This window comes from Streptomyces sp. NPDC057136 (genome assembly GCF_042670885.1).
Lineage (GTDB): Bacteria > Actinomycetota > Actinomycetes > Streptomycetales > Streptomycetaceae > Streptomyces.
Window position 1 is genome coordinate 179566 of record NZ_JBHUUV010000008.1, and the last position, 56563, is coordinate 236128.

General features: G+C 70.2%; 50 protein-coding genes and 1 pseudogene (2 of these 51 running past the window's edge). 27 read left to right on the plus strand and 24 right to left on the minus strand.

Annotation, left to right across the window (positions count from 1 at the left end; all coding sequences use genetic code 11):
• The 9 genes from ACFT7S_RS13195 to ACFT7S_RS13235 all read right to left on the minus strand — a co-directional run.
• Positions 1–1699, minus strand: the 5' portion of a protein-coding gene (locus tag ACFT7S_RS13195; RefSeq protein WP_382730615.1) for a beta-ketoacyl synthase N-terminal-like domain-containing protein. 53 nt of this gene lie to the left of the window's left edge; 1699 of the gene's 1752 nt are visible here — the first part of the coding sequence; it begins with the start codon at positions 1697–1699; the stop codon falls past the left edge of the window.
• Positions 1683–2429: a 4'-phosphopantetheinyl transferase family protein gene (locus tag ACFT7S_RS13200; protein WP_382730617.1), complete on the minus strand. Its 747-nt coding sequence runs from the start codon at positions 2427–2429 to the stop codon at positions 1683–1685. Before ACFT7S_RS13200 ends, ACFT7S_RS13195 begins: the two co-directional genes overlap by 17 nt.
• Positions 2426–3223, minus strand: a complete 798-nt coding sequence (locus ACFT7S_RS13205; RefSeq protein ID WP_382730619.1) for an enoyl-CoA hydratase/isomerase family protein — start codon at positions 3221–3223, stop codon at positions 2426–2428. Before ACFT7S_RS13205 ends, ACFT7S_RS13200 begins: the two co-directional genes overlap by 4 nt.
• Positions 3223–4590, minus strand: coding sequence for a protoporphyrinogen/coproporphyrinogen oxidase (locus ACFT7S_RS13210; protein WP_382730622.1), 1368 nt, complete (start codon positions 4588–4590; stop codon positions 3223–3225). The genes ACFT7S_RS13205 and ACFT7S_RS13210 overlap by 1 nt, the downstream gene beginning before the upstream one ends.
• A 1-nt stretch (position 4591) precedes the next feature.
• Positions 4592–5629 (minus strand): alpha/beta fold hydrolase, encoded by a 1038-nt coding sequence (locus ACFT7S_RS13215; protein WP_382730624.1) that lies wholly within the window; start codon positions 5627–5629, stop codon positions 4592–4594.
• A 98-nt stretch (positions 5630–5727) separates the two neighbouring features.
• Positions 5728–7230, minus strand: coding sequence for a coproporphyrinogen-III oxidase family protein (locus ACFT7S_RS13220; protein WP_382730627.1), 1503 nt, complete (start codon positions 7228–7230; stop codon positions 5728–5730).
• 57 nt (positions 7231–7287) lie between these two features.
• Complete coding sequence (locus tag ACFT7S_RS13225) at positions 7288–8271, minus strand: AfsA-related hotdog domain-containing protein (protein ID WP_382730630.1); 984 nt, start codon at positions 8269–8271, stop codon at positions 7288–7290.
• A 35-nt stretch (positions 8272–8306) separates the two neighbouring features.
• Positions 8307–9509, minus strand: a complete 1203-nt coding sequence (locus ACFT7S_RS13230) for a beta-ketoacyl-[acyl-carrier-protein] synthase family protein (RefSeq protein ID WP_382730633.1) — start codon at positions 9507–9509, stop codon at positions 8307–8309.
• Positions 9506–9760: an acyl carrier protein gene (locus tag ACFT7S_RS13235; protein ID WP_382730635.1), complete on the minus strand. Its 255-nt coding sequence runs from the start codon at positions 9758–9760 to the stop codon at positions 9506–9508. The genes ACFT7S_RS13230 and ACFT7S_RS13235 overlap by 4 nt, the downstream gene beginning before the upstream one ends.
• Before the next feature lie 394 nt (positions 9761–10154).
• Between ACFT7S_RS13235 and ACFT7S_RS13240 the strand changes: the two genes are divergently transcribed.
• The 4 genes from ACFT7S_RS13240 (at position 10155) to ACFT7S_RS13255 (ending at position 14824) form a co-directional block, all read left to right on the plus strand.
• Positions 10155–10352 carry a hypothetical protein gene (locus ACFT7S_RS13240; protein WP_382730638.1) on the plus strand — a complete coding sequence of 66 codons (198 nt, stop codon included), beginning with the start codon at positions 10155–10157 and terminating at the stop codon, positions 10350–10352.
• 231 nt (positions 10353–10583) lie between these two features.
• Positions 10584–11132: a DUF2690 domain-containing protein gene (locus tag ACFT7S_RS13245; RefSeq protein WP_382730640.1), complete on the plus strand. Its 549-nt coding sequence runs from the start codon at positions 10584–10586 to the stop codon at positions 11130–11132.
• 42 nt (positions 11133–11174) lie between these two features.
• Complete coding sequence (locus ACFT7S_RS13250) at positions 11175–14135, plus strand: hypothetical protein (RefSeq protein ID WP_382730643.1); 2961 nt, start codon at positions 11175–11177, stop codon at positions 14133–14135.
• A 227-nt stretch (positions 14136–14362) separates the two neighbouring features.
• Entirely contained in the window at positions 14363–14824 is a 462-nt protein-coding gene (locus ACFT7S_RS13255) for a hypothetical protein (protein WP_382730646.1), read from the plus strand.
• A 115-nt stretch (positions 14825–14939) separates the two neighbouring features.
• On the opposite strand, the gene ACFT7S_RS13260 is transcribed toward ACFT7S_RS13255, so the two are convergent.
• Positions 14940–15263, minus strand: a complete 324-nt coding sequence (locus tag ACFT7S_RS13260) for a hypothetical protein (RefSeq protein ID WP_382730648.1) — start codon at positions 15261–15263, stop codon at positions 14940–14942.
• A gap of 539 nt (positions 15264–15802) precedes the next feature.
• Between ACFT7S_RS13260 and ACFT7S_RS13265 the strand changes: the two genes are divergently transcribed.
• From ACFT7S_RS13265 to ACFT7S_RS13280, 4 genes are all read left to right on the plus strand, one after another.
• Positions 15803–15949 (plus strand): hypothetical protein, encoded by a 147-nt coding sequence (locus tag ACFT7S_RS13265; protein ID WP_382730870.1) that lies wholly within the window; start codon positions 15803–15805, stop codon positions 15947–15949.
• A gap of 440 nt (positions 15950–16389) precedes the next feature.
• Positions 16390–17937 carry a DUF4331 family protein gene (locus ACFT7S_RS13270; protein ID WP_382730651.1) on the plus strand — a complete coding sequence of 516 codons (1548 nt, stop codon included), beginning with the start codon at positions 16390–16392 and terminating at the stop codon, positions 17935–17937.
• 210 nt (positions 17938–18147) lie between these two features.
• Complete coding sequence (locus ACFT7S_RS13275) at positions 18148–19458, plus strand: tetratricopeptide repeat protein (protein WP_382730653.1); 1311 nt, start codon at positions 18148–18150, stop codon at positions 19456–19458.
• Entirely contained in the window at positions 19455–21125 is a 1671-nt protein-coding gene (locus ACFT7S_RS13280) for a nickel transporter (RefSeq protein WP_382730655.1), read from the plus strand. Before ACFT7S_RS13275 ends, ACFT7S_RS13280 begins: the two co-directional genes overlap by 4 nt.
• Positions 21126–21320: 195 nt before the next feature.
• Here the strand turns inward: ACFT7S_RS13280 and ACFT7S_RS13285 are convergent, their stop codons facing one another.
• Positions 21321–22643, minus strand: a complete 1323-nt coding sequence (locus ACFT7S_RS13285) for a S1 family peptidase (protein ID WP_382730658.1) — start codon at positions 22641–22643, stop codon at positions 21321–21323.
• A 242-nt stretch (positions 22644–22885) separates the two neighbouring features.
• Entirely contained in the window at positions 22886–23014 is a 129-nt protein-coding gene (locus tag ACFT7S_RS13290) for a hypothetical protein (protein ID WP_382730660.1), read from the minus strand.
• Between the two features lie 800 nt (positions 23015–23814).
• On the opposite strand from ACFT7S_RS13290, the gene ACFT7S_RS13295 reads away from it, so the two are divergent.
• Positions 23815–25203 carry an MFS transporter gene (locus ACFT7S_RS13295; protein ID WP_382730661.1) on the plus strand — a complete coding sequence of 463 codons (1389 nt, stop codon included), beginning with the start codon at positions 23815–23817 and terminating at the stop codon, positions 25201–25203.
• 76 nt (positions 25204–25279) lie between these two features.
• Here ACFT7S_RS13295 and ACFT7S_RS13300 read toward each other — a convergent pair whose 3' ends face one another.
• Together ACFT7S_RS13300 and lnt are read right to left on the minus strand one after the other, a co-directional pair.
• Positions 25280–25768, minus strand: coding sequence for an NUDIX domain-containing protein (locus ACFT7S_RS13300; protein WP_382730663.1), 489 nt, complete (start codon positions 25766–25768; stop codon positions 25280–25282).
• A gap of 9 nt (positions 25769–25777) precedes the next feature.
• Positions 25778–27421 (minus strand): apolipoprotein N-acyltransferase, encoded by a 1644-nt coding sequence (lnt, locus tag ACFT7S_RS13305; RefSeq protein WP_382730665.1) that lies wholly within the window; start codon positions 27419–27421, stop codon positions 25778–25780.
• 235 nt (positions 27422–27656) lie between these two features.
• On the opposite strand from lnt, the gene ACFT7S_RS13310 reads away from it, so the two are divergent.
• On the plus strand, positions 27657–28688 hold the full coding sequence (locus ACFT7S_RS13310) for an O-antigen ligase family protein (protein WP_382730667.1): 1032 nt from the start codon (positions 27657–27659) through the stop codon (positions 28686–28688).
• A gap of 42 nt (positions 28689–28730) precedes the next feature.
• Here ACFT7S_RS13310 and ACFT7S_RS13315 read toward each other — a convergent pair whose 3' ends face one another.
• Positions 28731–29297 (minus strand): hypothetical protein, encoded by a 567-nt coding sequence (locus tag ACFT7S_RS13315; protein WP_382730669.1) that lies wholly within the window; start codon positions 29295–29297, stop codon positions 28731–28733.
• Positions 29298–29367: 70 nt separating this feature from the next.
• The gene (locus tag ACFT7S_RS13320) at positions 29368–30153 is read right to left on the minus strand and encodes a glutamate racemase (RefSeq protein WP_382730671.1); all 786 of its coding nucleotides are present in this window, start codon (positions 30151–30153) and stop codon (positions 29368–29370) included.
• Positions 30154–30211: 58 nt separating this feature from the next.
• Between ACFT7S_RS13320 and ACFT7S_RS13325 the strand changes: the two genes are divergently transcribed.
• Positions 30212–31393: a glycosyltransferase gene (locus ACFT7S_RS13325; RefSeq protein WP_382730674.1), complete on the plus strand. Its 1182-nt coding sequence runs from the start codon at positions 30212–30214 to the stop codon at positions 31391–31393.
• Positions 31394–31409: 16 nt separating this feature from the next.
• On the opposite strand, the gene ACFT7S_RS13330 is transcribed toward ACFT7S_RS13325, so the two are convergent.
• The gene (locus ACFT7S_RS13330) at positions 31410–32717 is read right to left on the minus strand and encodes a TerD family protein (RefSeq protein ID WP_382730677.1); all 1308 of its coding nucleotides are present in this window, start codon (positions 32715–32717) and stop codon (positions 31410–31412) included.
• Positions 32718–32976: 259 nt separating this feature from the next.
• On the opposite strand from ACFT7S_RS13330, the gene ACFT7S_RS13335 reads away from it, so the two are divergent.
• The 4 genes from ACFT7S_RS13335 to ACFT7S_RS13350 all read left to right on the plus strand — a co-directional run bounded on the left by ACFT7S_RS13335 (position 32977) and on the right by ACFT7S_RS13350 (position 37713).
• The gene (locus ACFT7S_RS13335; protein ID WP_382730679.1) at positions 32977–33441 is read left to right on the plus strand and encodes a DUF6643 family protein; all 465 of its coding nucleotides are present in this window, start codon (positions 32977–32979) and stop codon (positions 33439–33441) included.
• Positions 33442–33461: 20 nt separating this feature from the next.
• A complete protein-coding gene (locus ACFT7S_RS13340) occupies positions 33462–34310 on the plus strand; it encodes an MOSC domain-containing protein (RefSeq protein WP_382730682.1) in 849 nt (282 codons plus the stop codon).
• Between the two features lie 131 nt (positions 34311–34441).
• The gene (locus ACFT7S_RS13345) at positions 34442–35050 is read left to right on the plus strand and encodes a hypothetical protein (RefSeq protein ID WP_382730685.1); all 609 of its coding nucleotides are present in this window, start codon (positions 34442–34444) and stop codon (positions 35048–35050) included.
• 224 nt (positions 35051–35274) lie between these two features.
• Positions 35275–37713, plus strand: coding sequence for a right-handed parallel beta-helix repeat-containing protein (locus ACFT7S_RS13350; RefSeq protein ID WP_382730687.1), 2439 nt, complete (start codon positions 35275–35277; stop codon positions 37711–37713).
• Here the strand turns inward: ACFT7S_RS13350 and ACFT7S_RS13355 are convergent.
• The gene (locus ACFT7S_RS13355) at positions 37683–40064 is read right to left on the minus strand and encodes a hypothetical protein (protein WP_382730690.1); all 2382 of its coding nucleotides are present in this window, start codon (positions 40062–40064) and stop codon (positions 37683–37685) included. The genes ACFT7S_RS13350 and ACFT7S_RS13355 overlap by 31 nt on opposite strands.
• A 226-nt stretch (positions 40065–40290) precedes the next feature.
• On the opposite strand from ACFT7S_RS13355, the gene ACFT7S_RS13360 reads away from it, so the two are divergent.
• The 4 genes and pseudogenes from ACFT7S_RS13360 to ACFT7S_RS13375 all read left to right on the plus strand — a co-directional run bounded on the left by ACFT7S_RS13360 (position 40291) and on the right by ACFT7S_RS13375 (position 42951).
• Positions 40291–41127, plus strand: coding sequence for a DeoR/GlpR family DNA-binding transcription regulator (locus tag ACFT7S_RS13360; protein WP_382730692.1), 837 nt, complete (start codon positions 40291–40293; stop codon positions 41125–41127).
• Positions 41128–41191: 64 nt separating this feature from the next.
• A complete protein-coding gene (locus ACFT7S_RS13365) occupies positions 41192–41644 on the plus strand; it encodes an SRPBCC family protein (protein ID WP_382730695.1) in 453 nt (150 codons plus the stop codon).
• Positions 41645–41773: 129 nt separating this feature from the next.
• Positions 41774–42349, plus strand: a pseudogene (locus ACFT7S_RS13370) (hypothetical protein); the annotation flags it as partial.
• A gap of 113 nt (positions 42350–42462) precedes the next feature.
• Positions 42463–42951 (plus strand): SRPBCC family protein, encoded by a 489-nt coding sequence (locus tag ACFT7S_RS13375; protein ID WP_382730698.1) that lies wholly within the window; start codon positions 42463–42465, stop codon positions 42949–42951.
• 41 nt (positions 42952–42992) lie between these two features.
• On the opposite strand, the gene ACFT7S_RS13380 is transcribed toward ACFT7S_RS13375, so the two are convergent.
• Positions 42993–44126: a PLP-dependent cysteine synthase family protein gene (locus ACFT7S_RS13380; RefSeq protein WP_382730701.1), complete on the minus strand. Its 1134-nt coding sequence runs from the start codon at positions 44124–44126 to the stop codon at positions 42993–42995.
• Between the two features lie 182 nt (positions 44127–44308).
• Between ACFT7S_RS13380 and ACFT7S_RS13385 the strand changes: the two genes are divergently transcribed.
• Together ACFT7S_RS13385 and ACFT7S_RS13390 are read left to right on the plus strand one after the other, a co-directional pair.
• Complete coding sequence (locus ACFT7S_RS13385; protein WP_382730704.1) at positions 44309–44626, plus strand: hypothetical protein; 318 nt, start codon at positions 44309–44311, stop codon at positions 44624–44626.
• A gap of 196 nt (positions 44627–44822) precedes the next feature.
• Positions 44823–45335 (plus strand): ATP-binding protein, encoded by a 513-nt coding sequence (locus ACFT7S_RS13390; RefSeq protein WP_382730707.1) that lies wholly within the window; start codon positions 44823–44825, stop codon positions 45333–45335.
• Positions 45336–45365: 30 nt separating this feature from the next.
• Here the strand turns inward: ACFT7S_RS13390 and ACFT7S_RS13395 are convergent, their stop codons facing one another.
• The 3 genes from ACFT7S_RS13395 to ACFT7S_RS13405 are packed head-to-tail and all read right to left on the minus strand — an operon-like array spanning position 45366 to position 49008.
• Complete coding sequence (locus ACFT7S_RS13395; RefSeq protein WP_382730710.1) at positions 45366–47936, minus strand: ABC transporter permease; 2571 nt, start codon at positions 47934–47936, stop codon at positions 45366–45368.
• The gene (locus ACFT7S_RS13400) at positions 47933–48724 is read right to left on the minus strand and encodes an ABC transporter ATP-binding protein (RefSeq protein WP_382730713.1); all 792 of its coding nucleotides are present in this window, start codon (positions 48722–48724) and stop codon (positions 47933–47935) included. The genes ACFT7S_RS13395 and ACFT7S_RS13400 overlap by 4 nt, the downstream gene beginning before the upstream one ends.
• A complete protein-coding gene (locus ACFT7S_RS13405; protein WP_382730716.1) occupies positions 48721–49008 on the minus strand; it encodes an SHOCT domain-containing protein in 288 nt (95 codons plus the stop codon). Before ACFT7S_RS13405 ends, ACFT7S_RS13400 begins: the two co-directional genes overlap by 4 nt.
• Positions 49009–49195: 187 nt before the next feature.
• Here ACFT7S_RS13405 and ACFT7S_RS13410 point away from each other — a divergent pair, with 187 nt between their 5' ends.
• From ACFT7S_RS13410 to ACFT7S_RS13420, 3 genes are read left to right on the plus strand one after another with little or no spacing between them, the layout of a single operon-like run.
• Entirely contained in the window at positions 49196–49780 is a 585-nt protein-coding gene (locus ACFT7S_RS13410) for a TetR/AcrR family transcriptional regulator (protein ID WP_382730719.1), read from the plus strand.
• Between the two features lie 10 nt (positions 49781–49790).
• On the plus strand, positions 49791–50372 hold the full coding sequence (locus ACFT7S_RS13415; protein ID WP_382730721.1) for a DUF4865 family protein: 582 nt from the start codon (positions 49791–49793) through the stop codon (positions 50370–50372).
• Positions 50366–51268 (plus strand): phosphotriesterase, encoded by a 903-nt coding sequence (locus tag ACFT7S_RS13420; protein ID WP_382730724.1) that lies wholly within the window; start codon positions 50366–50368, stop codon positions 51266–51268. Before ACFT7S_RS13415 ends, ACFT7S_RS13420 begins: the two co-directional genes overlap by 7 nt.
• A 33-nt stretch (positions 51269–51301) precedes the next feature.
• Here the strand turns inward: ACFT7S_RS13420 and ACFT7S_RS13425 are convergent, their stop codons facing one another.
• Positions 51302–52516 carry an ROK family protein gene (locus ACFT7S_RS13425; protein WP_382730727.1) on the minus strand — a complete coding sequence of 405 codons (1215 nt, stop codon included), beginning with the start codon at positions 52514–52516 and terminating at the stop codon, positions 51302–51304.
• Positions 52517–52733: 217 nt separating this feature from the next.
• Between ACFT7S_RS13425 and ACFT7S_RS13430 the strand changes: the two genes are divergently transcribed.
• Together ACFT7S_RS13430 and ACFT7S_RS13435 are read left to right on the plus strand one after the other, a co-directional pair.
• Positions 52734–53858: an MFS transporter gene (locus ACFT7S_RS13430; protein WP_382730729.1), complete on the plus strand. Its 1125-nt coding sequence runs from the start codon at positions 52734–52736 to the stop codon at positions 53856–53858.
• A gap of 52 nt (positions 53859–53910) precedes the next feature.
• Positions 53911–54666: a maleylpyruvate isomerase family mycothiol-dependent enzyme gene (locus ACFT7S_RS13435; protein ID WP_382730732.1), complete on the plus strand. Its 756-nt coding sequence runs from the start codon at positions 53911–53913 to the stop codon at positions 54664–54666.
• Between the two features lie 48 nt (positions 54667–54714).
• On the opposite strand, the gene ACFT7S_RS13440 is transcribed toward ACFT7S_RS13435, so the two are convergent.
• Positions 54715–55116, minus strand: a complete 402-nt coding sequence (locus tag ACFT7S_RS13440; protein WP_382730735.1) for a MarR family winged helix-turn-helix transcriptional regulator — start codon at positions 55114–55116, stop codon at positions 54715–54717.
• Between the two features lie 86 nt (positions 55117–55202).
• On the opposite strand from ACFT7S_RS13440, the gene ACFT7S_RS13445 reads away from it, so the two are divergent.
• On the plus strand, positions 55203–56563 hold the 5' portion of the coding sequence (locus ACFT7S_RS13445) for an MFS transporter (RefSeq protein ID WP_382730738.1). The gene runs 154 nt beyond the window's last position; only the first 1361 of its 1515 coding nucleotides appear in the window; its start codon is at positions 55203–55205; its stop codon lies beyond the right edge, outside the window.

Below are 56563 nucleotides of genomic sequence, written 5' to 3' on the forward strand. Positions count from 1 at the left end.
CCGGCAGCGAGACCACCGCGCGCCCGGTGTCCGCAACCGTCTCCGGCAGCGGGTCGTCCGGGTCGAGCAGCTGGATCCGGCCGTCTTCCGCGCCCGCAGCCAGCGCGGTCAGCGCCTCGCGGGCCTCCTGTGCGCCGTCCGCCTTGATCCACGCGGCGTGCCGGAGACGGGTACGGCCGTGGGTCGCGGTGTGCGCGAACTCCGGGTAGCCGACGTCCTGGAGCCGGTCCGAGTAGTGGGCTGCCAGGGTGCGCAGGGCCGATTCCGTGTGCGCGGACACCAGGAAGCCGCCTGCCGGCGCCGGGCCCCCGGTGTACTCGTACGGGGTGTGCTCGTACGAGGAGAGCACCGCGTGGGCGTTGGTCCCGCTCATGCCGAACGAGCTGACGCCCGCGCACCGGCCCGCGGACGGCTCCCAGCGGACCGCCTCCCGCGGCACGGTCAGCCCGTCGCCCAGCTTGATCCTCGGGTTCAGCGTCTCGAACCGTGCCTGCGGCGGAATCTGCCGGTGCTGCAGGCAGAGCACCACCTTGAGGAGCCCCAGCACACCCGCGGCCGCCTCGGTGTGCCCGAGGTTGGCCTTCACCGAACCGACGTGCCAGGTACGGCCGGTCGTGCCCAGCGCCATCCGGGCGGCCTCCAGCTCGATCGGGTCACCCAGCGGGGTGCCGGTGCCGTGCGCCTCCAGATAGCCGATGTCGGAGGCGGTGAGTCCGGCGGTCTCCAGCACGGACTCGATGAGCCGGGCCTGCGCCAGCATGTTGGGCGCGGTGAAGCCGGTGGAATTGCCGTCATGGTTGACGCCGGTGCCCTCGATCACGGCGAGAATCCGGTCCCCGTCCCGCTCGGCGTCGGCGAGCCGCTTCAGCACCAGCACCCCGCACCCCTCACCGCGTACGAACCCGTTGGCTCGCGCGTCGAACGGGCGGCAGCGGCCGTCCGGGGAGAGCGCCGAGGTGCGCTGGATCTCCGCCGTCGAGCGGGGCGAGAGAACCAGGTTCACGCCCCCGGCGGCGGCCACGTCGCAGTCGCCCGCGGCCAGCGCACGGCACGCCTGATGCACAGCGACCAGCGAGGACGAGCAGGCCGTGTCGATCGCCAGCACCGGGCCCTGGAGGCCCAGCGTGTGGGCGATCCGGCCGGCCGAGAAGCAGTGTCCGTTGCCGATCAGCCAGGAGGGGCTCGGGTCGTCCGTCGCCCAGGTCCGGTAGTCCTGGCCGGTGATGCCGATGAAGACCCCCGCCCGAGCAGCGACCGCCGCCGGCGGTATGGCCGCGTCCTCGAACGCCTCCCACGCCACCTCCAGCAACAGCCGGTGCTGGGGGTCCAGGTTGCGCGCCTCCCGGGGGGAGATGCCGAAGAAGTCCGCGTCAAAACCGAGGACGTCGTCCAGGTAGCCCCCCCGGGAGAGCAGACCGTCCCAGTCCCCGGCGGGCCGACGCTGGTCCGGGAGCTCGCCGGTCAATTCGCGGCCCGCCAGCAGGGCCTGCCAGTACGTCTCGCGGTCGGCGATGCCGCCGGGTGCGCGCAGCCCCGCGCCGACGACGGCCACCCGCTGCGTGCTGCGCACGGCGTCCAGCTGGGCGCGGAGCGAGCGGATCGTCTCCATGGCCCGGCGCAGCGGAGCGGCGGCATTCGCGGCGTTGCCAGAAGCGTTCCCGGGGTCGCTCTCGGAAGCGTTCTCAACGGTGGGCGACATCGGGGAATGACCTTTCCATGTGGTCGTGCTCGGTCGTACTCAGCAGCGTGCCGGCCATGCGTACGCGGGCTCCTGCCGCGCGTACGGCCACGGCGGCGAGATGGCCCCGGGGGGCCGGCACCTCGTGCACCGTCCAGCCGGCGGCCGGGCCCAGCTCCGCGGGGAGTTGAACGATCCTTACCGCGGCGCTGCCGCCGGAACCCTGGGCGTCCTCGGGGCCCGGCGCACCGTCGGATCCGAGCGCCGTGCCGACCCGGTCGAGCAGCGCAGGCACCCCGCTCCCCCACGCCTTGAGCACGGCCTCCTTGCGCGTCCACAGCCGGCAGAAGCCCTCCGGCCCTGTCCGCTCCGGAAGCCGTCGCCACTGTGCGAACTCGGTTGCGGACAGACACCCGTGTGCGAGCGCCTCCAGGTGCGTACGCTCCCGCACCCGCTCCACGTCCAGGCCGACAGGGGCGGACTCCGACAAGGCCAGCCCGGCGACGCCGTCCGAGTGGCTGTAGCTGAGGTGCACGGTGCGGCCGCGGGCGACGACAAACGGCTTGCCCCCGTCGTCCCGTTCCCAGCGCAGCGCCCGGGGCGGCACGGCGAGCCACCGGGCGACGGTGGCATGCACCCAGCGCCGGGTGGCCGTGCGCACCCGGCGCTTGGTCTCCTGCGGCATCCGGCCCGGCGGGTCGGCGCACAGGCGGGTGAACCACACCCGCACCTCCGGCGTGCCGGCCGTCACCGGCCGACGAACTCGGGGGACTCGCCCGCGAGCAGGGCGCCGATGCCGGTCCGCAGGTCCGCGGAGACCGCTCCGGCGGCGAACATCCTGCTCTCTGCCGCCAGATGCTCCCCCAGCGAGGAATCCAGGCTGGAGTCGAGCAGCTGCTTGGCGCTGCGGACACTGTGCGGGGCGGCGTCCGCCAGCACCATGAGCCGGTGCAGCGCGGTGTCCAGCAGCTCGTCGGGCTCGGTGACGGCGGACACCAGTCCCATCTCAACGGCCGCCCGGGGCCGGATCATCGGCTGCTCGAGGAGGAGTTCGAGGGCGCGTGCGTAGCCCACGATCCGGGGCAGGAACCAGGCCATCCCGCCGTCCGTGGAGGCGCCGATCGCCCCGTATGCGAAGTGGAACACTGCCTTGCGGGAGACGATCCGCAAGTCGCAGGCGAGGGCCAGGGACATCCCGGCGCCCGCCGCCTGCCCGTTGACCGCGCCGAGCACGGGGCACGGGAGCTCCCGCAGGTTCCGTACGGCGGCGGAGAGCAGTCCGGTCAGCTCGTCGCTGTAGGCCGCCGAGTCGATCGCCGGATCGTCCAGCCGGTCCCGCATCTCCCGCAGGTCACCGCCGCGGCAGAAGTCCTTCCCGGCCCCGGTGAGCAGGACACCGCCCAACTCCGACGTACGCAGCAGCCGTTCGGTCACCGCGCGCAGCTCGGTGAGCAGCGCATGGTCCATCGCGTTGCCCGCGTCCGGCCGGTTGAGCGTGACCACCGCGACGGTGCCCCGGGTCTCCACCAGCACAAGGTCTGCCATCAGCGTCCTCCCGACCGGGTGCCCAGCCGGGCCAGCAGTGCGTCGGTACGCTCGTAGGCCGCCCGGAAGCATGCCTCGATGGAGGCGCCGCGCAGATAGTCGCCGGTCAGCGCGAGGCCATCGAAGGGCTTCAGCTCCTGGTCGATCCGCCGGATGGTGGCGCTGTGGTACCGGCTGTAGCCGACGTAGGCGTGCTCCCAGCGCTTGGTCACCGCGCGCACCCGGCTGACGCCGTCCAAGTCGACGTGCTTCGCCAGCTGTTCCTCGGCGAGGGCCACCAGCTCGGCGTCCTCCCGGTGCGCCGCGCGGTAGGTGCGCCCGCTGAAGGTGTACCTGACGATGTGCCGGTCGTTGATCCCGTATGCACCGGCGTTGCTCAGCGGGCTGTCCGCGGGCTGGACGACCGCCCGCACCTGCTCACCGAAGACCGGCCGGTCGTACTCCGCCAGCACCACCGCCGCCGGGAAGTAGTTGATGCCACTCAGCTCCGCGGCCAGCCCGGCCGACAGCGGCTCGAGCAGCGCCGAAGCGGCAGGTCCGGGCAGGGCCACCACGACGGCGTCGTGGCCGGTCCGTACCGCCTCCCCACCGCGCTCCTGCGCGACCACGCCGGTCACCCGCCCGCCGTCCACGGCCAGTTCGGTCACCCGGGTGCTGCTCCGTACCGTGATCTGCTTGGCGAGCCCGGCGAACAACTCATCGAATCCGCTGCTCAGTTGCTCGAAACTGTCCAGCACCATCCCCAGGTGCGTACCGAAGCACTCCAGGTGCACCTCGTCGGCCTCGGCGCCGTTCATCCGGACCGTCAACGAGCGGACCAGCTTCTCCTGGATGCCCCTGCCGAAGTACTCCGACAGCGGCGGATCGCCGGCCTTCCGGGCGATCCGCACCAGGTCCGGGCCGCCGCAGAAACTGTTCTCACGGCGGCTGCGGATGGCTCGTACGAGCTTCAGCATGCGGTAGATGTCCCGGGCGGGCAGCTTGCGCAGCAGGTGGAAGATGCTGGAGAAACGGCGGGTGCTGTCGATCGTGCGCAGCTTGCCGCCCTCGCTGCGCGCGGAGTTGATGCCGAAGAACTCGTAGTCGCTGCAGCCCAGGGCCTGGCCGAAGGCGCGGAAGTTCGCGTACTTGCGGCCGATGTTCTTGCCGCCCGCGGTGAGCGTGCGGGGGCCGACGGGTACGCCGGCCGAGCGGCCGCCCAGTTCCTCCTGCTCGTCGTAGAGGGTGACCGACGCGCCGAGGGAGTGCAGACGCCATGCCGCGGCGATGCCGGACCAGCCACCTCCGACCACGGCTATGTCGGGCCGGTCGCCCTTTCGCTCGTCGCCCAGCTCTGCTCCGGGCTCCGGTGTCGTGCCAGCGGTCACCTCAGTCTCCTCCTCTGTCGGGGCGGCCGTCACCGGCCGGGTCCTGCTGCGTGCTCTGCTGGACGGCGCCGTCCTGCCGCGTGGTGAGCGTGCCGGAGATCCAGTCCGTGATGTACGCGCTCATGCCGTCGCTGTGCCGGACCCAACGGAAATGGTCCACCCGGCGGCCGCCGGCGAGGGCCTCGGTGTAGTGCCACCGGCTCACCCGGGCAGCCGGGATTTTCTGCAGCAGATGATCCGTCGCGCCAGGCGGCGCCAGAATGTCGTTGTCCACGCCGACCGCGAGGACGGGAAGCTTCAGCCGCGCGAGCGCCGCCTCGTAGTCGGTGTCGCTGCCCCGCAGCGTGTAGCGGCCGGTGCGGCCCTGCCGCGCCCAGTCCCGCATCACCGCCGTGGTCTGGGTGCCGCCGAAGCCGAGCCGTTCCCCGGGCCAGTAGCCGAGCACCGTGGCGAGCGCCGCGAACAGCTGGCTGCCGACCAGGTTGCGGAGCCCGCGCACCGAGCCGAACCCCCGCCACCAGACCGACCCGGCCGCCGTCAGCACGACGGCGTGCACCCCGGCGAGCCCGGTCGCGCTGCTGAGCAGCGCGAGCTGGCCGCCGAGGCTGTGCCCGACGAGCACCACCGGCGAACGCGGGAACGCCGCGGAGACCGCACGGACGACCGCGGGAAGGTCGTCCTCGACCATCTCCCGGTACCCGTACGCGACTCCGCGTCGCGCCACCGGGGTGCTCTCGCCCTGGCCGCGGAGGTCCGTGACCGCCACGTGCAGTCCGGCCCGGTTCAGCCGTCGGGCGAAAGGCGCGTAGAACCGCGCCCGCGCCCCCATCGCCGGTACCACGAGCGCGACCGGGGCATCCGGCCGCTCCGCCCGCAGGAGCCGGACCACGAACTCGGCACCGCCCGACGAGCGCACCCGCACGGACTCCTCGGCCGGCCCGTCCTGCTCCCGGCCCGCCGTCGCCGGTCCCGCGTCGTCCGTCTGCGGCTTCTCCGAAGTCGCCCTGTCCGGCGCGGTGTGCCGTTCCTGATCCGTCATCTGCGTGCTCGTCCTCTCATCGATGCCGACTTCGGGCCCCGGAGAACCGGGGACCCTGGGCGGCCGGTGGGGACGGAGTGGGCGCCCGTGGTCTGCTGTCACTTCATCAGCTTGGGGTACAGCTCGTCGTTCTCCTTGATGAAAACGGTCTCCTCGTTGACCTGGAAGCGGTCCTCCCGGTCGAAGTTCTCCTTCGTTTCGGTCAGATGCTCGATGAGGACCTCGCCCTGGGTGTTGAGGGCGTGCCGCAGATAGTCCGTCTGCAGGTTTCCGTGCCAGATCACTCCCAGCTTGGTGACGCTGAACTTGTCGCCCTCGTCGTCGACCACGTTCCGTTCGAGGTGGCCGTCGATGACGTTCATGACCCGCTCGAAGACTTCCGGCTCGACCTTCTCGCCGAAGTCGGCCAGGTAGCTCTTGTCCAGCTGCTTGAACCTGGGGAACATCACCATGACCCGGTCCAGCACCCCGTCGTACCCGATGGACTGCATGGTCTCGGTCGAGGCACCGTGCTCGTCGACGTTCTTCTGCCAGTCGTCGACCTTCTCCGGGTTGACCGAGACCATGTCCCGCAGGTTGCCGCGCGCGGCACAGCCGATGCCGATGATGTCCTGGCGGGCGCAGTGCGCCGTCTGGTACTGCGACGGCTCCGGGTGCTTCGACCAGGTCTCGGCGATGGTGTTGTGGTAGCCCTTCTCCGTGAGGAAGTCGTACAGGTGCTCACGCATGGCGAGCAGCTGCCAGGGGCTTCCGGGCTGCGCGACGCGGCCGTCCAGGATCATCTTGTGGAGCGGCCGGTACGGCAGGTAGATCGTGGTGAAGAGGTCGATCTCGGTCGGGTCGTAGCAGCTGACCAGCTCCGCCAGTTCGTCCTGGAAGCCGACCAGGGACTGGCCGGGGAGGTCGTACATCATGTCCACGCAGGTGTCGGCGTCGAAGCCGATGCTGCGCATGCGGTCGAAGACCGCATCGACGTCCTCGCGGGTGTCGTGCCGGCCGATCTTCTTGTGGATCACCGGGTCGAGGGTCTCGACACCGAAGGTGATCCGGTCCCAGCCGTGGTCCTTGAGGACGTCCAGCAGCCCCGGCCGGCGCAGGGTGCGCGGCTCGCCGGTGAAGCTCTTCTCGATCGAGTCGTAGTTCGGCACCACCTTGCTCAGGTGCTCGCTCAGCCGCTCCACCGCGGAAGTGGGCAGTGTGGACGGGCTGCCGCCGCCGATGTAGATGCCGGTGAACGTGCGCTCCTGAACGTACGGCTGGCGCATGTACCAGTCGATTTCCTTGATGAGGTAATCCGTGTACGTCTCGAGGCGCTCCGAGTCCTGCTTCGGATAGTGGAACCGGTTGAAATTGCAGTAGTGGCAGAACGACTTGCAGTACGGGACATGGATATACATCATGATCTCGTCATTGATGTTCCCGCCCGGGTCCTGCAGGCTGTGGATGTTCTCGATCACTTTCTCGCGCGGGACCTGGTTCCAGTCCATCGTCGCGAATAGCGGCATGATGTAATGCGACGCCGTTATCACGCCGTCGAACGGTACGGGCTGCGAAGGGTTCTCACCCAGGTAGTACGGCTCGGTCTTCCTGGAATGCGACACTGCTACTCCCTCGGGTCGGTGCCTGTGTTGCGGTCGGTCGGCTGCTTCGGTGGCCGGTCAACTTCCGGTGACCAGCGTGATTCCCCCCTCTGCGATCACGCCGTCTCCCTGCACGAGCCGGACCGCGACGGTGTCGACACCGTCCGGTACGGCCGTGCACGTCACCGGGGCACCGAGTTCGGCGAACTGACGGAAGTTCACGGCACAGTCGACGGCGCTCAGCGAGCGCGCGGGGATGCCGTCCCGCCGCGCACGGGCGGCCAGTGCGCTCTGCCGCGCCCCCTCCAGCAGGAGCATGGCGGGCAGATGGTCCAGTTCGTGGTCGAAGAAGACGGGGTCGTCGAGGTCCACCACGAGGTCCGCGGTGATTCCGTCGTTCTCCTCGCGCAGACCGCCGACGACCACATTGCGCGGGTCGTTCCTGCCGACCTGCTCCGGTGCTGCGCGCTCCCCGACCGTCCGGTGCGCCGGGGCGCCGGCCACCGGCACGGCGCTGTCCTCGCGCAGCGCGCGGTAGGAGTCCTCCTTCAGCATCATCAGGGTTCCGCTGAACTCGGCCGCCGGGACGCCGTTGAGGTACAGGATCGTGGAGCTCAGCAGATGGCGGGGCGTGCCGTCGGGCCACCGCTTCGCCTTCTTCACCACGAATTCGGCGAGCACCGTGGCAGAGGCGCGGGTGACCGCGACCGCCGCCCGGTTCAGCACCTCCACCCGCATGGTGCCGATGACGAACGGCCGGTCGAGCGGGACGCCCAGCAGCCGGTGCACCATCGCTTCGGATGCCTGACGGGCCACCTCACCGAGCAGGAGGATGTCGTAGCCGAAGTCGTGCGAGTCGTTGTAGAGCCGGTGCGAGCGCGGCAGTTGTGCCAGCGCGAGGAGACGGCCGTCGATCTCCCGGACATCGGTGACCAGGACCTGCTCGACGGCGTGCTTGTGCACCCATCCGCAGGGCACCGTCCGCTCGGCCGAGAGCTGCGCTTCTGCGGCTTCGAGCCCGGTCACGGGTGCACCGGCCTGCGGCCAGTGTGTCTGTGTCATGGAACTCCATCGTCGATCGGGGAGTCACGCACCGGTCAGGCCTGCAGCACGAGGGCCGCGTTGTGGCCGCCGAAGCCGAAGGAGGTGGAGAGACCCACCACCGGGCCGTCGGTCCCGTCCCCGAGGGGACAGGCGCGGGTGAGATGACGGAGGCCGTCGAGGCGGGGGTCGGGGTCGCGAAGTCCGGCCGTGGGGGGCGCGATGCGGTGGCGCAGGGCCTGCAGCGTGGCGATCGCCTCGACCGCGCCTGCCGCGCCCAGCAGGTGGCCGACGGCCGACTTGGTGGACGAGATCGGCACCTCCGCCAGCCGCCCGCCCAGCACCTGTGCCAGCGCGGAGGCCTCGGCCAGGTCGTTGAGTTCGGTGCCGGTGCCGTGCGCGTTGATGTACGTGACCGCGTCCCCAGGGGTGCGCGCGTCCTCCAGGGCGCGCCGTACGGCCTGTGCGGCCGCGGTCCCGGCGGGTTCGGGCGCGGTGAGGTGGTGGGCGTCGGTGGTGGAGCCGTACCCGGTGATCTCGGCGAGCACCTCTGCTCCGCGCCCGGCGGCCGATTCGCCGTCCTCCAGGACGAGAACACCTGCGCCCTCGCCCATCAGGAAGCCGTCGCGGTCGCGGGAGAACGGCACGGAGGTGCCGGTCGGCGAGAGTGCTCCGGCGTTCAGGAAGGCCGCCCGGATGAAGTCGGAGAGCCCTGCCTCCGCACCTCCCACGACGACGGCGTCGGCCTCACCGTTCCTGATGAGACGCACTCCGGCGCCGATCGCCTGCGTGCCGCCGGCACATGCCGACATCACGCTGTAGGTCTCTCCCCTGATGCCGAATTTGATGGCGAGCTGCGCGGGCATCGAGTTGGCCATCATCATCGGGATGGTGAGAGCGGAGACGTCCTGCGCACCCTCGGTGCGCCATACCTCCAGCTGCTGCTCAAGGCTTTCCAGGCCGCCGATCCCGGTGCCGATGATGCAGCCGACGCGCTCTCCCGGATACGGCGGGGTGTCGCCCCATCCGGCCTGGCCCAAGGCCTCCGTGCCGGCCACCATGGCGAGTTGGCAGCACCGGTCCATACGGCGTCGCTCCCGGCGGGTCAGCGTCTCTTCGGGCGTGAAGTCACGGCAGCGTCCCTCGCCGTTCTCGATGCCCGACTCTCCCGCAACGGCCCGGTCGTGCAGCAGTGTTGCGCCGCTGCCCAGGGCGGTCACCGCACCGACACCGGTGACCACCACCCGCCGTCGGGTCACTTCAGACCCGCGGTGGCACAGATGACATCGAGGGCTTCACCCACGGTCTTGACGCCTTCGAGATCCTTGGGGTGCAGCCGTATCTGAAATTCCTTGTTCACCGACTGGCCGAGATCCACCATGTCGAGGGAATCTATTTCCAAATACTCGAAGGTGGCACTCGGGTTGATGTGGTCTCTCTCGGCCCCGCAGTCCACCAGGGTTTCGACGACGAATTCCTCGACCAGATCACGTGTGGCCTGCGTAGGCACATCATCCTCCTGCTCACACAAGGGCAACGGTCTGCACCATGGAAGCAGGTTCGGCTAAAGCACCGAATACGTCCCGCTAAAGCGCGGACCGAACCTCTTCATCCTGTGCGGCAGGGGTGAAATGGGCCGGCCAGGGGCGGGGCAGCCTGTCCGGTGGTACGCGTTGAGCGGTCCGCCGGGACTTGCGCAGATCCGGAGCGCTCCCCCGTAGCGCCCGCCCGCGACCCGGTTCTCCATCAGGCCGCACTGACGATGATCAGGAAGAGGCCGACGGCCCTCGAAGACGGACTCCGCGAGATGCGCCCGCTTCTCGCGCAGTCCCCGGTCGGCACCATCGACCAGGCGCTGCTGGCGGTGCTGCCCGGTGCGGAACAACGCGCTGCGGTTGTCTGCCTTGTCGGGAAAGACGTTCATCGTCGACGAGGCGCACTCCTACGCCCCCTGGAATCCGCCGGGGGGTGCTGCCCTGGTCGTGTGCAACACCGTAGGAGACGCCCAGGAGACCAAGCTGCTGCTGCGTGAGCGCTTCGACAAGCGTTCCCACGCGGAGGGCGGCCAAGTCCACTTGCTGCACGGGAAGAACACCGCCTGACACGCCCCACTCTGTGGCCGCGCACCACCTATGAGGTGTGCTGCCACAACACGTCCAGCTTCGGCATCAGCGCAGGTAAGGACAGGGCAACTCCCAATATCCGCACGGGTGTTCACGTAAACTGCGCGTGCCCCTCTGACGCCCGAAGTGGCACAGGGGCAACAAGGATGAACACGGCCATCCGTGCTGCGCTTGATGCGGCACGGAGAAGAAATATCTGAGGTGATGTGTGTGCACGGCATACGTAGATGGGGGCCGGCGGCGGCTGCTCTGACGCTGCTGGCAGGAGCCTTTCAGGGAATTCAGGCGTCCCCGGCAGCCGCAGCCGACTGCTGGCGAGACACTTGTTCAGGCAAGGACCCCATTCAGATGGGGTGTGACGACGACGCCGAGATTCTTCAGCAGGTGACCAATTCGGATGAGTCGGTCGCGGTGCGGCTGATGTGGTCACCGCAATGTCAGGGGGTATGGGCGAAGGTCTCACGCGATCTCGACACGTCGCCCGACTATGTGTACCTGACGCTGTGGACGACACGTGATCCCGACGGCGGCATCCAGGAATACGACACATCGGGCCTTCTCGCCGACGGTGTGGCAGGTGCCTACACCAAGATGCAGAACTGGAAGAGCACGACAGCGAAGGCGTGCTGGAACGACGTCAATGCCCAGTACGACCCCGAGCCGATGAAGTACATCATCAACGACCCGAACGCCAGCACGGACAAGCCGGTCGACGTGAGCCTCCCGGCCGTACACGGCCTTTGTACGGACTGGCTGTAAAGGAAGATCATGCGCAAAATGCGTCTCAGAAGTTTATTCTCCATGAACCCGCTCATAGCCATGAGCGTGGTGGCGGCATCCGCCGCCCTGGTCCCGCTGACATCCGCGGACACCACGGTGGCCCCTACCGCCGCGGAGGGCACGACACCCCGCCTGTTCTCCACACCCAGCAAGGACTTGGGATCGGGCTACGCCTCTTCACCGGACGCGATCGTGCAGGCCACCGGTGACGCCGAGGGGCTGCACATCCTCGCGGCGAGGGAGAGCGACGGGTTCTCCTTCTACGAGATCGCCCGCCTCAACCGCAAGGGACTGTCCGACGTCGGCCCGTGGACGGGCTACGTCTGCACCACGGGGTCAGGGAACTACGCGGCAGCGGTCTACGCCCCGTCGGCCTGGTCCAACCAGCCCGGCGCGTACGAGAACGGCGCGTTCGCCGCGGTGATCCGTCTCTCCGACGGCAAGGTCACCGAGGTTCCCGACCGGGTGCAACTGGCGTACTTCACGCCGGGCTGCGGAACGGGCGACGAGGTGGCGTTCACCTCCAGTTCGGCCACCGACAAGTCCGCCGGCTCGACGACGGTGACATCGGTCGACGCGGCCACGGGATCGGTGTCCTCCCGCCGCACGGTCGACGGCTATCTGACGCACGTCACGCCCACGCAGAAGCGCACCGTCGGCGTGCTCGGCGGCAACCTCGTCGACCTGAAGGCCAACGGCAAGAAGCTGTCCGCCCGCAAGCTCGCCGCGGTGCCCGGCCCGATGTTCGCGCTGACCGCCTCGAAGAACGGCACCGTGGACATCGGCACGGTCGACGGCAAGAGCAGCGTCATCTCCCGCTTCGACGGCGGCGATTTCACCGAACTGGGCCGCGCCCCGAAGGGTGAGGTCAAACTCCTCCCCGTGGCCGACGGCGCCGCGGTTGTCGGCGACGTGCAGGGAATCGACACCAGCAACGCCCCGGGGCTTTCCAAGCACGCGGTGGACGGCCGCGTGGCCGGGATCTCCCGTCACGGTCATCTGGTGACCAACTCGGTGTTCTCCGAGCAGATGAAGGGCATCACCAAGCGCATCGGCTCGCCCTCGGACAAGGGCGCCGGATCGCTGACCGTCAAGGCGACCGCGCTCAAGACCGGCGCGAAGGCCACCAAGCTCGTCGACGCCGACCTCGAGCGGCCGAAGCCGGACTCCTCGCCGCCCATCGACCCGGCCGCGTACACCGTGGCCGGAGACGATGACGACGATCCTCGCACCTGCGGTGAGGGCGGGCCGGAAACGCAGTGCCTGTCCGGGTCCGGTGCGGCCGTCTACGGCAAGGTCGGGGAGATGGAATCCCCCTGCATCGTCAAGCGCAACGACCCCAAGCGCCAGGCACTCCAGGCCAGCGCGAACATGGTCGAGTGGGCTGTCGACCAGGCCGTTCACGGCGAGCTGAAGGTCTCGCGCCCGAGCAACTGGCACGACACCGGCCTTGCCGCGTACACCCCGCAGGGCCTGTTCCCGAAGCCGCCGCTGACCGGCGGGGGCGACATTCCCGCACAGGTCATGCTGGGCATCATGGCCCAGGAGTCCAACTTCAAGCAGGCGTCCTGGCACTCCATGAACGGCGACTCGGGCAACGTCACCAGGTCCGACTGGTACGGCAACGAGAACGGCATCCACGGCTACCCCAACCGGGCCAAGGCCGACTGCGGCTACGGCGTCGCCCAGGTGACGACCGGCATGTCCGAGGAGCACGCCACGCAGCTCGACCCCCTGCGCGCCGGCGCCGTCACCACTGACTACGCCGCGAACATCGCCGCCGGGCTCAGCATCCTGGCCGAGAAGTGGAACCAGCTCAAGGCGCTGGGCATGAACACCAACAACGGCAGCCCGGCCTACATCGAGAACTGGTACATGGCGCTGTGGGGCTACAACTCCGGCGTCTACACCTCCGGCTCCGTCGGCCTGGGCTTCTTCAACAACCCGATCAACCCGCGCTACCCCGCCGACCGGCAGCCGTTCCTACGCTACAGCTATGACGACGCCTCCCACCCCGGCGACTGGAACTACTCGGAAAAGATCTTCGGCTGGGCGGAAGTCCCGCAGCTGACCTGGGACGCGGAAGAGTCGTACGCCGAACCGAACATGCCGCTCGGCGGCGTCAAGGCCGCCCCGCGCGACCTGTTCTGCGACCCATCCGTCAACGCGTGCAACTCGGCCGCCGCCGACCCGTGCCCGAGCTGGGACGCGAGCTGCTACTGGGACCGCGGCGTGGACTGGATGGGCTCGCAGAGCACCGGCAACTCCAGCACCGAGAAGCTCAGCTACTCGCTCGGCTCGGGAGAACCCGAACTCAAGAGCAAGTACGGTCACGGCCCGTGCATCGACCACCCGAGCGTCTACACCAACGCCATCATCGTCGATGACCTCGGACAGCACGAGGACACCTACGGCTGTGGGGACTTCGAGGCGGCCGACGACGGCAAGTTCACCCTCCAGGCCGGTGACAACATCACCACGCTGAGGGACGACGGCAGCTTCCGCGCGACCCCCTACCTCGCCCCCATCGACCTTCATCAGCTCGGCGCCGGGTACGACCACCACGTCTACTTCACGCACAGCTACGAGTACACCGAGCCCTTCCACAGGGTCACCGGCCGGTGGCAGGTCAACCAGAAGAAGCTCCCCTCCGGAGACCAGCCCGGCCAGCGCTACAAGGTCTATCTCCACCTGCCCAGCCACGGCGCGGAAGCGGTCGTCCGGTACGACTTCATCCCGGGCGACAACACGAGCGGTGCCAAACCCGACTACTGCAATGTCAACCAGGGAACCCGCAGCGCGGGCAAGGACACCTGGTTCGAGATGGGCACCTTCAGCTTCTGGAAGGGTGGCCGGATCGAGGCGGACAACATCCACAAGGGCGGCACCGGAGACGACAACGTGGTGTTCGACGCGATCGCCTTCGTTCCGTTCAACTCGGCCGACCCCGGCGCGTGCGCCCTCGTCGACGGTGGCCTGTGATTCGCGCCGCCATCCGTGTTCCCGCCGTGCTGATGACTGTCGTCATCGGCACGGCGGGAGCCGCCTCCTGCAGCCAGAGCAGCCCCAGAACGACAGCGTCCGAGCGTCCGAAGGCCGCAGCGCCTCATCCTGAGCCGTCCAAGACGCGGACTGCGCCGCGTGCCGCCGATCTGCCGAAGCATGCGGTATCCGGCGACAAGCGGCCCAGCTTCGGAGCGGCGGACACGATGGCCACCGGATACACCGGGAAAGAATTCCTCGCCGGACTCTCGAAAGACTGGAAGCTGAAGCTGGACAAGCCCGTTGAGCAGGAGATGCCCGACGGGGAAAAGAGGACTTACGTCCACGGGCGCAGCGGAAGCGGGGTGACGGTTTCGGCTGGATACGCCGATCACGAGGACATGTCATCTCTTCTGTGCAAAACCAGCACGAACCAATCTGATGGTCTTGCCTTCCTCGCCGCCTGCACTGGGCTGGACGTGGTGGGAGTCGACCACAGCAAGGCATCTTCGTGGCTCGAGCAGGCGAAGAAGGAGACCGATTCCCTGTATGAGAAGAAGGTTGCCGAGACCGGAAACAAGAAGGAGTACGTCGTCAGCGGGGTGTTCACCTCGGGGCCGGTGGTGATGGTTCTGCACCGGGCGTATGACAAGTACTCGCTGAGGATTCTCGGAGGCGCGGTGACGTAGAGCAAGTAGCCGGCTTGCAGAGCGAAGGTCCCTGCTGGCTACGGCAGGGACCTTCGCTCTGCAGGCGTATGGTCTGCCCCTGGAACGTCTTGACGGGCAATCCGCTGTACAGGGGTCAGCAGAGGAGTTTTGCGGTCTTGTCCTTGTACTCCTGCATTTCACCTGCCTCGTAGCCCACTTCCTTCAGGTTCTGCATCAGTGCCGCCGTGTCTCCGCACAGGCGGGGACGCTGCTGATCAAGGTAGGACTTGACGCCTTCAGCGGGCAGTTGTTCCCACGTTTGTTTGATTTCTCTATTCTTCTCGTGCGCGTAGGAAAACTCGACCCATTCCTTTTCCCGGTCGGTCAGCTGGGATGTGTTGACAGACGTGCTACTTCCCCCGCATGAGGCGGCCATGAGAGTGCATGCCATCACGAGAAATATGCGCGCTTTCTTCACAACGCTCTCTTCCAAGTAGATTTCAGAGGCGCATTGTACTGCATGTACGCGCCAAGCACTCGAACGAAAACGTCCCGATTTGCGCATGTGCTCGCGTAAGCTGCGAGTGCCCTTCTGGCGCTGACCTCAATTCGGCAGTGGGGTGCGGTCGCTGAGCGGTCCGGCTCGCCTGTATTGCCCTCCTCCGGTTCGAGGGCATTGTCGTGGCTCGAGCCGACCTTTGAAGCTTTTGTCGGTAGACATCGTGGCGTGCCGCAGCGTATGGGGAGGGACGACCGTCCGCTCCACACCGAATTGCCCGATTGCAACGCAGCGTAGTCAGCACCAAGTCAGCACGGGAGTCAGCACCGCCCTCGCGAAATGCGCCGACCAGTGCAACTCGGACAGCCCTCTCGTGCCCGTCCCCACACAGCGGAAAGCGGCAGCCCGCACACCGGGCGGCAGAACTATGGTGTCCCGCCACATACGCCCCTGACCTGCACCTTCCTACGGTATGGCGACACGGAAACGTCCCCGCCAACCGCCCGGAAGTGGTACCCATGGCCGCCCCAGCAACCGCCCCACCAGCACCTTCGAACCTCCGCCGGATCGTCGCCGCCAGCCTCGTCGGCACCACCATCGAGTGGTACGACAACTCATCCGGTCACGGCTACGACCTGCGAATTCCAAGCCGCTATCCCTCGTAAGCCAGCACCGAACCAGCATCGGTATCGTTCGGTGCCGTTCACCATGCGATCCGCCGGTTCGCCCACACCGCGGCGCTCGCCGGCCAGGCCGTGGACACCGACCGCGTCTCCTCACTGAATCGCGTTCGCATCGTCCGCCGTAGCATCCCTTCCCAGCTCGAGCGGCTATCACCGCGCTCACCCGCACTCGTACCCTCAGCCGGCACCTCCCCGTCACGGCCGCCCGCGCCGCCTCGGCGGCGGGACCAGCCGATATCGGGTGCTGTGTCGGTCCTCGCCGACCCACCTGACCCCCTCCCCGATGCTCGCCTCCCTCCTGCCGTCGGCATGCAGCCGAACTCGTTTCGGTCAGGACCGAACAAGACCGGTGCGGCGCACGTATTGGAGCTGGAGCTACGACCAAGCCGGAACGGACCGATGCCCGATGAAGGATGGACGAGATGACCGCAACGACAAGAAGCGGGCGGACTTGGCGGGGGCGCGGGAGCATTGCTCTGGTCGCCTGTGGTGCGCTGGCCGCCGGAGGGCTTGCAGCTGCCGGCGTGGGCGTGCTGGAGGCGGAGACGGCGACAGCCTCGAGCCACCGGGAGGCACCCCTGATCTCCGGGCAGCCGCAGTTCGACAACACGGACGTGTACGCGTTCGTCAGCCCCGATCATCCCGACTCGACGACGCTGGTGGCGAACTGGCTGCCGTTCCAGGAGCCGGCCGGTGGCCCCAACTTCTACACGTTCGCCAACGACGCCCGCTATGACATCCACGTCGACAGCGACGGTGACGCCCAGGATGACCTGCTGTACCGGTTCACCTTCAAGGACCACCGTAAGAACGAGAGCACCTTCCTCTACAACACGGGCGCGGTGGAAAGCCTGACCGATCCGGACCTCAACTTCACTCAGACATACGACATAGAGCTTCTGCGGTTGCAGCACGGGAAGCCTGCCTCGCGCCACCCGCTGGCGAAGGGCCTGCCGGTCGCGCCGTCGAACGTCGGCAAGGCGTCGATGCCCAACTACCAGGCGCTGCACGACCAGGCGGTGCAAAAGATCGCCGGCGGGCTCAAGGCCTTCGCCGGTCAGGCCGATGATCCGTTCTTCCTCGATCTGCGGGTCTTCGACCTCCTGTACGGCGGTGATCTGTCGGAGGTCGGCAACGACACGCTGAAGGGCTACAACGTCAACACGATCGCCCTTCAGGTGCCGAACTCGTACATCCGAGAGTCCGCCGAGCAGCCGGTGGTCGGCATCTATGCGACGACGGAACGGAAGAACGCCTACGGTGACTGGACGCGGGTGTCGCGGCTCGGCATGCCGCTGGTCAACGAGGTCGTCAATCCGGTCAAGGACAAGGACAGGTTCAACGCGTCGTCGCCCGAGAACGACGGCGACTTCCTGAAGAACGTCACAGAACCCGAGCTGCCGAAACTCATCGAGGGAATCTACAAAATCAAGGCTCCGGCGGAGCCGCGCGACGATCTTGTCTCGGTGTTCCTGACCGGGGTGAAGGACCTCAACCAGCCTCCGGGCGTCAAGGCATCGGAGATGCTGCGCCTCAACACCTCCATCAAACCGGTCGCGGAGCCGAAGCGGCTGGGTGTGCTGGACGGCGACAACGCGGGCTTCCCCAACGGGCGGCGTCTGACGGACGACGTGCTGGACATCGCGCTGCAGGTCGTCGAGGGCGAGCTCGTCGGTTCGAAGAACGACCTGGGCGACGCCGTCGACGCGAACGACAAGAAATTCGGCAATACCTTTCCGTACGTCGCCCTGCCCACCGCCGGTTCCGACGTCAAGGCGGCGGAGGTGGCCACGAAGGCGAACACCACAGGACTGACGGGCGGAATATCCTCGATCACCGCATCGTGGGACGACGACACGGTGATGCTCGCCTCCGCGGGATCGGGGGCCGCGATGGTGCTGCTGGTCGGCCTCGGCACGGCGTGGTTGCGTTCCCGCCGTCGCACCGAACACCGGTCCTGGCTCGGCTGACCTCCAGCCGTTGGGCTGTCAGGTACAACGGCGGCCCGACCTCTCTTGACGACGACCCGCCGGCGTCATGCGTTTCCCCCCGCGACGCTGCCGAACCACCCACCGAGAACGAGGAGGGCAAGACCGATGCCCGTACGCAAGCCGCGGTTCGCGCGATGGTGTCGGCGACGGCATGGGCCGGGGCGTTGGCGCGTCTCCGCAGTCGTGGCGGTGACTCTCGGGCTCACGGTCACCTCGGTGGCGTTCGGGGCCGGTGGTGATGCGGCGCGGTCCGAGCGGGCCGGGCGAGCGCTCACGGCGGATGTGCCCATCGAGCAACTGGCCGTCGGGGAGCTCGCGCAGGGCATCACCACCTTGCAGCGGCACCTCAGGACGCAGCCCCGGGACGCCACTGGGTGGGCGACGCTGGGCGCGGCGTATATCGAACAGGCGCGGACCAGCGGCGATCCGACACGGTATCCGCAGGCCGAGGCGGCGTTCGAGCGTTCGCTGAAGCTGCGTGCCGCCCACGAGAACGACGCGGCACTCGCCGGGCAGGCAGCGCTGGCCGCCGCGCGCCATGACTTCGAAACGGCGCTGAGTCTGGTGGACCGGGCGCTGAGGGTGAACCCGTACAGCGAGCGGGCACTGTCCAGCCGGGTCGATGCCCTGGTCGAACTCGGCCGCTACGACGAGGCGCTGGAAGCGGTGGAGCTCGCAGACCAGCGGCGCCCCGGCATACCCGTCTTCACACGGTACGCGTATGTCCTGGAGTTGCGCGGCGACGTGAAGGGGGCACGTCGGGTGCTGCTGCGGGCGCTGGCCTCGGCATTCAGTACCGCCGATGTGGCCTATGCCGCCACATCGCTCGGCCACCTCTCCTGGTCCCAGGGTGAGTTCCGTCAAGCGCTGGACCATTTCGCGACCGCTCTGCGCGCCGAACCGGAGCACCTACCGGCACTGGAAGGACGAGGTCGTGCACATGCCGCGCTGGGCGAGCGAAAACGTGCGGTGAGCGATCTCGAAAGGGTCGTACGGCGTTACCCGCTGCCTGGGCAGCTCGCCGGCCTCGCCGAACTGTACGAGACGGGCGGACAGCGCCGGCAGGCCGCGGAGCAGTACGCGCTCATCCGTACCTGGACCCGCCTGGCCCGCGCCAATGGCGTCGCCACCGATCTGGAGTCCTCTCTCATCGAGGCCGACCATGGCAACGCCGCCGAGGCGTTGAAATCGGCGCGTGCCGAATGGACCCGCCGCGAGAGCGTGCATACGGCGGACGCTCTCGCCTGGGCGCTGCATGCGAACGGCAAGGACCAGGAGGCGCTGACGTATGCGAAGAAGGCGACCGCCGGGTCGCCCGGCTATCGGAACGCCTCTTTCCTCTTTCACCGGGGCATGATCGAGCGCGCTCTCGACGACGACGGAGCCGCGCGCCGCGATCTGCGCGCCGCACTCGATCTGAATCCGGGCTTCTCACCCACGGGGGCCCGCGACGCCGCATCCGCTCTGTCGGCGCTGACCCGGCTCCGGGGTGACTCATGATCCGCCGTACCGCCGCCTGCGCTCTCGCCACGCTGGCGACGGGCACTGTCCTGGCTCTGCTCCCCGCCCAGGCGGCGCAAGCACACCCCTTGGGCAACTTCACCGTGAACCAGTACGACGGTCTTGTCGTCGTTCCGGGGAAGCTCAACGTGGACCATGTCGAGGACCTGGCTGAGATCCCGGCCTCGCAGGAACGGAACCGTATCGATGCCGACCGGGACAACCGGCTGGCCCCGGACGAACTGTCGGCATGGGCCCGGACGCGGTGTGAGGGGGCCGCCGAGGGCGCTCGGCTCACGGTCGGGGGCAAAGGCGCGGGCGGAACAGGGGTCTCTGTCTCGGTGGGGAGCACGAAGGCGCAGGTGCGTGCGGGGCAGGCGGGGTTGCAGACGCTGCGCGTGACCTGCGAGATGACGGCGCCGCTGCCGGGTAACGCGCGGTTGCGACTCTCGTACCGCCCGGCGGACGTAGCCACCGGTGTCGGGTGGCGGGAGATCACCGCACGGGGCGACCGGATGATGATCTCGGGGGCGGGCGTGCCCGACGCCTCCCGGTCCCGGCGGCTGACCGCGTATCCCGACGATCTGCTCTCCTCACCGCCCGACTCGCGGTCGGCCACCTTTACGGTCCGCCCCGGCGGGTCGGCGCCGCCGGCCGGGAGCGAGGACGAGGCGATCGGTTCCCCGGCGATGGGCGTGCTGCCGCGCGGGACGGATCGTTGGACGCAGGCGCTGACCGGACTGGTCGCCCGGCACGAACTGACCGTGGGCTTCGCCGCGCTGGCGCTCGGAGCTTCCGTGCTGCTGGGTGCCATGCACGCGCTGGCCCCCGGGCACGGCAAGACCATGATGGCCGCCGCCGCAGCAGCGGGCGGCCGTAGTTCCCTGCGCGACATGCTGACACTCGGGGCTTCGGTCACTCTCACCCATACGCTGGGCGTCTTTGCCCTGGGTGCCCTGATCACCGCCGGCTCGGCGGCGGCGCCGACCGTGGTGTCCTGGCTGGGCATCGCGAGCGGCACCTTGGTCGCAGTCGCGGGGGTGCTGCTGTTGCGCAGGGGGTGGCGTCTGCGCCATCGCCCTCACGGCCACGGTCATCACCAAAACTGTGCACACGCGCATGAGAGCGCCCACGCACACGAGCACAGTGAGGACACCGGAACCCGGCTCGGTGAAGAGCTTGTTCCCGCTCTCACGACTGTGCGCCGAAACGAGCACGGCCGCAAAACCCCGGCCCGCTCCCACACGCCGGCGAGTCCCGGCCACGTGCATGGCGACGATCACATCCATGCGCATGACCATAGCCATTCCCACAGCCACCTGCCGCCCGCCCCCGGCCTGCGCGGCGTGATCCTCCTCGGCCTGGCCGGCGGGTTGGTCCCGAGTCCCTCCGCCGTCGTCGTGCTCATCGGCGCGGCCGCTCTCGGCCAGGCACTGTTCGGTTTTCTGCTGGTCCTGTCGTATGGAGGCGGGCTGGCGCTCACGCTGGCGGGAGCCGGGTTCGTGGTGGTGCGGTTACGGGAGACCACAGCGCGGAGGCTGGTGCAGCGGCCGCGAGGCCGGGTACTTGCACGTGCCCACCGGATGGCACCGCTCGCCACAGCCGCCGTCGTCCTGGTGCTCGGGTGCGGATTGGTGTTCAGGGGGCTGGCAACCGCTCTGAGGTGAGAGTACGGACTGGCCGGGCATGAAATCGCACCAAGAGCTGCGATCGCGCCGCCGCACCCGGGAGGACGCCGCCCTCGTGAGGGCTCACGAGGGCGGCGGACCATCCGCTGCCGGTCCTCGCCCTGGCCACATAGGCAGTGACGGGGAGGCAGGTGCGCCATCCCGGCCTGCCCACCATGGGCTGCCTGCGAACGATCAGGTCCAGCTTTGGGAGTACCGGCGGCGGTAGCTGTTTCGCCGCTGAGCCGACCGGATCGAGCCGGTTGCCACCAGCCCGAGAAGACTCACAGCGATGACCAGCAGCCCCGGAGTGAGGGTCCGGAGGCTGATGAATCCGATAGACGTCGGAAGCTCGGATACTCCTGGCGCGACGGCTCCTGCGGCAGACGGCGGTGGGACCGAGCCAGTGCCGCTTCCGACAGCGGTGGTGTCAGCGGTCAGTCTCACTCCGAGGGCTGCCATCGCGGTGGTTGCCGGCTGGAAGTACGTAATGCCACCGACGATGCAGTCGCCGTTGCCCCCGGACGTCACGCCGAGAGCCAGCCCCCCTGCGAACAACGGCCCCCCGCTGTCCCCGGGTTCGGCGCAGACCGTCGTCTCGATCAGGCCGGTCACTGTGCCCTCGCGGTAATTCACCGTCGCGTTCAACGCAGTCACCCGGCCGGAACGCACCCCTGTGGTACTGCCACTACGAAAGACCTGTTGGCCAACGACCGCGTCGGCGGCCGCCGTAATCCTTATCTCCTGGTCACCACCGACACTTATGACACTCCTGGCACCGGAAACGTCACCGTTCTCGTACTCGACGAGCGAGTAGTCGCTGCCGGGAAAGTTGCCGACCGTTGTGGTGCCGAATTGCTGGGCGCCCGTTGCATCCTGGAACCAGGTGGTTCCACGTGAACCGCAATGACCGGCTGTCAGGACGAAATTCCGTCGGCCGTCGGTCACATTGAATCCTGCGGAGCAGCGTCCGTTGCGGGCAAAGATCGGGTCCGCGCCGTTGAGCCTGGTGGAAAAGAATCCCGTGGTCCGTTGCATGTGCACGAAGCTGCCGATCTCCTCGGCGAGGCCCGACATCCGTGACCAGTCCACGGCGGACACGGTGCTGTCGGCATGCACGACGATCCGGTTGGACGAGTAGTCCACCGCCCACGCTGTGCCGGGCACCCGGGGGGCTCCGCTCAGGGCATCGGTGGCCGACCGGAGGCGGCGCATGCTGTGGCGGACGACTTTGGCGCGTGCCCCTGCCCGTCCGACCTCCGCCGCGGCCTCTGTATCGGTCACCGCGACAACCGGGCGGCCGTCGGAGCCGATCCAACTACCCGCAGTACGCGATGTGCCGAGCCGCGAGACCAGACTCGCGCCGAGCTCGGGAGGCAGCACGGTGCCGCCTCCGCCGTCTGCCGGGGCAGAGGGTTCGCTCGCCACGGCGCTTGTCATCATCAGCCCGCCACAGAGCAGTCCGCCGACGGCCGCCAGCCGCGCGATCCGTTGCAGGCTGCGTCGTGCGTGACTCATCCGTCGCCCCCTCGAAACCGTTCGGAAACGGCGTCACCGACGCCTGGGGCCGCGGGATTCAGCGCCCTCTACTCCATACGTGCCACCTTGCCGTTTCGTTCACCCGGCTATGGCTGCCGCTCGGCGGGAGGGCGCCCCGCCTCGTCGAAAGGGCGGAGCCTCGTTCGGCCCAGGAGGCTTTCACATCCGTGCGGCGGCCGACGCGGTGGACGACGATGACCGCCGCAGGAACCAGGGGAGCCTCACAGGTTGACGGCCAGGAGCAGGGGCGGAAAGAACCCGACCAGGCATTTGGCACCGTAACCGGCGAGCACGGACGTGGCTCTGGAGATGAGGCACGTGAGAGCGGTGACACCGATGCTGTGCTCCATGTCCGCACTCGTCGCCCGCGCGATGACGTGGCCAGGCGTCGCCGGCTTTGAGTCGGGGCGCGGGCCCGTTCACCGACCGTGCGGCGCCGGCGCCTGTGCAGACGCGCCCAGGACGGCATGCTCGGCGTTGACCAAGCCCGCCCGGCCTACCGCGACACCACTCCGCAACAACCCTGACTCGGCAAGCAATCAAAGCTCCATCGGCTGCTTCGGCTCCCGCCGCTCAGGGCAGCACCGGCCTCCGATTGGGCGCGTTGTGCCGCCACCTCTTGCCAGCCCTTCTTCAGCCGCCGCCAACCGGCCTTCGCAGTCTCCATTCCGAGGACGCCACCCGCCCGCCCCCGGGATGAGTCCATACCTGCGGCAGCATCGGCCCCGCCGTCCTCACAGCCCCCTTCGAGACCGAGACACGCGCCTCACGGGTCTACAAAAAGGACGCGTCCAAACGGAACCTCCAGCCGTCCGCTCCGCACCGAATTGCCCGATCGCAACGCAGCGTAGTCAGCACCAAGTCAGCACGGGAGAGGTGAAGACGGGTGATGACGTGGGCTTTTAGTCAGCACCGAACCAGCACGGGAGCCAGCACCGCCCTCGCGAAATGCGCCGAACAGTGCAACTCGGACAGCCCTCTCGTGCCCGCCCCCACACAGCGGAAACAGCTCCGCAGCACCTCCCCGTAGCGGCAGCCCGCACACCGGGCGGCAGAACTATGGTGTCCCGCCACATACGCCCCTGACCTGCACCTTCCTACGGTATGGCGACACGGAAACGTCCCCGCCAACCGCCCGGAAGTGGTACCCATGGCCGCCCCAGCAACCGCCCCACCAGCACCTTCGAACCTCCGCCGGATCGTCGCCGCCAGCCTCGTCGGCACCACCATCGAGTGGTACGACTTCTTCTTGTACGGATCGGCCGCCGCGCTGGTCTTCCCCAAGTTGTTCTTCCCCGAGTCCGATCCGCTCGTCGGCACCCTGCTCTCCTTCCTCACATACGCGGTCGGCTTCGCCGCCCGGCCCATCGGTGCTCTGGTGTTCGGCCACTACGGCGACCGGCTCGGGCGCAAGAAGCTGCTGGTGCTGAGTCTGCTCCTGATGGGTTGCGCAACGTTCGCCATCGGGCTGCTGCCGACGCACGCCACCATCGGGACCGCCGCTCCGGTTCTGCTCACCGTCCTGCGTCTGGTGCAGGGCTTCGCCCTCGGGGGCGAGTGGGGTGGGGCCGTACTGCTGGTGTCGGAGCACGGGGACGCCAAGCGGCGCGGTTTCTGGGCCTCCTGGCCGCAGACCGGGGCCCCGGCGGGGCAGTTGCTGGCGACCGGAGTACTTGCGGCGCTGACGGCGCTGATGTCCGATGCGGCGTTCCTGGCCTGGGGATGGCGCATCCCCTTCCTGCTTTCCGGCGTGCTCGTGATGGTCGGCTTGTGGATTCGTCTCTCTGTCGATGAATCACCGGTGTTCAAGGCCGCTCTGGCCCGGGCATCGGAGCGCAAGGCGACCAGCGAAAAGGCCGAGAAGATGCCCCTGGTCGCCGTGATGCGCCATCACTGGCGGGACGTTCTGATCGCCATGGGTGCGCGGATGGCGGAGAACATCAGTTACTACGTCATCACGGCGTTCATCCTCGTGTACGCGACCGTGGCGGCGGAACTGAGCAGGCAGACGGCACTCAATGCCGTACTGATCGCCTCCGCCGTGCACTTCGTCGTGATCCCGCTGTGGGGCGCGCTGTCCGACCGGATCGGGCGCAGGCCGGTCTATCTCATCGGTGCGGTCGGCGTGGCGCTGTGGATGTTCCCGTTCTTCGCCCTGATCGACACCCGCAGCTTCGGGAATCTGCTGCTCGCCATCACGGTGGGGCTCATCTTCCACGGCGCGATGTACGCACCGCAGGCGGCCTTCTTCTCGGAGATGTTCGCGACGCGCATGCGGTACTCGGGTGCGTCCATCGGTGCGCAGTTCTCGTCGGTCGCGGCCGGTGCGCCGGCTCCGCTGATCGCCACCGCGCTGCTCGACCACTACGGCACCGCGACGCCCATCGCCCTGTACGTCATCGCCGCCGCGCTGCTCACGATGGTGGCGATCCTGTGCGCGAAGGAGACCCGCAACCGGGATCTGTCGGACGTCGGGGCGGAGCCCGATGACGAACCGGGCGCGAAGGCCCCGGTGTCCGCCGACGCCCGCAGCGTCTGAGGGGGTCGCTCCACCTCGCCCGGCTCCATGCGGGGGGCCGTCCGCCACCGGTGAGGTGACGGGCGGCCCCTCTGCGCTACGGCTGCTCGGGCTGGGGGCTGCGTTCGAACCAGGTCGGTCCGTCGGTGAGGGCCTGCTTGATCCGGAACAGGGCGAACTCGTCCAGTGACGGCAGCGTGTCGACGGAGAACCAGCCCACCTCCAGCGACTCGTCGTCGTTGACCCGCGCCTCGCCACCGGTGGCCCGGCAGCGGAAGGTGATGTCCAGGTACTGGCAGCGGTCGCCGTTGGCGTACTGCACGGGCTGAAGTGCCTGGGTCAGCACCACCCGCTCCGCCACGCAGTGCACGGCGGTCTCCTCGTACACCTCGCGTTCGGCCGTCGCCGCGGGCTCCTCCCCCGGCTCGCTGATGCCGCCGATGACGGACCACTTGCCGGTGTCGGAGCGCCGGCCGAGCAGCACTCTGCCCTCGTCGTCGAAGACGATCGCGGTGACACCGGGCAGCAGGAGCAGCTGATGACCCGCGGTCGCGCGGATGTCTCGGATGAAGTCGGGAGTAGCCATGCGCCGAGCCTACGTGTCCGTCCCACCGGGAACGGGGGCGGCGGGAACGGGGGCGGCGGGCTCGCCCAGCTTACGGGTGCGTACGCCGCGGACCGTCACCCAGCCGAGGCCGGCCACGGCGAGCAGCGCGAGAATCCCCTCGGGCAGCGGGCCCATGCGGGTCGCGGGCGTCAGCGAGGACCGCAGCGGCACCTCGTCGACCAGAGCGGCCGGGGTGAACATCTTCGTCTTCTGCACGATCGTGCCGTCCGGCCGGATCACGGCGCTGACGCCGCTGGTGACGGGGACGACGACGGACCGCCCGTGTTCGACCGCCCGCACCTGGCTCATCGCCAGCTGCTGGTACGTCATCTCGCTGCGCCCGAAGGTCGCGTTGTTGCTCGGTACGGCGATGAGCTGCCCCCCGTGCTTGACGGTGTCGCGTACCGCGTCGTCGAACGCCGCCTCGTAACAGGTGACGAGCCCCACCTTCGTACCGGCCAGGTCGAATACGCCGACCTTCTTGCCGGGTCCGAAGTCACGCTGCACCCGGTCGACGTCCTTGCTGAAGATACGGACGAAGGATCGCATCGGCATGTACTCGCCGAACGGCTGGATGTGGCGCTTGTCGTACGTGGCGACGGGGCCGTCCGCCGGGTCCCACTTGATGAGGGTGTTGCGCAGGGGGCCCGTTTCGGGGGAGACGACAGCGCCGATGACGGTCGGCACACCGATCGCCTTGACGGCGTCATCGATCACGATGCGGGCGTCGGGGTTGCGGTACGGGTCGAGGTCGGAGGAGTTCTCCGGCCACAGGACGAAGTCGGGCTGGGGCACGGTGCCCGCCTCCACCTCACGGGCGAGCTGTTCCGTGCGGCGGGCATGGTTGTCCAGGACCGCGCGGCGCTGGTCGTTGAAGTCGAGGCCGAGGCGCGGCACGTTGCCCTGGATCGCGGCGACGGTCGCGGTGCCGTCCTCCGCAGAGGCGTCGACGAGGGGCAGCGCGCCGAACGCCGCCGCCACGGGTACGACGACGGTCGCGGCGGCCACGGCGATCGCGGCCCGGGGGACGGTGCCGGTCGCGCGGTACATACGGAACTGGCGTACCGCTTCGAAGAGTCCGAAACCGCACAGCACCACCGCGAAGGAGAGCAGCGGGGTGCCGCCCAGTGCCGCGAGTGGAAGGAACACGCTCTCCGCCTGGCCGAAGGCGATCTTCCCCCAGGGGAAACCGCCGAACGGCACACGGGCCCGGAGCGCTTCGTCGAGCGTCCAGACGGCCGCGGCCCAGACCGGCCAGTACGGGAGGCGGGTGACGGCGCTGATGCCGACGCAGCCCACCGCGATGAAGAGCGCCTCCGCGACGGCCAGCGCCAGCCACGGCACGGGGCCGACCTCTTCCCCGGTCCAGTGCAGCAGCGGCAGCATGAAGCCGAGGCCCGCGAGGAGGCCGAGGCCGAACGCGGCGCGCAGCCGGCGTCCGAAAAGGACCCAGCCGAGCAGGGCGAAACCGGGCAGAACCAGCCACCACAGGGGGCGCGGCGGGAAGCTCGCGTACAAGAGTGCACCGGAAAGTGCGGCCGCGGCCGGGCGGACGAACCGCGGCCACAGCTTTCTGCCGCGGGAGGCGGGGGCGGACGGCGATTCGTCTATGGAGGTGATGGTGGCGCTCACCTGGCGGAGTCTACGGCGACCGCCTGTGGGCACCGCGGTCCGGGACGGTTCCTCCGTAGTCCCGTACGGGCCGGGCCTCGTCCGGTGACGGGTCGGGAGCGCGGTACGCCGCAACGTTTCTGCGCCATTCCCCCACATGCGGGCTCCACGGCCGTTAGCGTGTGCGCCAGTCTCTGCCGATCGGCCGGATTCCGGCCGTCGTGGGCGGAACGGTCGAGGCCGGGGGGTCGACACGATGACCGCATCAGTGGGCCGGTACGTCTCCAGTGAGCGCGGCAACGCCTCCGACGCGGCCGGAGCCGTGATTCTCGCTGCCTGCGCCATCTGGTCGCTGCTCAGCGCCGCGGGCCGCGACACCCGGCCCGAAGGCGTCCTGCTCGCGCTGCTGGCGGTCGCGGCCGGGTTCACCTGCGGCCGGATCTGCGGAACGCTCCTCCCGGTCGTCGCGGCCTCCGCCGCCGCGCTCGCCGCCCTGGTCATGGCCCTGGTCTCGCGCCACGGCATGCCGGGCGCCACGGCCGCCGCCGACATCACCCCGGGTCACACGGGGGCCGCCGCCGCCCTGCTGGTGCTGGCCGCGGGATCGGCCTGCTGCGCGGCGGCCGCGGCGGACCGGGCTTCGCTGCGCGTCACCCTGCGTCTGCTCGCTCTCGCCACCGCGTGCGCCGCGCTCACCCTCGGCTCGGTCTTCGGCTTCATGGCGGCCCTGGGGGTGCTGCTCTGCTCGCTGGCCGCCATCCGGATGCGCCACAGACTGCTGGGCCTCGCCGGGCTCGGGCTGGTCGCCGGCCTGATGGTGGGGCTGTCGTGGGCGGTGGCCGAGCACGCCTTGCCGGACGGTCTCGCAGTCTCCCTGGAGGGGCCACTCACCCGGAACCGGGTGCTGCTCTGGCGGGACGCCGTGGAACTGACGAAGGAGAACCCGCTGCTGGGCGTGGGCCCGGACCGCTTCGGTGAGCTGAGCCCCACCGCCCGCGAGTCCCTCCGCTCCGACGGAAAGCCGCACTCCGCGCCCCTTCAGCAGGCTGCCGAGCAGGGGGTGGTCGGCGTCGCGCTGCTGGGCATCGCCTTCGGCTGGCTGCTGTACGTGCTGTGGCGCTCGCCCCGGACGACGGCCGTGGTGCTGACGGCGGGTGCGGCGCTCACCGCCCTCGCCGCCCTGGCAGTCGTCGGCAACGCACTGAGCTTCACTCCGGTGACGGCGGGAGCGGGCCTGCTGGCGGGGCTGGCCTCGGCACGGCGCACGGTGGGCGAGGACGTCGACTGATGGGGCAGCAGTGGGGACACGCCCCGAGCCCGACGGCCCGCGTCAGGCCTCGGTCGCCCGAGGTCCCGTCGCCGACAGGTGCAGCCGGTCGCGGATGAACCGTACTGCCGCTTCCGCGTTGTCCACCGTGACCGTGAAGGTTCTGCCGTCGCCGAGTCTCAGCACCAGACCCTCGCCTCTGCGCACCACCACCGCCGTACCCTGCTCGGGGCGCCAGCGGTAGCCCCAGCCGCCCCATTCGCGTGGGGTGACCTTGGGTGCGAACTCCGCGCCCACCACATGCGTGAGCAGGATGCGGCGGCGTGGCAGGCCGATGTGGCCGCAGCGCACCTCCAGGGCGTCGCCGTCCACCTTCACCGCCACGTGGACGAAGGCGAGGGTGCCGAACATGATGAGCAGTCCGGCGGCGATGCAGCCGATGACGGACATCAGCAGGGGGGCGATTCCGGAGGTCCAGGCCGAGTCGACGGCGAGCTGGATACCGAGGGCCATGCACCCCGCGCCCGCAGCCGCCAGCAGCCACTGCGCACGGTTGGTCGCGCGGCCGTGCCAGACGGTTGACGGGGCCTCGCTCGAACCGTGGCTGCCCTTGCCGGTGTGGTCCCTCATGCCAGGCAGCGTACTCAGATTTCGCGTGCCGGGGAGGGGCTGTGAGCCCGATCAGGGGCTCTCGGGCCGGTCAGCGGACGGGGCTGAGCGCCTTCAGCAGACGCCCTTCCTCGTAGGCCAGGGCGGCTTCCGGCAGCTCGGCGGCGCGTCCGCTGAGGATGACGGCGAGGGTGCCGGCCGGTTCGGCCGACGGAGGGGTGCCGGCGCCGATGCGGCGCAGCGCCTGGGCGGCGACGGCGCCGGCCGAGCCGTGCAGGGTGACGGGGGCCCGTCCGGACTGCTGGACGGCGGCACGGATGCGTTCGCCGACCAGTTCGTAGTGGGTGCAGCCGAGGACGACGGCCCGTACGTCCGGCGGGGTGAGGGCCGCCGCCGCCGCAATAGCGCGGTCGATGGCGGGCTCGTCGGCGTGCTGCACGGCGTCGGCGAGGCCGGGGCAGGGGACCTCGGTGACGGCGACGGAGTCGGCGAAGTCACGGATCAGTGCGCGCTGGTACGGGCTGCCGGTGGTGGCCGGGGTGGCCCAGATGGCGACGGATCCGCCGCCCGTGGCCGCCGGCTTGATCGCGGGCACGGTGCCGATGACCGGCAGTGCGGGCTCCAGTTCGGCGCGGAGCGCGGGCAGGGCGTGGACGGACGCGGTGTTGCAGGCGATGATCAGGGCGTCCGGCCGGTGCACGGCCGCCGCGCGGGCCACGGCGAGCGCGCGCTCGATCACATCCTGCGGCGTACGCGGTCCCCAGGGCATCCCGTCCGGGTCGGATGAGAGCACCAGGTCGGCGTCCGGCCGCAGTCGGCGCACCGCCGCCGCCGTCGGGAGCAGGCCAATTCCGGAGTCCATCAGGGCGATCTTCACCCGGTCACCATAGTCGACACCCCTTGCGGCCCTGTGGAAGTGGGGCAGACTTCGGCGGATGAGCGCCGTTGCCTGGATCGCCGTGGGTTCGCTGATCGTGTGGGTGTGGCTACTGCTGGGGCAGGGGTTGTTCTGGCGCACTGACCAGCGGCTTCCCCGGCGCACGGACCCAGCGCGCTGGCCGTCGGTGGCCATTGTCGTCCCAGCCCGGGACGAGGCCGACATGCTGCCCGTGAGCCTGCCCTCGCTGCTGGCGCAGGACTATCCGGGCGAGGCCGAGATCTTCCTGGTCGACGACTGCAGCAAGGACGGCACCGGTGATCTCGCCCGCACGCTGTCCGTACGGTACGGGGGGCTGCCGCTCACGGTGTCCTCGCCCGGTGAGCCGGAGGCGGGCTGGACCGGCAAGCTCTGGGCCGTCCGGCACGGGATCGCGCTGGCCCGGGCCCGCAAGCCGGAGTTCCTGTTGCTGACGGACGCCGATATCGCGCATGAGCCGGACAGCCTGCGGGAGCTGGTCGCCGCCGCGACCACGGGGACCGCGGACGGTTTCGACCTGGTCTCGCAGATGGCCCGGCTGCGGGTGGTCAGCGGCTGGGAGCGGCTGATCGTGCCGGCGTTCGTCTACTTCTTCGGACAGCTCTATCCGTTCCGCCGGGTCAATCGGGCGGGCTCGGGGACGGCCGCCGCCGCGGGCGGCTGCGTGCTGCTGCGCATCGAGGCCGCCGAGCGGGCGCGGATTCCGGAGTCCATCCGGCAGGCGGTGATCGACGACGTGTCGCTGGCGCGTGCGGTGCAGCGCAGCGGTGGCCGGATCTGGCTGGGGCTGGCGGAGCGGGTGGACAGTGTCCGCCCGTATCCCCGGCTCGGGGATCTGTGGCGGATGGTGTCGCGAAGCGCGTACACCCAGTTGCGGCACAGCCCGCTGCTGCTCGCCGGGACGGTGCCGGGTCTCGCGCTCGTCTATCTCGCCCCGCCCGGCACACTCGTCACCGGGCTGCTGACGGGCGACGCGGTGGCCGCGTGGGCGGGAGGGGCTGCGTGGGCGGTGATGGCGGGGACGTATATGCCGATGCTGGCGTACTACCGGCAGTCGCTGTGGCTCGCGCCTCTGCTGCCGGTCACCGCGCTGCTGTATCTGTTGATGACCGTCGATTCGGCTGTGCAGCACCGCCGGGGGCGCGGCGCGGCCTGGAAGGGGCGTACGTACGCCCGTCCCGAGACCGCACCGGACCGGTGACGCGGGCGGCGCGGGCTCACTTGCGGCCCGGGGTCCAGTTCATTCCCCAGCCGTAGGCGGCGTCGATGGTGCGCTGCGGGCTCACTCCGCGCTGCGGGACGAGATAGCGGGCCTCGCGCTGCACGGTGAGGTCTCCCCCGTTACTGGTGATCAGCGCGAGCGCGCAGACGGTGGAGGGCACGGTGCACTCGTCGAGGGAGAAGTCGATGGCGGCGCCGTGCTGCGGCTGGAGAGTGACCGTGGCATGCAGATCGGCGAAACTCCGGGCGCCTTCATAGATGGTGACGAAGATCAGAAGGCGGCGCAGCCGGTCCTTGTGGTCGAGGTTGACTGTGAGGTTCTCACCGGTGGAGAGGGCGCCGGTTCGGTCGTCGCCGTCGAGATGGATATAGGGCGGCCTGCTGAGAGAGCCGAAGGAGTTTCCGAGTGCCTGGACAACTCCCTTGCTGCCGTCGGTGAGTTCGTAGAGTGCGCAGAGATCGAGATCGAGGTCGGCGTGCATCGCGACGGCCCGGCCGAGTTTGGCGCCCCAGCTCTTGAACTGTTTGCGCACTTCCCAGTTGAGATTCACACGAAGGGCACCCGAGGTGCCTCCTTGTTTGGACAGGGAGACGGAAGGCGCTTCCTTCGTGAGGGTGACCTTCGTCAGCCTCACGGGCTGTGTCACGGGCGGAGCGGGCGGAGCTGCCGGTGCGGGAGGTGCGGGCGGCGGTGCCATGGGGGCCGGCGGGGGCGAACTCAGGGTCGCTTGTGACGCCGGGGGCCGGGGAGGCTGCTGCGCCTGTTGTGGTTCGTCGACGGAAATACCGAAGTCCGTGGCGAGGCCCTCGAGTCCGGTGCCGTATCCCTGACCGACGGCCCGGAATTTCCATGCTCCCTGGCGCAGGTAGAGCTCGCCGAGGATGAACGCGGTCTCGACGGTGGCGTCGGTGCTCTCGAACCGGGCCGTCTCGGCGCCGCTCGCCGCGTCCACGACCCGTACGTACAGCCCGGTCACCCGGCCGAAGCTCCCGCCGTCCGCCGAGGCCGCGACAACGATGCGGTCGATGGCGGGCTCGATACGCGAGAAGTCGACCGCGAGGGTGTCCGTGACCCGGTCGCCTGCGGTCGCCTTGCCCTCGTGGCGTACCGCGCCCGATGCGTGGGCCGGCTGGTTGTAAAAGACGAAGTCCGCGTCGTTGCGAACCTTTCCCGAGGCGAGAAGGAGCGCCGAGGCATCCACGTCCGGTGCCCCCGGGGTGGTGCGCCACCCCAATTCGACCCGCACCGCTTGAGCCGGCACCGGAACATTGGTTCCTTTTAGCATGGTCATGCTCGCCCCCATCGCGAGTCCGGCTGCCCGAAAGCCTTTCCCGGCACAACCTAATCCCCGGCGCACCGGAGAGCCCACAGCCGTGACGGGTCCGGCTGGGCGATCCGCCGGTAACCCCCTGTGAACTCGCCCTTTACACGATCATCGAGCGCTTGGGTGCCCTATTTTCCCAAGTTCGCTCGCATTGGGGATCCCTGTTCACTCACAACACCCAAATCAACCCTCTTATCGGGCTCCCCAATCAGCACATCGTGGGCTTAACTTAGGTGCCATGACCTCCCCCCGCTCCACCTACGGCGGCGGCTACTACGCCGCACCGTCGTTCCCCGACACTCCGATCTACGACTCCCTGGTCGCGGAGCGGGGCACCCCTCAGATCGCACCGATCCGAGTGCCTGCCGCCTATGACACCGGCAACAGCTATCTGCCGGCCCTGCCGTCGGCGCTGCCGGCCCTTCCCGCGGCTCCCTCCCAGCCGTCCTACGGGTACCAGCAGCCCGCCCCGCAGCATTACCAACAGGCGCCGATGCAGCCCGCCCAGTTGCAGCACGCCCCTGCGCCGTACATCCCGCAGCAGCCGAACGCACCGCGCGGCTACCAGCAGCAGCCCCAGCCGCAGCGCCCCGCGCCCGGCACGGGTTACGAGTCGATGCGTCCGGCTTCGCCCCGGCCCGCCCCGGTGGCGTCTCCGTACGAGGACCCGTACAACCGCCCGTATCAGGGCAGGGGGTACTGACCGGCTGGCAGCATGGCCGCATGGATCTTCCCGTGCTGCAGGCCGTCCATATCCATCCGGTCAAGTCACTGGCCGCGTACGCGCGAAGCGAGGCCGCCGTCGAGCCATGGGGACTCGACGGCGACCGACGCTGGATGCTCGTCGACGCCGCGGACAGGGTCGTCACGCAGCGCCAACGCGCCCGCATGGCGCTGATATCCGCCAGGCCGCTGCCGGGCGGTGGGATCGAACTGTCGGCGCCGGAGAACGCGCCACTGACCGTGGAGGTCCCCGCGCCGGGCCGTACGGTCGCCGTGGATCTGTTCAAGCAGAAGATCGAGGTCGTGGAGGCGTCGGGGGACGCCCACGAGTGGCTCGGCGCATACCTCGGAGCGGAGGTCCGGCTCGTCCATCTCGACGCGCCCGCGCACCGCAGGCCCATTCCGCCCGAGCACAGCAAGCTCCTCGACCCGGCGCACGCGCGCCCGGGCGAAACCGTCAGCCTCGCCGACGAGTTTCCGCTCCTGCTCACCACCCTCGCCTCGCTGGATGCCCTCAACTCCCTCGTCGCCCAGGGCGAGTACCCGGACGAGGGGCCGCTCCCGATGAACCGGTTCCGGCCGAATGTCGTCGTGGCGGGCACCGACGCATGGGCGGAGGACGACTGGCGGCGGATCGCCATCGGCGATGTCTCCTTCCGGGTGGTGAAGTCGTGCGGGCGCTGCGCGATCACCACCACCGACCAGGCGAAGGCGGAGCGCGGCAGGGAGCCGCTGCGGACGCTCGCCCGCCATCGCCGGATCGGAAAGGACCTGATCTTCGGGCGGTATCTGATCCCCGACGGGACCGGAGTGATCCGGGTCGGGGACCAGGTCCGCGTCCTCGGCTGACCGGCCGGTTCCCGGGAACTGTCCCGGACGACCCGGACGTTGGGCAGGGTGAGGTTGCTCTCTCTTCGCTGCTCCGGAGTGCGAACCCTTCCGTATCGGGTTATCACGGATACGGAAGGGGGTGGACAGCTGTGCGAGCGGTCTCGGGAGTCTGGCGTTGGCGGCACAATCCGCTGCGCCGTGCCACCGATCGTGTCGAGGCGTGGGCGGCGCTGTTCGCCCTGCTCCTGATGCTGCTCGCGGCGCCGGTGATCGGGTGGATCTGCGGTTCGCTCACGGACGACGCCCTCCAGCAGTCGGTACGGGCCCAGCACGCCGAGCGTCATCTCACGAGGGCCGTCGTGGTGCGCCGGGCCGACCGGCCCGGCCAGTTCGCCGGCGATTCGGAAGTGGCGTCGGAGCGTGCCGCGCAGACCCCGGTGGTGGCCCGCTGGCGCACCCCCGACGGCACGATGCGGACGGGGAGGGTGTCGACGGCTTCCCGGGTCACCGGACCCGGTTCCGAGGTGCGGATCTGGACGGACGACCTGGGCAGGCCTGCGCTGCGCCCCATGGACGCACCCACCGCGCACACCCATGCGGCACTGGCCGGATTCGGCGTGTTCCTCCTCTCCGCCGGCCTGATCGAAGCGGCCCGCCGGCTGATCGTGTGGCGGCTGCGACAGCAGCGGTACGCACAGCTGGACCGGGCATGGGCGAGGGCCGGTCCGGACTGGGGCAGGACCGGGAAGGGCAGCTGACGAAACGGTTCCGGGAATCCGTCGGCGGACCCCCGTGGGGCTGATGAGCAGCCGACTCGTCAACTCCCGCCCGTCGCGCGCGCTACGGTGGACCGGCCCGCCCGACTCCTCGGCAGGCGGACCCGGAATCAGCGCTGCCGGAAGTCCGGCCCTCCGGCACGCGCACAGGACGCGGACAGGCACGAGGCAGCGCACACAGCACGAGGTGGGGGCAAAGCAGCGCCATGGCACAGGGCACGGTCCAGGTGACGCACACCGGCACATCGCGATGGCGGCGCCGCACGGGTGAATACGCTTCCCTCACCGCCGCCCTGGAGGCCGCGGCCGACGGCGATGTGCTCACCATCGCCCCCGGCACGTACCGGGAGAATCTTGTGGTCCACCGCGCGGTGACGCTGCGCGGCCCCGAAGGGTCCGTCGGTTCCGTGCGGATCGCGCCGATCGACGGCGTACCCCTCACCGTGCGGGCTTCGGCCGTCATCCAGGATCTCCATGTGGAGGGCCAGGACTCGGCGGCTCCCGGTCTGCTCGTCGAGGAGGGTACGCCGGAGCTCTCGGATCTGCGGATCGTGACCCGCTCGGCCTCCGGGCTAGAAGTACGGGGCGCCGCCAGGCCCTCCGTGCGCCGCTGCTCCGTCGACAATCCGGCCGGCGTCGGCATCGCCGTGCTCGACGGGGCGGGCGGTGTGTTCGAGGAGTGCGAGATCGTCTCCGCCGGGCAGTCCGGCGTTTCCGTCCGCGACGGCGCACACCCGCGGCTGGAACGCTGCCGCGTCCACCACACCTCGGGCGCCGGGCTGAGCGTGACCGGCGAGGGCAGTTCCCTGGAGGCCGTGGGCTGCGAGGTGTACGAGATCAAGGGCAGCGGAGTCCAGATCACGGCCCGCGGCACCGCACATCTCACCGACTGCACCGTGCACCGCACCGCCGCGGACGGCATCACGCTCGACACCGACGCGGTGCTCACACTCGCCGACTGCGATATCCATGACATCCCGGAGAACGCGGTCGATCTGCGGTCCCGTTCGGTCCTCACGCTGACCCGTTCCACCGTGCGCAGGTTCGGCCGCAACGGACTGTCGGTCTGGGACCCGGGCACGCGGGTGGACGCCAACCAGTGCGAGATCCATGACAGTACGGGCGACTACCCGGCGGTCTGGGTCAGCGACGGCGCGACCGTGATACTCGATTCGTGCCGCATCCACGACGTGCCGGACGCCCTCTTCGTCCTCGACCGGGGCTCACGCGCCGATGTCGTGGACAGCGACCTCTCGCAGATCCGTAACACCGCAGTGTCGGTGAGCGACGGGGCCACCGCCCAGCTGGACGACTGCCGCATCCGGGAGGCGTCCACAGGCGCCTGGTTCCGTGACCACGGCAGCGGCGGCACACTGAACAACTGCACCATCGACGCCGCGCAGACCGGTGTCATCGTCACCAAGGGCGCCGACCCCACCATCGAGCGGTGCACGGTCACCTCGCCCGCCGAGGCCGGTTTCTACGTCTCCGCCGAGGGGCGCGGCACCTTCAACAGCTGCCGGGTCACCGGGAGCGACGGCTACGGCTTCCATGTCATGGACGGCTGCCGCACCACGCTCAGCCGCTGCCGTACGGAGCGCTGCGCCCGCGGTGGTTACGAATTCGCGGAGGGCGGCACGTCACAGGCCGACGGACACGGGACCGGTCCCGTGGTGGACGACTGCACGAGCGACGAGAGCGGGGTGCTCGGCGCCGGGACCCCGCCGCCCGCGGTGCTGACGGCGACCCAGTCGACGCCGGGACTGCTCAGCGCGATGCCCGACCAGCGTGTGCACACCACCGAGCCCTCCCCCGCGGTTCCGGCCGATCCGGTACGCGACTCAGGGACCGTCCTCGGTGAACTGGACGCGCTGGTGGGCCTCGACAGTGTCAAGCGCGAGGTGCGGGCCCTGACCGACATGATCGAGGTCGGCAGGCGCCGCAGGGAGGCCGGGCTCAAGGCCGCCTCGGTGCGCCGCCACCTCGTCTTCACCGGCTCCCCCGGTACGGGCAAGACCACAGTGGCACGGCTGTACGGGGAGATCCTGGCCTCCCTCGGGGTGCTGGAGCGCGGCCACCTCGTCGAGGTGTCCCGGGTGGATCTCGTCGGCGAGCACATCGGCTCCACCGCCATCAGGACCCAGGAGGCGTTCGACCGGGCACGCGGCGGGGTCCTGTTCGTCGACGAGGCGTACGCCCTGTCGCCGGAGGACTCCGGCCGGGACTTCGGCCGCGAGGCGATCGACACGCTGGTGAAGCTCATGGAGGACCACCGGGACGCGGTGGTGGTGATCGTCGCCGGGTACACCCACGAGATGGAGCGGTTCCTCACCGTCAACCCCGGTGTGGCGTCCCGTTTCTCACGGACCATCACCTTCAGCGACTATCTTCCCGAGGAACTGCTGCGCATCGTCGAGCAGCAGGCCGACGAGCACGAGTACAGCCTGGCGGACGGCACCGGGGAAGCGCTGCTCAAGTACTTCACCGAGCTCCCCAAGGGCCCCGCCTTCGGCAACGGCCGCACCGCCCGCCAGACCTTCGAGTCGATGGTCGAGAGGCATGCCGGGAGGGTCGCCCAGCTCGCCGAGACAAGCACGGACGACCTCACCCTGCTCTACCCGGAGGACCTGCCCGAGCTGCCCTGAACCTCCCCGTCGGCCTGGCGGGGCAGGATCGCGTCGAGCCGTTCGAGGAGGGCGGCCCGTTCCTCGGCGAAGACCGGGTCGGCCTGGTAGTCGGAGTGGCCCAGGATCGGTTCGGGCAGCGGGTGTTCGGGAGTGCGGCCGTAGACCAGCGGGTCCTTCAGCGGCCCGCGGTCGACCTCGTGCCGCCCGCCCTCCTCGATGCGCACCGGGCCGCCGATCGGGTCGGTGGCGCGCCACAGGTTGCGCCAGCAGTGCACGGAGCGGTGCAGTCCCTCCAGGGCGACGGGGCCGAAGTAGGCCGGGAACCAGCGCCCGTACAGCCGCTCGATCGGCGAGCCGTGGGTGAGCAGCGCGACCCGGCGGCGGGTGGCGTCGGGAAGCTGCCAGACCGCGGATGCCGCCAGGACGCTGCCCTGGGAGTGACCCGAGATGACGAGCCGCCCGCGGGTGCGTCCGGTCCAGGCCGACATCCGGGACGACAGATCGGGGACGGCCCGCTCGGCGTAGCAGGGCGGGGCGAAGGGGTGGGCGGCGCGCGGCCAGAACGTACCGACGTCCCAGAGGATGCCGATGGTGCGCCTGGCGGAGACATCACGGTAGGCGCGCCGGCCCCAGGTGACGAAGAGTATGAAGCCGACGCCGACCATCCAGGAGCCGGTCGACTGCGCGGCTTCGGCGAGCGATTCGACGACGGGGGCGGCTCCGTCCGTGGCCAGTCCCGGCACCTGGCCGGTGGCCCAGGACGCGGCGACCGCTCCCGCGCCGAGCAGCAGGGTGGCGCCGGAGAGTGCGCCGAGGAGCCAGGGGGCTGAGTCGGTGAGCGCGGCGGTGGCCCGGGTCCGGGCGATCCGCCGGGTCCGTTCGGGGTCGGGCCGCTTCTCCCCGTACTCCTCCTCGACAGCGGGTCCCATGCGACGGGCGCTGCGTGCGGTGCGGACGATCAGCGTGAGAACCGGGACGAGCAGGAGCAGGAGGAGGACCGGGATGACGGATGCCTGCCAGCTCAGCAGAACGGGCGGGCCCTCTATGACGGAGCCGCGGCCCATGCCGGGGGTGCCGGAGCCGTCGAGCCAGTCGGCGACGCGCTGGGCGACCCCGCCGGTCATGACGCCGCCGAGTGCGCAGGCGAGCATCGCCACCGCGGGTCCGCCCAGGCCGTAGAGGATGGTGCGGGGTTCGGGGTTACGGGTGTACAGGCTCAGCGCGACGGCGGCGAGAGCGACGACCAGGACGCCCTGGCCTATGGCGAGCACCCGGAAGGTGACCTCCCCCGGCAGTGCACCGTCGGCCACCCAGCCGGGGCGCGACCAGGAGGCGTACACCGCGGTGAGGAAGAGCAGGGCCAGTGCGGCGCCGGGCAGGAAGGTGATGACGGCGCGGTCGAGGCTGTTGTCCAGGCGGCGTTCGCTGCGGCCCCGGCGGCAGACCACGAGGACGACGACGAGACCGCACGCCACGAGAGCCCCTTCCAGCAGGCCGCCCAGGATGCCGGGTACGGGGCTGTCGGTGGCCCGGTCGTGGCGGGCTGCGGCGCCCCCCACGGCGGCGGCGACGGTGAGGAATCCGGCGGCGGTGTGCGCGGCGCGCAGCCGGGCGACGAGCCGGCGTCCGAACCAGAAGCCGGGCCTGCCGAGCGCGGGGCGGACGACGGGCGGGACGACGGCGCCGGTGGAAGCGGCCTCCTCCGCCGCGTCCGCCTCTGCCTGCTCCGGTTCGGCACCCGAGAGCGGGCGCTGGGACTCGTACGCGCTCCAGGTCCGGTTGGACAGGTACCAGAGCAGCCCCACCAGCGCGGTGGGCACGAGGGCGGCCACCACGAGCCGGCGGCCGGGCTGCGACCACCAGCCGCCCTGGGCCGTGGAGAGGAACCCCAGCCAGGAGCGCTGTCCGGAGCACTCCGGTTGACCCGCGCACTGCCAGGCCGCCAGGTCGAGTGCGACCTCGCAGGCCGCTGCTGTGAGGAGCACGGTGAGGCTGAGGGCGACGAGGCGCACCAGCAGCCCGTACAGGCGGATGGCCCGGGTGCGGCCGGGCGCGCTGGGCCGCATCCAGTGGGCGAGGTTGACGACCATGAAGGGGAGCAGGAGCAGCCACAGGGCGCGGGAGCCGTTGCCCGACGTGAGGTTGGACCAGCAGTACGCCTCCGCGACCGGCTCGTCGCGGTGCCGTTCCGGGTCGTGCTCGGCGGCGATGTCCTCGGTACGCCGGTAGATGGCCGCGGTGGCGTCACCGGTGACGCGGGTCGTGCGGGGGTCGCGCAGCATCGCCTGGGGGGTTGCTCCGCCGACACCGTGGACCAGGAGTTCCAGCGCGGCGCCGGTGCTGTTCGGGGGCTGGGTGGCAGGGGGCAATTGGGTGACTCGCTCTCTGGACCGCGCGGCCCGTGGGGCCGACGGAGAAGGGACGGTGCCGCGCGGGGCGGTGCGCGGTCACCAGAATCGCGGACGGGGGCCGCTCACGGCACCGATCTCACCGAATCTCCCCAGTGACACGGCCGAAGGCGGTGCGTGGCAGGATGAGCACGTCCGGCAGGCTGCTGCGGGACCGTACGGCCAGAGGGAAGGACCGGACCCGACGTTGAGCGAGAATCAGAATCTGCTCGCGGAGCAGCGGCGTGCCCTGATCCTCGACGAGGTGCGCAAGCGTGGCGGGGTCCGGGTCAACGAGCTGACCCGCAAGCTGAATGTCTCCGACATGACGATCCGTCGAGATCTGGACGCACTGGCCCGCCAGGGTGTCATCGAGAAAGTGCACGGCGGCGCGGTTCCCCTGGTCGGGACGAGCACGCACGAGCCCGGTTTCGAGGCCAAGTCGGCGCTGGAGCTGACCGCCAAGGAAGACATCGCGCGGGCCGCCGCCGCCATGGCCGTGCCCGGCAGCGCGATCGCGCTGTCCGGCGGAACGACCACGTACGCGCTGGCCCAGCAGCTCCTGGACGTACCGGATCTGACCGTCGTGACGAACTCGGTGCGGGTCGCCGATGTGTTCCACGGCGCGCAGCGCACGGCCGCCAACGGCGGTGCGCGGGCGGGGGCGGCCACGGTCGTGCTGACCGGCGGGGTGCGTACGCCTTCGGATTCCCTCGTCGGTCCTGTCGCCGACCAGGCGATCGCCTCGCTCCACTTCGATGTGCTGTTCCTCGGGGTGCACGGCATCTCGGTCGAGGCCGGGCTGTCGACGCCGAATCTGGCGGAGGCCGAGACGAACCGTCGCTTCGTGCGGGCCGCGCGGCGGGTCGTCGTGGTGGCCGACCACACCAAGTGGGGGACGGTGGGCCTGAGTTCGTTCGCGACGCTCGACGAGGTGGACACCTTCGTCACCGACGCCGGACTGCCGGCCGGTTCGCGAGCGGAGATCGAGGAACATCTTCCGGACCTGGTGGTGGCGGGCGGTTCCGCCGACGCGGCCCTCTGAGGTCTCGCACCTGTCCCGGTTCCGCTCAGCTCGCGGCAGGCCCGGGACGTCCTAGGATCGTTGTGTGGCCGTCTTCCGGATCGAGCGCTTCACTTCCCTCCCCGCCGCCGAGGCATGGCGCCGGGTGACCGACTGGGAGCGGCACGGCGCGCTCGTCCCCTTCACCTCGGTCACCGTCCCCACCGGTCTGCCCACCCGGATCGGTACCGTCTTCGTGGCCCGGACGGGCCTGGGTCCGCTGGCGTTCGACGACCCGATGGAAGTGGTCAGGTGGACACCGCCCGCGGCCGGGCGGGCGGGCCTCTGCCAGTTGGAGAAGCGCGGCTCGGTGCTGCTGGGCCGGGCGGCGATCGATGTCTACCCCACGGATTCCGGTTCCCATGTGGTGTGGGTGGAGGAGCTGCGCGTCCGGTTGCTGCCGCGGTGGGCCGATCCGCTGGTCGCCTCCGCGGGCCGCCGGGCCTTCACACGGGTGCTCGACAGGCTGCTCGAAGGGCCGGTCGGCCGCCGCCGGTAAACGCCGAGCGGTGTGAGCGTCACATGATTGACTCGTTTGTCGGTCCGACGGTTTTCGCCTACGGCTCAGAAGGCACCGATTTCATGCCGATCCACCACCCGCAGCAACCGCAGCAGCTGTCCGACGACGACGGCCGCCGTGCCGCGTCCCGCGCCGGGCGGCTCCTGCGAGACCTGGCCGGCGATCCAGCTGAGCTCGTCGGAACGCGTCGTGGAGGAGCACGCGTTCCTCCTCACCGATCTGGGCGATCCGGCCCCGGCCCACCTCACGTACACACCGCTGCCCGCCGAGGGGGCCGCGCCAGTCAGCCGCGCGAAGCGACAAGCGCGCCCGCGCTGCTGAGTTGGGCGCGTACGGCATGTTCGCTGCGGGCGGTACGGGGCAGCGGCGTCCGCGCCGTCAACAACTGGGAGTTCGCCGAGCAGATCCTGCCCGAGAGCCGGGCTTCGGCAGGCTGGCTGTGCACCAGAGCGGACACCTGGCGGGGGCCCAGCCGGGTGCTGGTGCAGTTCACCCGGCGCACTGGAAGGCGCCGTCGGGCCGGTGGTACGTACTGGCGGCGGGGAGCCGGGCCGTGAGCCGCATCGAGGCGCGCGGTGCGGCGCGCGGCACCGCGTACGGTACGACGCAGGCGGTACGCGGGGCGCGTCGGCCGGCCTGACGGCCCGGCTGCACACGGGCGGGACGCTGAACGCGGTGCGATGAACGGGGCGATCAGCGGGGCGACGAGCGGTGCGCACCACAGCGGACATCTGGCGGTCCGGCCGCTATGGTGTCCGCGGTTCCGTCCGCCGCCCAACTGCACCGGAGGTGCGTTCATGGCACGCCGACTCCGCCCCGTGGGGCTCGACTTCGTCGATTCCGCCCCGCTGCGCCTGGTCTTCGCCTCCCAGGTGTCCGCGCCTCCGGACGTGGTGTACCGGGCGCTCGCCGACGAGGTGGAGTCCTTGCCCGGCTGGTTCACCTCGGTGACGGAGGCCCGGCCCGTCGACGGGGGCGCGGGCCGGGTGGTCCGGCTCAAGGGCGGCATCGTGTTCCGCGAGACGGTCGTCGCGCGGGAGCCCGGCGAGCGGTACGCCTACCGGGTCGACGAGACCAACGCCCCTGGAATGACCGCCCTGTTGGAGGAGTGGCGGCTCACTCCTGCCGGTACGGGGACACGGGTGCAGTGGACGTTCGCCACGGACGGCGGGGCACTGTTCCGGTTCACGGTGCGGCTGGGGCGGGCGGGGGTCGGCCGGGCCTTCCGGGGTGCCGTGCGCAAGCTCGGCCGGCGGCTGGCCGGGACCGCCGGGACCGCCGCCTGAGCCTGCGGGGAACGGCTAGGGCGTGTCCGGCGGATCATGGCCTAGACCGGCCACTTCCCGGTGGCCAGGAAGTGGTCGATGGTCTCGGTGTACGGGGCGATGTCCAGGCCCTGTCCGCTGAGCCAGCTGTCGGAGTAGTACTTGTCGAGGTAGCGGTCGCCCGGGTCGCAGATCAGCGTCACGATGCTGCCTGTGCTGCCCTGTTCCACCATTTCGGCGACCAGCTTGAGGGCGCTCCACAGTCCCGTACCCGTCGAGCCGCCCGCCTTGCGGCCGATGGCGCGTTCCAGTGCGCGTACCGCGGCGATACTGGCCGCGTCCGGCACCTTCATCATCCGGTCGATGGCGCCGGGCACGAAGCTGGGCTCCATCCGGGGCCTTCCGATGCCCTCGATACGGGAGCCGCAGTCGCTGGTGGCCAGCGGGTTGTGGTGGGTCCAGCCGTCGAAGAAACAGGAGTTCTCGGGGTCGGGCACACAGATCCGGGTGTCGTGCTGCATGTAGTGGACGTAGCGGGCGATCGTCGCCGAGGTGCCGCCCGTTCCCGCCGTCGCGACGATCCAGGCGGGCTCCGGGTACCTCTCCAGCCGCAGCTGCTGGTAGATGGATTCCGCGATGTTGTTGTTGCCGCGCCAGTCGGTGGCCCTCTCCGCGTAGGTGAACTGGTCCATGTAGTGGCCGCCGGTCTCGGCGGCGAGCGCCGTGGACTCCTCGTAGATCTTCCGGGAATCGTCGACGAAGTGGCACTGCCCGCCGTGGAATTCGATCAGCCGGCACTTCTCGGGACTGGTGGTGCGCGGCATCACCGCGATGAACGGCACCCCGATCAGCTTCGCGAAGTACGCCTCCGATACGGCCGTCGAGCCGCTGGACGCCTCGATGACCGGCTTGCCCCGGCGAATCCAGCCGTTGCAGAGCCCGTAGAGGAAGAGCGAACGGGCCAGCCGGTGCTTGAGGCTGCCGGTGGGGTGCGTCGACTCGTCCTTGAGGTAGAGGTCGATCCCCCACTGCTCGGGCAGCGGGAAGCGCAGGAGGTGTGTGTCGGCCGAGCGGTTGGCATCGGCCTGGACCTTGCGTACGGCTTCCTTCAGCCAGGCCCGGTACTCCGGGTCGGTCCGGTCGATGTCCACGGTCGCCGCAGCCCCACCGTCACGTCTGTGCCCACTGGTGTCCATCAGCGTTCCTCCTCGTGTCACCGATACTCGCCGACCCCTACGGTATTCCCCCCACCTGCACAAACGATGACTTTGATGGTCCATAGCACTGCCTTGGTGCCGACGGGGCGGACGTCTGGTGCCGAGGCCCCGGTCCGGGCACACTGCACAGGAGAGGTCAGTCGAAAAGGGGGCGATTCACCGTGCGCGAAACGGAGTTCAGCGCGAGTGGGGTCAGGATCGAGCGGTGGGCCCGCTCGCTCACCAGGGCCGGCTGTGTCGTCGTCAAGGACGGCCGGGTGGCCCTCCTGACGAGCAACGGCCGGGAGATCGACAGCGCTCCGGTGGGAGCGGTCAGCGTGGGGAGGGGATGGCTCCCGGCGGCCGACTCGGCGATCGCGCGGCTCAACGGGGTGCGCTACCGGCTGACGATGGGCCAGCGGAGCCGTGCCCGCGACGGGGCCGCTCCGGCACGCCGGCTGCTCGACGTACTGCGCAGCGCCGGGGTTGGCGGCAGCTGACAGTGACGGCCGGCCACCGCGAGTTGCGGAGCGCGACCGCCTGCGTCACGCTGTACCCACGTCACTGATGGTGCACCGGCGGTGACACTGTGATCCAGTCTCCGCCGGAGCGCGACATACAGACCAGAGACAGCAGCCAGCCAACTGCTATCCGTTCCTTCGTCTTCTTCCGGACCTATTTCGGGGAGTCGCAGCCGTGATCAGCGAGCCAAGCAGGCACTGCGCGGTGGAGCTCCAGGCCCTGCCGTCGCGGATCGGTCAGGTCCGCAGAATAATCTCGGCGCAACTGCGCTACTGGCATCTCGATCCTCTGATCGACCAGGCAGCGCTCGGCGTCACCGAACTGCTGACCAACGTCCACCGGCATGCCCAGCCGGACAAATCATGCACCGTCGAGATCGAGCTGCTGCTCGGCCGTCTGACGGTCTCCGTCCACGACCACGACCCACGGCTGCCGACCGTGGGCGACGCCGACTCGGACGCCACCTCGGGCCGCGGACTGGCACTGATCGCCGCGGTCAGCGAGAGCTGGGGCGTGCGGCCGGCCGACGGGGCGGGCAAGGTCGTCTGGTTCACCCTCCCCGCACCGTGCGGCACGTCCACGCTGCCGCCGCTCGCGGTGTACGGGTCGATCACCGACGGCCCGTTCGCCTTCGGGCCCTTGGAGACGTCCGCACAGCTGCCCGCCCGGTCGGCCGTCGTCGGCTGACCGGGCGGGGCGGGCGCACCACGTGCCCGCCTACTCCGTGGCGATGGCGCGCAGTACGTCCAGGCGTGCGGCGCGCCGGGCGGGCCGCCAGCCGGCCAACGCGCCGGCGGCGAGTCCGACCACGCCCACGATCAGCAGCCTGTCCGGTGCCAGGGCGAACGCGAAGGCAGTGTCGCCCGAGCCTTCGGACGCCTCGACGAGGACCCAGCCGAGGAATGCGCCGAGGAGCAGGCCGCCTGCCGTGCCGAACGCGGCGACCAGGATCGATTCCCAGCGGACCATGGCCCGCAGCTGGTTCCTGGTCTGTCCGACGGCCCTCAGCAGGCCGAGTTCCCTGGTGCGTTCGTGAATGGCCAGGGTGAGGGTGTTGGCGATGCCCAGCAGCGCGATCAGTACGGCGAGTGCCAGCAGCGCGTAGATCAGCGTGAGCATCATGTCGATGCCTCCGGCCGAGGACTGCGCGTACTCCTCACGGGTCTGGACCTCCGGGCCGCCGTAGGCCGCCGCGGTCCGCTCCACCGCGGCCTTCCCCTCGTCTGCGGAGACTCCGTCCTTGAAGGACACGGCGATCAGGGAGTCGGAGTCCTGCGCCCGGTGCGGAGCCCAGGCCGCGCGGGTGACGAGGTAGTCGCCCGCGAGCTCCGACTCGGCGTAGACGGCGCGGACGGTGAAGGTCTGCCGGGTGCCGTCGCTGAAGGTGAGCCGGGTGGTGGAGCCGGTGTGCAGGTCGCGCTTCGCGGCCTCCGTGCCCGACAGGGCGATGCCGTCCTTACCGAGCGAGGCCAGTGATCCGTCGACCGCTCCGAGGTCGAGGACTTCGGCGAGAGCGGCCGGGTCGGTGACGGTGAGGGCCCGCCCGGAGCCGTCGACCTCCGCGACGCCCTTGCCGAGACCGACGGCGGTGCCGACCTCGGGCAGTTGGTCCACGGCCGGGGCGAGCTTCGGGCTGAGCCCGCTGCCGCCCGCGCCGAACCCGGGTGTGCTGATCGCCACGTCACCGGCGAACGACCGGTCCACGGTCTCGTCCATGGTCGCCTTCAGTGAGGCGCCGAAGACCGTGAAGAGGGAGACGACGGCGACACCGGTCATCAGTGCCGTGGCGGTCGCCGATGTGCGCTTGGGGCTGCGCAGCGCGTTGCGCTTGGCCAGCGCCCCGGTGACGCCCCGCAGCCGGTCGAGCGGTGCGCCGAGGACGCGTATGGCGTACGAGGAGGCGACCGGGCCGAGCACCACGAAGGAGACGAGTACGAAGAAGGCTCCCACGGCCGACACCCAGACGGACGGGGTGACGAGGACGCCGGTCAGGGTGACGGCGACCGCGGCGGCAAGCAGCGCGCCGCCGATGACGATCCGCTTGCGGGAGGCCGCCGAGTCGTCGACCGCGGTATCCCGCAGGGCGGCGAGCGGTGCGATGCGGCCGGCGCGGACGGCGGGCACCAGGGCGGAGCCGAGGCAGACGAGGATGCCGACGCCCAGGGGCAGGAGCATGGAGAGTCCGCTGATGACCAGCGCGCCTTCGGGGAACGGGAATCCGATGGCGGGGAACAGGGCCTGGAGTCCGGCGGCGATCGCGATGCCGCCGATCAGACCGGCCGCGGAGGCGATGATCCCGACGACGGTGGCCTCGACGAGGGTCGAGCCGACGATCTGGCGGCGGGAGGCGCCAAGTGCGCGCAGCAGTGCGTTCTCGCGGGTGCGCTGGGCGACGACGATCGCGAAGGTGTTGTGGATGGAGAACGTCGCGACGAGCAGCACGATCCCGGAGAACACCAGGAGCAGCGTGGTGAACAGGCTCAGGAAGGCGCCGGAGATCATGTCCTGGTTCTCGCTGGCGGATGTCTGTCCGGTGATGGCCTCCACGCCCTCGGGCAGGACGGGGCGCAGCGCGTCGACGAGTTCCTGCTGGCCGGTGCCGGGGCCGGCCCGTACCTGGATGCTCGCCGCCTCGCCGGGTTTCGGCGTGAGGTACTTCTCGGCGTCGGCCTGCGTCATTCCGGTGTAGGTGACCTGGGCCATGCCGTCCTCGCCGCCGAACGTGGCGAGGCCGACGAGGGTGACACGTACGGGGTCCGGGGTGCGCAGGACGGTCGTGTCGCCGATCTTCAGCCCGCCCCTGTCGGCGGTGCCGCGGTTGACGACGACCTCGCCGGGCGCCGAGGGTGTGCGTCCCTCGGCGAGCCGGTAGGGGTTGAGCTCGGGGTCGTCGATCCAGTTCCCCGCGATGGTGGGCGGTCCCTGGCCGCCGATGGGTTCGCCGTCGGAGCCGATGAGCTGGCCGGCGCCCTCGATGCGGGGAGCCGCGGCGGCGACCCCGGGTGTCCGCTCGATCTGCCGCACCAGTCCGGTGTTCACGGGCCGCCGGGTGCCCTGGGTCTCACCGGAGACGGTGACCACGTCGGCGCTGCGCACGACCGCGTCCGTACCGCTGGCCGCGGTGCCGAACATGCTGTCGAAACCGGCGCGGAGGGTGTCGCCCATGACGAGGGTTCCAGCGAGGAAGGCCACCCCGAGCAGAACGGCGGTGAAGGTCCCGGCGAAGCGTCGTTTGTGGGCGCGGAGCGAGGAGAGGCTGAGGCGCACGGAGGCGCGGGCGCTGCTCATGATGTCACCGCCGATGTGCCGGACGGGGAGTCGAATGCCTTGAGACGGTCGAGTACGCGCTCCGCCGTGGGGTCCTGCATGCGGTCGACGAGCCGTCCGTCCGCGAGGAAGACGACCTCGTCGGCGTGGGCGGCGGCAACCGGGTCGTGGGTGACCATCACGACCGTACGGGAGGTACGGCGGACCGTGCGGCCCAGAAGTCGCAGGACCTCGTCGCCCGCACGGGAGTCGAGGTTGCCGGTCGGCTCGTCGGCGAAGACGACGTCCGGGCTGCCCGCGAACGCCCGGGCCACGGCGACCCGTTGCTGCTGACCGCCGGAGAGTTCGCTCGGCCGGTGGTGCAGCCGGTCGCGCAGTCCGACGGTGTCGATGAGGACGTCGAGCCACTCACGGTCGCCCCGCTCCCCCGCGAGGTCCATCGGCAGCGTGATGTTCTCGGCGACGGTGAGGGTCGGGATGAGGTTGAAGGACTGGAAGACGAAACCGATACGCCGGCGCCGCAGCAGGGTGAGCCTGCGGTCGTCGAGCGTGCTGAGATCGGTGCCGCCGATGAAGGCGGAGCCCGAGGTGAGGGTGTCGAGTCCGGCGGCGCAGTGCATCAGGGTCGACTTGCCGGAGCCGGAGGGCCCCATGATCGCGGTGAAGCGGCCGGCCGGGAAGCCGACGCTCACCCCGTCCAGGGCCCTGACCTCGGTGTCCCCGGAGCCGTAGACCTTCACGGCGTCGACGACCTGGGCGGCTGTGGCGCCCGCGGAGGGCGTGGTCGTGGTGCGGACGGAGGTGGTCATGCCGCACCGCCCTTGGTACGGCCGAACTGCTCGTCCAGGACGGAGAGCCGGCGCCAGTACTCCTCCTCGTCGATCTCCCCTGCCGCGAAGCGTCGGCCGAGGAGCGCGATCGGCGAGGAAACACCGGGACCGCCCTCGGGGGTCCGTGCCTGCCAGGGGGCTCGGCGTCCGCGCCAGACGGTGCGGCGCAGCAGGGTCACGCCGCCGATGACGACGGCCGCCCAGATGAGCGGGAAGAGAAGGATCCAGGGTCCGGGTCCGCCGGAGTGGGCCAGAGTGTTCATCTCGGTCAGCTCCCTCGTCAGAGGTCGTGCCTCGCGTTCTTCTGTCGCTTACGAGACTGTCGCGGGAGGGGGGTCCGGGTCGTCGTACGGCCAGCGGCAGTGCGCGTACCCCCGCGGGAGTACGCAGGGCCGGCAGGACTGCTCCCCCCGGCGGTCGGCCCCGTCAATGGCTTCTGTACCTACTGGTATGTACAGTGATCGCATGAGCACTCCGGACCGTCTGATCGAGGCCACCCAGGAGCTGCTGTGGGAGCGCGGCTACGTGGGGACGAGCCCCAAGGCCATCCAGCAGCAGGCAGGCGCGGGCCAGGGCAGCATGTACCACCACTTCACGGGCAAGCCTGACCTCGCACGCGCGGCCATCACCCGCACGGCCGCCCAACTGCGCGATACGGCCGAGCAGTTGCTCGGCGGTCCCGGCACGGCGCAGGAGCGGCTCTCGGCGTATCTGCTGCGCGAGCGGGAGGTGTTGCGGGGCTGCCCGGTGGGCCGACTGACGATGGACCCGGACGTCATGGCGAGCGACGAACTGCGCGCACCGGTCGACGAAACCCTCGCCTGGCTCCGCGGCCGGCTCGCCGGGATCATCCAGGAGGGCGTGGAGCAGGGCGAGTTCGCGCCGGGGATCGTCCCGGAGGAGATCGCAGCGGCGATCGTCGCGACCGTCCAGGGCGGATATGTGCTCGCGCGCGCCTCGGGCTCCCCCGCCGCGTTCGACGCGGCCGTCGCCGGTCTGCTCGCGCTGCTCACGTCTCGTCACCCCGCCGTCTGAGGAGTACCCGATGCATGCGATGCAGTACGAGATCACGCTTCCCGCCGACTACGACATGGGGATCATCCGCGAGCGGGTGGCCATGAAGGGGCACCTCCTCGACGAGTTCCCCGGACTCGGCCTCAAGGCGTACCTGATACGCGAGCGGGGCGAGAACTCGCCGGTCAACCAGTACGCCCCGCTCTACCTCTGGTCCGCCCCCGAAGGCATGAACGCCTTCCTCCTCGGGCCCGGATTCCAGGGCATCGTCAATGACTTCGGCCGGCCCGCGGTGCAGCACTGGACGGGCCTCTCGTACGCGGAGGGGCGCGCGGCGTCCGCACGGCCCCGGACCGCGGTGCGCCGCCGCGAGTACCTTCCCGAGTCGGTCGACCCCGGGGTGGCGATCGGCGCCGCGGCGGAGGAATCGCTGCGGCAGGCCACGGAGCCGGGGGCGGTCGCCACGGCGCTGGCCGTCGACCCGCGGCGCTGGGAGCTGCTCCACCTCAGCCTCTGGGAGCAGGAGGAGCCGAAGGCAGCGGGTGACCGGTACGAGGTGCTGCATCTGTCCGCCCCGGAGCGCGACCGGCTGGGTCGGGGGAGGCAGTGGTGAGCACGGTCCGGACGGTGCTCGGTGACATCCCCGCCGGGTGGTTGGGCGTCTGTGACGCCCATGACCATCTCTTCATCCGCAGCCCCGGGCTACGGGGGCTGGAGCTGGACGATCCGGCCGAAGCCGAGGAGCGGCTGCGGGCCTTCCACGGACTCGGCGGGCGGGCGGTGGTGCAGTGGACGCCGTACGGGATGGGACGGCGGGCCGGAGATCTGGCCGCGCTGGCCCGCTCGACGGGGGTCCATGTGGTGGCGGCGACCGGTCTGCATCAAGCGGCGCAGTACGCGCCGGAGTTGCTGAGGCGGATCGAGGGCGGCCTGGCCGGGCTGTTCGTCGCGGAGCTGACGGACGGCATCGGGGCGACCGGAGTGCGGGCGGGGCTGATCAAGGTCGCGGGCGCCTTCCACGGTGTGGACGGTCATGCCCGGAGCACGATGACGGCGGCGGCCGAAGCGCACCACCGGACGGGGGCGCCGATCGCGGTGCATCTGGAGCTCGGGACGGGCGCGCTCGACGTACTGGAGCTGCTGTGCGGGGAGCTGGAGGTCGATCCGCGGCGCGTGATCCTCGGCCATCCGGGCCGCTCGCCGGACGTGTTCGTGCAGCGCGAGGCGGCGCGGGCTGGTGCGTTCCTCGCCTTCGACGGGCCGTCGCGTGCCCACCACGCCACCGACTGGCGGCTGCCTGAGCAGTTGTCGGCGCTCGGCGACGCCGGTTTCGGCGGGCAGTTGCTGATCGGCGGCGACACCACCGTGCCGGAGACGCCGGGGATGCCGTATCTGCTGCGGCGGCTGCGTCCCCGGCTGGAGCACGTCCTCGGCAAGGAGTTGCTGGACGCCGTGCTGGTCGGCAATCCGGCGCGCGCGTTCGCGTTCGGCCCTCCGCACCCGTCCTGACAGGTGCGGCGGTCCACTGTTGCCTGAGCGCCGTCAGGCGAGCGCGGCGAGCGGGTCGTCGAGTACCGGCTGCCAGGCCAGTTCGGCCGCGCCCACCAGGCTGTTGTGGGCCAGGGTGCACGGCAGGATCGGCACACTGCCGCTGCGCCCCCACAGACTGCGGTCGGCGACCACCGCACGGAGCCGTTCCGGGTCGGCGTCGAGCAGGTCGCGGTGGAGGCCGCCGAGGATGATGCGGTCGGGGTTGAGGATGTTGACCAGCCCGGCGAGGCCCAGGCCGAGCCGGTCGATCAGCTCCTCGGCGGCGTTGCGTACGGCCGCGTCCTCGTACTCCGTACGCAGCAGATCACCGGCCTGCTTGAGCAGCGACTCCTCCGGTCCCGGCTCCCGGCGGGCGGTGGTGAGGAAGGCGAGCGGGTCGGTCTCGACGTCCAGGCAGCCGCGGCCACCGCAGTAGCAAGGTCGCCCCTCGGCGTTCACCGTGAGGTGCCCGACTTCCAGCGCGAGCCCGGAACTTCCGCTGTGCAGACGCCCGTCGAGGACCAGGGCGCCGCCCACGCCGCGGTGCCCGGTGGCGACGCAGAGCAGGTGCTGGGCGCCACGACCGGCGCCGTGCCGGTGTTCGGCGAGGGCGGCCAGGTTGACGTCGTTCCCGGTGAACGCGGGGCCGGTGATGCCCGTCTCACGGACGCAGTCGGCGAAGATCTCGCGGACGGGCGAGCCGGCGGGCCAGGCGATGTGCAGCGGGTTGAGGGCGGTGCCCTCCGGTTCGGCGACGGCGGAGGGGACGGCGAGTCCGGCGCCGACGCAGCGCAGTCCGGTGTCGTGCAGCAGCTGGGCGCCGGCGGCGACGACCTCGCCGAGGACCTGGGCGGGATCGGCCATGACGGCGACGCAGCCGGGTGCGGTGGCGACGATCCGGCCACCGAGTCCGACCAGCGCGGCGCGGAATCCGTCGGCGTGGACCTGGGCGGCGAGAGCCACCGGGCCGGTCTCGCTGACGGCGAGCCGGTGCGAGGGGCGGCCCTGCGAACCGGCGGCGGAGCCGGGGCTGGAGTCGACGCGGATGAGCCCGAGCGCCTCCAGCTCCGCGGCGACCGCGCCCGCGGTGGCGCGGGTGACGCCGAGTTCGGAGGTCAGGACGGCACGCGTGGGCGCGCGTCCGGTGTGGACCAGTTCCAGCGCGGGTCCGAGCGCACTGCGGCCCCGCTCCAACTTTGTCCGGGTAGTGGTCGCCTTGCCGTTCATGGGGGCGAGTCTCCCATGATCCGGAGCCGCTGCCGACGCCCAGGTGTCGTGCGGTGCCTGCCGTGGCCCGCGACGTGCAGCCGTCTTGCGTCTGCTGTCAGGGCGCCTCTATGCTGAGTTTGTGCCGCAACTAAACAAACTGCGGACGGCCCTACCGGGGGGACCTGGCGGAGACACCGCCCCACCCTCGTCGGCCCGACTCCGTACCGCCCTGACCGTGTTCTTCGCCCTCGACGGATTCCTCTTCGCCGGCTGGGTGGTCCGCATCCCGGCCATCAAGCACCAGACCGGCGCCACCGCCTCCACCCTCGGGCTCGCTCTGCTGGGCGTCTCCGCCGGCGCCGTGATCACCATGATGCTCACGGGCAGGCTCTGCCGGCGTTACGGAAGTCATGCCGTCACCGTGATCTGCGGCGTCCTGCTTCCCCTGAGCATCGCGCTGCCCGCACAGACCCATTCACCGCTCGCTCTCGGGCTGGTGCTGCTGGTCTTCGGCGCCGCGTACGGCGGCATGAACGTGGCGATGAACAGCGCCGCCGTCGACCTGGTCGCCACCCTCCGCCGCCCCGTGATGCCGAGCTTCCACGCCGCGTTCAGCCTCGGCGGCATGATCGGCGCCGGACTCGGCGGCCTGGTGGCGGGACGCCTCTCGGCCGCCACGCATCTGACGGTGCTCACCTGCATCGGCCTGGCGGTGACCGCGGCGGCCGGACCGGCGCTGCTGCGCCACAAGAACGCCTCGGCGCCCACCACCCCCGGGCTGCCCGCGGCCACTCCCCCGCGACGGCTGAGCGGGCGGGCCCGCCGGATCGTGCTCCTCTTCGGCGTGATCGCACTCTGCACCGCGTACGGCGAAGGCGCGCTGGCCGACTGGGGTGCCCTGCATCTGGAGCAGGACCTGAAGGCCGCGCCCGGCCTCGCCGCCGCCGGCTACTCCCTGTTCGCCCTGACCATGACCATCGGCCGGCTCAGCGGCACGGCCATGCTGGAGCGGCTCGGCCAGACCCGGACGCTCGCCCTGGGCGGAGCGACGGCGGCGGCCGGAATGCTGCTCGGAGCGCTCGCACCGACCGCCTGGCTCGCCCTTCTCGGCTTCGCCGTCACCGGTCTGGGACTGGCCAACATCTTCCCCGTCGCGGTCGGCCGGGCCGGCGAGCTCGCGGGTCCGAGCGGGGTGGCCGCCGCGTCGACGCTCGGCTACGGCGGAATGCTCCTGGGCCCGCCCGCCATCGGCTTCCTGGCCGACTGGTTCTCCCTGCCGGTGGCGCTCACCACAGTGGCGCTCCTGGCGGCGGCCGCGGCGGCGCTGGGGTACGGAGCACGCAACGCCACGCACGCGTGAAAAGAAGGGCTGGGCCCCACAGCCCGTTTTTTTTCCCTGGCAGAATCGCGACATGAAGATCGCCGAGCACATCAAGTCACTGTCCGACGAGGGCCGTTCGCTGGCGGACGCAGCCGACAAGGCGGGGCCGGGCGCTCCGGTGCCGACCTGCCCCGGCTGGCAGGTGCGCCATCTGCTCCGTCACACCGGCATGGTGCACCGCTGGGCAACTGCTTTCGTGACCGAGGGCCACACGGCGTACCACCCGGACGGCGGTGAACCCGACCTGGACGGGGCCGAGTTGCTCGCCTGGTTCCGTGAGGGTCACGGGCTGCTGGTCGATGCGCTGACGGCCGCGCCCGCCGACCTCGACTGCTGGTCGTTCATGCCCGCACCGTCCCCACTGGCGTTCTGGGCGCGACGGCAGGCCCACGAGACCGCAGTGCACCGGGTGGATGCCGAGTCGGCGCTCGGCGGACCGCTCTCTCCTGTCGGAGAAGCCCTCGCGCTGGACGGGATCGACGAACTGCTCACCTGTTTCCACGCCCGGCCGAAGAGCCGGGTACGGACCGACGTACCGTGCACACTTCGGGTACGGGTCACGGATGCGGACGCGGTGTGGACCGTACACCTGTCGGCCGAGCCTCCGCAGGGCGTACGCAGCGGGAACTCCTCCGAACTCGATCCCGTCGACTGCGAGTTGAGCGGGACGGCCGAGCAGCTGTACCTCGCGCTCTGGAACCGGCTCCCGCTGTCCGCGGTCACGCTCACCGGCGACCACCGGCCGGCCCGGCTATGGGCGGAGAATTCCGGGATCACCTGGTCGTGACGTACGACGGGCGCCTGCCCGGCGCCCGTCACCCGGCAGCCGACAGCTTCAGCCCTGCGGCCCGTTCAGCATCCGGGACAGCACCGATCGCTGGAGCGGCCGGACCTCGGCATGGACAGCCCGCCCCTTGTCCGTGAGCGTAACGCGCACACCGCGGCGGTCCTCGCTGCACATCCCCCGGCAGACCAGCCCGTCCTTCTCCAGCCGTGCGATGAGACGCGAGAGCGCACTCTGGCTGAGATGGACCCGGGAGGCGATCTCCTGTACACGACAGGCGGCACCGCCGTCCTCGGCCGCACCCTCCGCGAGCACATCCAGCACCTCGAAGTCACTGGCTCCGAGGCCATGTTGATGCAGCGCACGGTCGAGCTCGCACAGGGTCCTTGCATGCAGCGCGAGGATGTCGCGCCACTCGTCGACGAGTACCCGCTCGGACTTGTTCCCTGCCATAACCGCACGTTAGCAGAGAAGGAGCCCTTTGTTGCACGGGAATTAAATGCGCTTGCATTCAATGCGCGTGCATGTACTGTCTCCGCATGACCTCTCCGCTCAACGTCCCCCATTCACAAGAGCGTTGGAGCCCTCGCCTCTGGGGCACCCTGCTGGTGCTCTGTGGTGCGATGTTCCTGGACGCTCTCGATGTCTCCATGGTCGGCGTCGCCCTCCCGTCCATCGCCGAAGACCTCGGTCTCGGCACCTCCAGCCTGCAATGGATCGTCAGCGGCTACATCCTCGGCTACGGCGGGCTGCTCCTCCTCGGCGGCCGCGCGGCCGACCTGCTCGGCAGGCGCCGCGTCTTCCTGATCGCCCTCGCCGTGTTCGCCCTCGCCTCGCTCCTCGGCGGACTCGTCGACTCGGGGCCGCTGCTCATCGCCAGCCGCTTCATCAAGGGGCTGAGCGCCGCGTTCACCGCCCCGGCCGGTCTCTCGATCATCACCACGACCTTCAAGGAGGGCACGCAGCGCAACCGTGCCCTGTCCATCTACACCACCTGCGCGGCCACCGGTTTCTCCATGGGCCTCGTACTGTCCGGCCTGCTCACCCAGCTCTCCTGGCGCTGGACGATGCTGCTGCCGGCCCCCATCGCCCTGCTGGCCCTGGTCGCCGGCCTGAAGCTGATCCCGCACAGCGACCGCGACCGCACCAACCGTGGTTACGATCTGCCGGGCGCCGTCACCGGCACGGCCGCCATGCTGCTGCTCGTCTTCACCGTCGTACAGGCCCCCGAGGTCGGCTGGACCTCCGCCCGCACGCTGCTGTCGTTCCTCGCCGTGATCGTCCTCCTCACCTCCTTCGTCCTGATCGAGCAGCGCACCGCGAACCCGCTGATCCGGCTCGGGGTGCTGCGCTCCGGCAACCAGATCAGGGCGCAGCTGGGCGCGGCGGCTTTCTTCGGCAGCTACGTCGGCTTCCAGTTCCTGGTCACCCAGTACATGCAGTCGCTGCTCGGCTGGTCCGCGCTGCAGACCGCGCTCGCCTTCCTGCCCGCGGGCGTGCTGGTCGCCCTCTCCTCGACGAAGATCGGCACCGTGGTCGACCGGTTCGGCACCCCGCGCCTGATCGTGGCCGGTTTCGCCTTCCTCGTCGTCGGCTACGCGCTCTTCCTGCGCATCAGCCTCACCCCGTCGTACGCCGCGGTCATCCTGCCCTCGATGCTGCTGATCGGCGCGGCCTGCGCGGTGGCCTTCCCCTCGCTCAACATCCAGGCCACCAACGGTGTCGACGACAACGAGCAGGGCATGGTCTCCGGCCTGCTCAACACCTCCTTCCAGGTGGGCGGCGCCATCTTCCTGGCCATCGTGACGGCCACGATCACGGCGGACGGCGGCGGTGACGGATCGCCGCAGGCCGTGCTCGACAGCTACCGGCCGGGCCTGGTCGTGGTGACCGTGGTCGC

What these genes read in the sequence shown, in the direction of transcription:
- ACFT7S_RS13205 (WP_382730619.1), bottom strand. Translation starts at nt 3,223, where the DNA reads ATGGCAGACCTTGTGCTGGTGGAGACCCGGGGCACCGTCGCGGTGGTC.
- ACFT7S_RS13215 (WP_382730624.1), bottom strand. Translation starts at nt 5,629, where the DNA reads ATGACGGATCAGGAACGGCACACCGCGCCGGACAGGGCGACTTCGGAG.
- ACFT7S_RS13225 (WP_382730630.1), bottom strand. Translation starts at nt 8,271, where the DNA reads ATGACACAGACACACTGGCCGCAGGCCGGTGCACCCGTGACCGGGCTC.
- ACFT7S_RS13250 (WP_382730643.1), top strand. Translation starts at nt 11,175, where the DNA reads ATGAACCCGCTCATAGCCATGAGCGTGGTGGCGGCATCCGCCGCCCTG.
- ACFT7S_RS13255 (WP_382730646.1), top strand. Translation starts at nt 14,363, where the DNA reads ATGGCCACCGGATACACCGGGAAAGAATTCCTCGCCGGACTCTCGAAA.
- ACFT7S_RS13265 (WP_382730870.1), top strand. Translation starts at nt 15,803, where the DNA reads ATGGCCGCCCCAGCAACCGCCCCACCAGCACCTTCGAACCTCCGCCGG.
- ACFT7S_RS13270 (WP_382730651.1), top strand. Translation starts at nt 16,390, where the DNA reads ATGACCGCAACGACAAGAAGCGGGCGGACTTGGCGGGGGCGCGGGAGC.
- ACFT7S_RS13280 (WP_382730655.1), top strand. Translation starts at nt 19,455, where the DNA reads ATGATCCGCCGTACCGCCGCCTGCGCTCTCGCCACGCTGGCGACGGGC.
- ACFT7S_RS13285 (WP_382730658.1), bottom strand. Translation starts at nt 22,643, where the DNA reads ATGAGTCACGCACGACGCAGCCTGCAACGGATCGCGCGGCTGGCGGCC.
- ACFT7S_RS13290 (WP_382730660.1), bottom strand. Translation starts at nt 23,014, where the DNA reads ATGGAGCACAGCATCGGTGTCACCGCTCTCACGTGCCTCATCTCCAGA.
- ACFT7S_RS13295 (WP_382730661.1), top strand. Translation starts at nt 23,815, where the DNA reads ATGGCCGCCCCAGCAACCGCCCCACCAGCACCTTCGAACCTCCGCCGG.
- ACFT7S_RS13300 (WP_382730663.1), bottom strand. Translation starts at nt 25,768, where the DNA reads ATGGCTACTCCCGACTTCATCCGAGACATCCGCGCGACCGCGGGTCAT.
- ACFT7S_RS13310 (WP_382730667.1), top strand. Translation starts at nt 27,657, where the DNA reads ATGACCGCATCAGTGGGCCGGTACGTCTCCAGTGAGCGCGGCAACGCC.
- ACFT7S_RS13315 (WP_382730669.1), bottom strand. Translation starts at nt 29,297, where the DNA reads ATGAGGGACCACACCGGCAAGGGCAGCCACGGTTCGAGCGAGGCCCCG.
- ACFT7S_RS13325 (WP_382730674.1), top strand. Translation starts at nt 30,212, where the DNA reads ATGAGCGCCGTTGCCTGGATCGCCGTGGGTTCGCTGATCGTGTGGGTG.
- ACFT7S_RS13330 (WP_382730677.1), bottom strand. Translation starts at nt 32,717, where the DNA reads ATGGGGGCGAGCATGACCATGCTAAAAGGAACCAATGTTCCGGTGCCG.
- ACFT7S_RS13335 (WP_382730679.1), top strand. Translation starts at nt 32,977, where the DNA reads ATGACCTCCCCCCGCTCCACCTACGGCGGCGGCTACTACGCCGCACCG.
- ACFT7S_RS13340 (WP_382730682.1), top strand. Translation starts at nt 33,462, where the DNA reads ATGGATCTTCCCGTGCTGCAGGCCGTCCATATCCATCCGGTCAAGTCA.
- ACFT7S_RS13350 (WP_382730687.1), top strand. Translation starts at nt 35,275, where the DNA reads ATGGCACAGGGCACGGTCCAGGTGACGCACACCGGCACATCGCGATGG.
- ACFT7S_RS13375 (WP_382730698.1), top strand. Translation starts at nt 42,463, where the DNA reads ATGGCACGCCGACTCCGCCCCGTGGGGCTCGACTTCGTCGATTCCGCC.
- ACFT7S_RS13380 (WP_382730701.1), bottom strand. Translation starts at nt 44,126, where the DNA reads ATGGACACCAGTGGGCACAGACGTGACGGTGGGGCTGCGGCGACCGTG.
- ACFT7S_RS13395 (WP_382730710.1), bottom strand. Translation starts at nt 47,936, where the DNA reads ATGAGCAGCGCCCGCGCCTCCGTGCGCCTCAGCCTCTCCTCGCTCCGC.
- ACFT7S_RS13400 (WP_382730713.1), bottom strand. Translation starts at nt 48,724, where the DNA reads ATGACCACCTCCGTCCGCACCACGACCACGCCCTCCGCGGGCGCCACA.
- ACFT7S_RS13405 (WP_382730716.1), bottom strand. Translation starts at nt 49,008, where the DNA reads ATGAACACTCTGGCCCACTCCGGCGGACCCGGACCCTGGATCCTTCTC.
- ACFT7S_RS13410 (WP_382730719.1), top strand. Translation starts at nt 49,196, where the DNA reads ATGTACAGTGATCGCATGAGCACTCCGGACCGTCTGATCGAGGCCACC.
- ACFT7S_RS13415 (WP_382730721.1), top strand. Translation starts at nt 49,791, where the DNA reads ATGCATGCGATGCAGTACGAGATCACGCTTCCCGCCGACTACGACATG.
- ACFT7S_RS13425 (WP_382730727.1), bottom strand. Translation starts at nt 52,516, where the DNA reads ATGAACGGCAAGGCGACCACTACCCGGACAAAGTTGGAGCGGGGCCGC.
- ACFT7S_RS13435 (WP_382730732.1), top strand. Translation starts at nt 53,911, where the DNA reads ATGAAGATCGCCGAGCACATCAAGTCACTGTCCGACGAGGGCCGTTCG.
- ACFT7S_RS13440 (WP_382730735.1), bottom strand. Translation starts at nt 55,116, where the DNA reads ATGGCAGGGAACAAGTCCGAGCGGGTACTCGTCGACGAGTGGCGCGAC.